General features: G+C 72.2%; 54 protein-coding genes, 2 tRNA genes and 1 pseudogene (2 of these 57 running past the window's edge). 41 read left to right on the forward strand and 16 right to left on the reverse strand.

Annotation, left to right across the window (positions count from 1 at the left end):
• On the forward strand, window positions 1-387 hold the 3' portion of the coding sequence (locus ACLQ2U_RS18915) for a GNAT family N-acetyltransferase (protein WP_425751999.1). 183 nt of this gene lie to the left of the window's left edge; only the last 387 of its 570 coding nucleotides appear in the window; the start codon falls outside the window, past its left edge; the stop codon is at window positions 385-387.
• A 130-nt stretch (window positions 388-517) separates the two neighbouring features.
• Here the strand turns inward: ACLQ2U_RS18915 and ACLQ2U_RS18920 are convergent, their stop codons facing one another.
• Window positions 518-2,650: a transglycosylase domain-containing protein gene (locus ACLQ2U_RS18920; protein ID WP_425752000.1), complete on the reverse strand. Its 2,133-nt coding sequence runs from the start codon at window positions 2,648-2,650 to the stop codon at window positions 518-520.
• A 133-nt stretch (window positions 2,651-2,783) separates the two neighbouring features.
• Between ACLQ2U_RS18920 and cobC the strand changes: the two genes are divergently transcribed.
• Genes cobC through cobA form a run of 3 tightly spaced genes read left to right on the forward strand, consistent with a single transcriptional unit; the run spans window position 2,784 to window position 6,252 of the window.
• Complete coding sequence (gene cobC / locus ACLQ2U_RS18925; protein ID WP_425752001.1) at window positions 2,784-3,869, forward strand: Rv2231c family pyridoxal phosphate-dependent protein CobC; 1,086 nt, start codon at window positions 2,784-2,786, stop codon at window positions 3,867-3,869.
• A complete protein-coding gene (cobT, locus tag ACLQ2U_RS18930; protein ID WP_425752061.1) occupies window positions 3,869-4,960 on the forward strand; it encodes a nicotinate-nucleotide--dimethylbenzimidazole phosphoribosyltransferase in 1,092 nt (363 codons plus the stop codon). Before cobC ends, cobT begins: the two co-directional genes overlap by 1 nt.
• On the forward strand, window positions 4,957-6,252 hold the full coding sequence (cobA, locus tag ACLQ2U_RS18935) for a uroporphyrinogen-III C-methyltransferase (protein WP_425752002.1): 1,296 nt from the start codon (window positions 4,957-4,959) through the stop codon (window positions 6,250-6,252). The genes cobT and cobA overlap by 4 nt, the downstream gene beginning before the upstream one ends.
• A 73-nt stretch (window positions 6,253-6,325) precedes the next feature.
• On the opposite strand, the gene otsB is transcribed toward cobA, so the two are convergent.
• A complete protein-coding gene (gene otsB / locus ACLQ2U_RS18940; protein WP_425752062.1) occupies window positions 6,326-8,887 on the reverse strand; it encodes a trehalose-phosphatase in 2,562 nt (853 codons plus the stop codon).
• 41 nt (window positions 8,888-8,928) lie between these two features.
• Complete coding sequence (locus tag ACLQ2U_RS18945; RefSeq protein ID WP_425752003.1) at window positions 8,929-10,329, reverse strand: alpha,alpha-trehalose-phosphate synthase (UDP-forming); 1,401 nt, start codon at window positions 10,327-10,329, stop codon at window positions 8,929-8,931.
• A gap of 412 nt (window positions 10,330-10,741) precedes the next feature.
• On the opposite strand from ACLQ2U_RS18945, the gene ettA reads away from it, so the two are divergent.
• The 4 genes from ettA (at window position 10,742) to ACLQ2U_RS18965 (ending at window position 14,268) form a co-directional block, all read left to right on the forward strand.
• Complete coding sequence (ettA, locus tag ACLQ2U_RS18950; protein WP_425752004.1) at window positions 10,742-12,418, forward strand: energy-dependent translational throttle protein EttA; 1,677 nt, start codon at window positions 10,742-10,744, stop codon at window positions 12,416-12,418.
• A complete protein-coding gene (locus ACLQ2U_RS18955) occupies window positions 12,411-12,857 on the forward strand; it encodes an acyl-CoA thioesterase (RefSeq protein WP_425752005.1) in 447 nt (148 codons plus the stop codon). Before ettA ends, ACLQ2U_RS18955 begins: the two co-directional genes overlap by 8 nt.
• A 14-nt stretch (window positions 12,858-12,871) precedes the next feature.
• Window positions 12,872-13,534 carry a hypothetical protein gene (locus tag ACLQ2U_RS18960; protein ID WP_425752063.1) on the forward strand — a complete coding sequence of 221 codons (663 nt, stop codon included), beginning with the start codon at window positions 12,872-12,874 and terminating at the stop codon, window positions 13,532-13,534.
• A gap of 149 nt (window positions 13,535-13,683) precedes the next feature.
• Window positions 13,684-14,268 (forward strand): YbjN domain-containing protein, encoded by a 585-nt coding sequence (locus ACLQ2U_RS18965; RefSeq protein WP_425752006.1) that lies wholly within the window; start codon window positions 13,684-13,686, stop codon window positions 14,266-14,268.
• 51 nt (window positions 14,269-14,319) lie between these two features.
• Here ACLQ2U_RS18965 and ACLQ2U_RS18970 read toward each other — a convergent pair whose 3' ends face one another.
• The 3 genes from ACLQ2U_RS18970 to ACLQ2U_RS18980 all read right to left on the reverse strand — a co-directional run bounded on the left by ACLQ2U_RS18970 (window position 14,320) and on the right by ACLQ2U_RS18980 (window position 17,505).
• On the reverse strand, window positions 14,320-14,748 hold the full coding sequence (locus ACLQ2U_RS18970; protein ID WP_425752007.1) for a globin: 429 nt from the start codon (window positions 14,746-14,748) through the stop codon (window positions 14,320-14,322).
• Window positions 14,749-14,811: 63 nt separating this feature from the next.
• Window positions 14,812-16,200 carry an MFS transporter gene (locus tag ACLQ2U_RS18975; RefSeq protein ID WP_425752008.1) on the reverse strand — a complete coding sequence of 463 codons (1,389 nt, stop codon included), beginning with the start codon at window positions 16,198-16,200 and terminating at the stop codon, window positions 14,812-14,814.
• A 279-nt stretch (window positions 16,201-16,479) separates the two neighbouring features.
• Window positions 16,480-17,505 carry a mechanosensitive ion channel family protein gene (locus tag ACLQ2U_RS18980; protein WP_425752064.1) on the reverse strand — a complete coding sequence of 342 codons (1,026 nt, stop codon included), beginning with the start codon at window positions 17,503-17,505 and terminating at the stop codon, window positions 16,480-16,482.
• A 302-nt stretch (window positions 17,506-17,807) separates the two neighbouring features.
• Between ACLQ2U_RS18980 and ACLQ2U_RS18985 the strand changes: the two genes are divergently transcribed.
• The gene (locus tag ACLQ2U_RS18985) at window positions 17,808-18,341 is read left to right on the forward strand and encodes an HNH endonuclease (RefSeq protein ID WP_425752009.1); all 534 of its coding nucleotides are present in this window, start codon (window positions 17,808-17,810) and stop codon (window positions 18,339-18,341) included.
• An 18-nt stretch (window positions 18,342-18,359) separates the two neighbouring features.
• Here the strand turns inward: ACLQ2U_RS18985 and ACLQ2U_RS18990 are convergent, their stop codons facing one another.
• The 3 genes from ACLQ2U_RS18990 to ACLQ2U_RS19000 all read right to left on the reverse strand — a co-directional run bounded on the left by ACLQ2U_RS18990 (window position 18,360) and on the right by ACLQ2U_RS19000 (window position 20,288).
• The gene (locus ACLQ2U_RS18990) at window positions 18,360-19,181 is read right to left on the reverse strand and encodes a class F sortase (protein ID WP_425752010.1); all 822 of its coding nucleotides are present in this window, start codon (window positions 19,179-19,181) and stop codon (window positions 18,360-18,362) included.
• A 12-nt stretch (window positions 19,182-19,193) separates the two neighbouring features.
• Window positions 19,194-19,715, reverse strand: coding sequence for a hypothetical protein (locus tag ACLQ2U_RS18995; RefSeq protein WP_425752011.1), 522 nt, complete (start codon window positions 19,713-19,715; stop codon window positions 19,194-19,196).
• Window positions 19,716-19,808: 93 nt separating this feature from the next.
• The gene (locus ACLQ2U_RS19000; RefSeq protein ID WP_425752012.1) at window positions 19,809-20,288 is read right to left on the reverse strand and encodes an Lrp/AsnC family transcriptional regulator; all 480 of its coding nucleotides are present in this window, start codon (window positions 20,286-20,288) and stop codon (window positions 19,809-19,811) included.
• A gap of 147 nt (window positions 20,289-20,435) precedes the next feature.
• Here ACLQ2U_RS19000 and ACLQ2U_RS19005 point away from each other — a divergent pair, with 147 nt between their 5' ends.
• The 11 genes from ACLQ2U_RS19005 to ACLQ2U_RS19055 are packed head-to-tail and all read left to right on the forward strand — an operon-like array spanning window position 20,436 to window position 30,973.
• On the forward strand, window positions 20,436-21,338 hold the full coding sequence (locus tag ACLQ2U_RS19005; protein WP_425752013.1) for a tryptophan 2,3-dioxygenase: 903 nt from the start codon (window positions 20,436-20,438) through the stop codon (window positions 21,336-21,338).
• Window positions 21,339-21,352: 14 nt separating this feature from the next.
• Window positions 21,353-22,630, forward strand: coding sequence for a kynureninase (gene kynU / locus ACLQ2U_RS19010; RefSeq protein WP_425752014.1), 1,278 nt, complete (start codon window positions 21,353-21,355; stop codon window positions 22,628-22,630).
• A complete protein-coding gene (locus ACLQ2U_RS19015; protein ID WP_425752015.1) occupies window positions 22,627-23,964 on the forward strand; it encodes an FAD-dependent oxidoreductase in 1,338 nt (445 codons plus the stop codon). Before kynU ends, ACLQ2U_RS19015 begins: the two co-directional genes overlap by 4 nt.
• A gap of 20 nt (window positions 23,965-23,984) precedes the next feature.
• Complete coding sequence (locus ACLQ2U_RS19020; RefSeq protein ID WP_425752065.1) at window positions 23,985-25,466, forward strand: 2-hydroxymuconic semialdehyde dehydrogenase; 1,482 nt, start codon at window positions 23,985-23,987, stop codon at window positions 25,464-25,466.
• Window positions 25,463-26,254 (forward strand): 2-keto-4-pentenoate hydratase, encoded by a 792-nt coding sequence (locus ACLQ2U_RS19025; protein ID WP_425752016.1) that lies wholly within the window; start codon window positions 25,463-25,465, stop codon window positions 26,252-26,254. The genes ACLQ2U_RS19020 and ACLQ2U_RS19025 overlap by 4 nt, the downstream gene beginning before the upstream one ends.
• Complete coding sequence (locus ACLQ2U_RS19030; RefSeq protein WP_425752017.1) at window positions 26,251-27,180, forward strand: acetaldehyde dehydrogenase (acetylating); 930 nt, start codon at window positions 26,251-26,253, stop codon at window positions 27,178-27,180. Before ACLQ2U_RS19025 ends, ACLQ2U_RS19030 begins: the two co-directional genes overlap by 4 nt.
• The gene (dmpG, locus tag ACLQ2U_RS19035; RefSeq protein ID WP_425752018.1) at window positions 27,177-28,247 is read left to right on the forward strand and encodes a 4-hydroxy-2-oxovalerate aldolase; all 1,071 of its coding nucleotides are present in this window, start codon (window positions 27,177-27,179) and stop codon (window positions 28,245-28,247) included. Before ACLQ2U_RS19030 ends, dmpG begins: the two co-directional genes overlap by 4 nt.
• Window positions 28,244-29,017 (forward strand): 2-keto-4-pentenoate hydratase, encoded by a 774-nt coding sequence (locus ACLQ2U_RS19040; protein ID WP_425752019.1) that lies wholly within the window; start codon window positions 28,244-28,246, stop codon window positions 29,015-29,017. Before dmpG ends, ACLQ2U_RS19040 begins: the two co-directional genes overlap by 4 nt.
• Window positions 29,014-29,442, forward strand: coding sequence for a RidA family protein (locus tag ACLQ2U_RS19045; RefSeq protein WP_425752020.1), 429 nt, complete (start codon window positions 29,014-29,016; stop codon window positions 29,440-29,442). The genes ACLQ2U_RS19040 and ACLQ2U_RS19045 overlap by 4 nt, the downstream gene beginning before the upstream one ends.
• Window positions 29,439-29,963 carry a 3-hydroxyanthranilate 3,4-dioxygenase gene (locus ACLQ2U_RS19050; RefSeq protein ID WP_425752022.1) on the forward strand — a complete coding sequence of 175 codons (525 nt, stop codon included), beginning with the start codon at window positions 29,439-29,441 and terminating at the stop codon, window positions 29,961-29,963. Before ACLQ2U_RS19045 ends, ACLQ2U_RS19050 begins: the two co-directional genes overlap by 4 nt.
• A complete protein-coding gene (locus ACLQ2U_RS19055; RefSeq protein WP_425752023.1) occupies window positions 29,963-30,973 on the forward strand; it encodes an amidohydrolase family protein in 1,011 nt (336 codons plus the stop codon). The genes ACLQ2U_RS19050 and ACLQ2U_RS19055 overlap by 1 nt, the downstream gene beginning before the upstream one ends.
• Before the next feature lie 49 nt (window positions 30,974-31,022).
• On the opposite strand, the gene ACLQ2U_RS19060 is transcribed toward ACLQ2U_RS19055, so the two are convergent.
• Complete coding sequence (locus tag ACLQ2U_RS19060) at window positions 31,023-32,771, reverse strand: FG-GAP-like repeat-containing protein (RefSeq protein WP_425752024.1); 1,749 nt, start codon at window positions 32,769-32,771, stop codon at window positions 31,023-31,025.
• A gap of 154 nt (window positions 32,772-32,925) precedes the next feature.
• Here ACLQ2U_RS19060 and ACLQ2U_RS19065 point away from each other — a divergent pair, with 154 nt between their 5' ends.
• From ACLQ2U_RS19065 to ACLQ2U_RS19085, 5 genes are all read left to right on the forward strand, one after another.
• On the forward strand, window positions 32,926-33,144 hold the full coding sequence (locus ACLQ2U_RS19065; protein ID WP_425752025.1) for a type II toxin-antitoxin system VapB family antitoxin: 219 nt from the start codon (window positions 32,926-32,928) through the stop codon (window positions 33,142-33,144).
• On the forward strand, window positions 33,141-33,569 hold the full coding sequence (locus ACLQ2U_RS19070) for a PIN domain-containing protein (protein ID WP_425752026.1): 429 nt from the start codon (window positions 33,141-33,143) through the stop codon (window positions 33,567-33,569). Before ACLQ2U_RS19065 ends, ACLQ2U_RS19070 begins: the two co-directional genes overlap by 4 nt.
• Window positions 33,570-33,629: 60 nt before the next feature.
• Entirely contained in the window at window positions 33,630-35,093 is a 1,464-nt protein-coding gene (locus ACLQ2U_RS19075) for an amidase (RefSeq protein ID WP_425752027.1), read from the forward strand.
• Between the two features lie 73 nt (window positions 35,094-35,166).
• Complete coding sequence (locus ACLQ2U_RS19080) at window positions 35,167-35,451, forward strand: hypothetical protein (protein WP_425752066.1); 285 nt, start codon at window positions 35,167-35,169, stop codon at window positions 35,449-35,451.
• On the forward strand, window positions 35,438-35,845 hold the full coding sequence (locus tag ACLQ2U_RS19085) for a DUF5130 family protein (protein ID WP_425752028.1): 408 nt from the start codon (window positions 35,438-35,440) through the stop codon (window positions 35,843-35,845). The genes ACLQ2U_RS19080 and ACLQ2U_RS19085 overlap by 14 nt, the downstream gene beginning before the upstream one ends.
• A gap of 166 nt (window positions 35,846-36,011) precedes the next feature.
• On the opposite strand, the gene pepN is transcribed toward ACLQ2U_RS19085, so the two are convergent.
• Window positions 36,012-38,558: an aminopeptidase N gene (pepN, locus tag ACLQ2U_RS19090; protein WP_425752029.1), complete on the reverse strand. Its 2,547-nt coding sequence runs from the start codon at window positions 38,556-38,558 to the stop codon at window positions 36,012-36,014.
• Between the two features lie 226 nt (window positions 38,559-38,784).
• Here pepN and ACLQ2U_RS19095 point away from each other — a divergent pair, with 226 nt between their 5' ends.
• The 4 genes from ACLQ2U_RS19095 to ACLQ2U_RS19110 all read left to right on the forward strand — a co-directional run bounded on the left by ACLQ2U_RS19095 (window position 38,785) and on the right by ACLQ2U_RS19110 (window position 42,167).
• Window positions 38,785-39,408: a disulfide bond formation protein DsbA gene (locus tag ACLQ2U_RS19095; RefSeq protein WP_425752031.1), complete on the forward strand. Its 624-nt coding sequence runs from the start codon at window positions 38,785-38,787 to the stop codon at window positions 39,406-39,408.
• Window positions 39,409-39,987: 579 nt separating this feature from the next.
• On the forward strand, window positions 39,988-40,356 hold the full coding sequence (locus ACLQ2U_RS19100) for a hypothetical protein (protein ID WP_425752032.1): 369 nt from the start codon (window positions 39,988-39,990) through the stop codon (window positions 40,354-40,356).
• A gap of 69 nt (window positions 40,357-40,425) precedes the next feature.
• Window positions 40,426-41,628 (forward strand): DUF1015 family protein, encoded by a 1,203-nt coding sequence (locus ACLQ2U_RS19105; protein ID WP_425752033.1) that lies wholly within the window; start codon window positions 40,426-40,428, stop codon window positions 41,626-41,628.
• 71 nt (window positions 41,629-41,699) lie between these two features.
• On the forward strand, window positions 41,700-42,167 hold the full coding sequence (locus ACLQ2U_RS19110) for a ribose-5-phosphate isomerase (RefSeq protein WP_425752035.1): 468 nt from the start codon (window positions 41,700-41,702) through the stop codon (window positions 42,165-42,167).
• Window positions 42,168-42,209: 42 nt separating this feature from the next.
• Here ACLQ2U_RS19110 and ACLQ2U_RS19115 read toward each other — a convergent pair whose 3' ends face one another.
• Window positions 42,210-42,542 (reverse strand): hypothetical protein, encoded by a 333-nt coding sequence (locus ACLQ2U_RS19115; protein WP_425752036.1) that lies wholly within the window; start codon window positions 42,540-42,542, stop codon window positions 42,210-42,212.
• Between the two features lie 45 nt (window positions 42,543-42,587).
• On the reverse strand, window positions 42,588-43,820 hold the full coding sequence (locus tag ACLQ2U_RS19120; protein WP_425752037.1) for a GNAT family N-acetyltransferase: 1,233 nt from the start codon (window positions 43,818-43,820) through the stop codon (window positions 42,588-42,590).
• A 111-nt stretch (window positions 43,821-43,931) separates the two neighbouring features.
• On the opposite strand from ACLQ2U_RS19120, the gene ACLQ2U_RS19125 reads away from it, so the two are divergent.
• The 3 genes from ACLQ2U_RS19125 to ACLQ2U_RS19135 are packed head-to-tail and all read left to right on the forward strand — an operon-like array spanning window position 43,932 to window position 44,934.
• Window positions 43,932-44,471, forward strand: a complete 540-nt coding sequence (locus tag ACLQ2U_RS19125; protein ID WP_425752038.1) for a hypothetical protein — start codon at window positions 43,932-43,934, stop codon at window positions 44,469-44,471.
• The gene (locus ACLQ2U_RS19130) at window positions 44,468-44,797 is read left to right on the forward strand and encodes a hypothetical protein (protein WP_425752039.1); all 330 of its coding nucleotides are present in this window, start codon (window positions 44,468-44,470) and stop codon (window positions 44,795-44,797) included. Before ACLQ2U_RS19125 ends, ACLQ2U_RS19130 begins: the two co-directional genes overlap by 4 nt.
• 5 nt (window positions 44,798-44,802) lie before the next feature.
• Complete coding sequence (locus ACLQ2U_RS19135) at window positions 44,803-44,934, forward strand: hypothetical protein (RefSeq protein WP_425752040.1); 132 nt, start codon at window positions 44,803-44,805, stop codon at window positions 44,932-44,934.
• Window positions 44,935-45,201: 267 nt separating this feature from the next.
• Here ACLQ2U_RS19135 and ACLQ2U_RS19140 read toward each other — a convergent pair whose 3' ends face one another.
• The gene (locus ACLQ2U_RS19140) at window positions 45,202-45,624 is read right to left on the reverse strand and encodes a hypothetical protein (RefSeq protein ID WP_425752041.1); all 423 of its coding nucleotides are present in this window, start codon (window positions 45,622-45,624) and stop codon (window positions 45,202-45,204) included.
• Between the two features lie 1,255 nt (window positions 45,625-46,879).
• On the opposite strand from ACLQ2U_RS19140, the gene ACLQ2U_RS19145 reads away from it, so the two are divergent.
• Entirely contained in the window at window positions 46,880-47,239 is a 360-nt protein-coding gene (locus tag ACLQ2U_RS19145; RefSeq protein ID WP_425752042.1) for a hypothetical protein, read from the forward strand.
• A 122-nt stretch (window positions 47,240-47,361) separates the two neighbouring features.
• Here the strand turns inward: ACLQ2U_RS19145 and ACLQ2U_RS19150 are convergent, their stop codons facing one another.
• Window positions 47,362-47,679: a hypothetical protein gene (locus tag ACLQ2U_RS19150; RefSeq protein ID WP_425752043.1), complete on the reverse strand. Its 318-nt coding sequence runs from the start codon at window positions 47,677-47,679 to the stop codon at window positions 47,362-47,364.
• A gap of 170 nt (window positions 47,680-47,849) precedes the next feature.
• On the opposite strand from ACLQ2U_RS19150, the gene ACLQ2U_RS19155 reads away from it, so the two are divergent.
• The 3 genes and pseudogenes from ACLQ2U_RS19155 to ACLQ2U_RS19165 form a co-directional block, all read left to right on the forward strand.
• Window positions 47,850-48,722, forward strand: a complete 873-nt coding sequence (locus tag ACLQ2U_RS19155) for a YwqG family protein (protein WP_425752044.1) — start codon at window positions 47,850-47,852, stop codon at window positions 48,720-48,722.
• A gap of 181 nt (window positions 48,723-48,903) precedes the next feature.
• Window positions 48,904-49,440, forward strand: a complete 537-nt coding sequence (locus tag ACLQ2U_RS19160; RefSeq protein ID WP_425752045.1) for a hypothetical protein — start codon at window positions 48,904-48,906, stop codon at window positions 49,438-49,440.
• 858 nt (window positions 49,441-50,298) lie between these two features.
• Window positions 50,299-50,691, forward strand: a pseudogene (locus tag ACLQ2U_RS19165) (tyrosine-type recombinase/integrase); the annotation flags it as partial.
• A 92-nt stretch (window positions 50,692-50,783) separates the two neighbouring features.
• On the opposite strand, the gene ACLQ2U_RS19170 reads toward ACLQ2U_RS19165, so the two are convergent.
• Window positions 50,784-50,857 (reverse strand) — tRNA-Gly (locus ACLQ2U_RS19170).
• Between the two features lie 278 nt (window positions 50,858-51,135).
• On the opposite strand from ACLQ2U_RS19170, the gene ACLQ2U_RS19175 reads away from it, so the two are divergent.
• From ACLQ2U_RS19175 to clpX, 5 genes are all read left to right on the forward strand, one after another.
• Window positions 51,136-51,209 (forward strand) — tRNA-Pro (locus ACLQ2U_RS19175).
• 147 nt (window positions 51,210-51,356) lie between these two features.
• The gene (tig, locus tag ACLQ2U_RS19180) at window positions 51,357-52,709 is read left to right on the forward strand and encodes a trigger factor (protein WP_425752046.1); all 1,353 of its coding nucleotides are present in this window, start codon (window positions 51,357-51,359) and stop codon (window positions 52,707-52,709) included.
• A 172-nt stretch (window positions 52,710-52,881) separates the two neighbouring features.
• The gene (locus ACLQ2U_RS19185) at window positions 52,882-53,523 is read left to right on the forward strand and encodes a ClpP family protease (protein ID WP_425752047.1); all 642 of its coding nucleotides are present in this window, start codon (window positions 52,882-52,884) and stop codon (window positions 53,521-53,523) included.
• A gap of 10 nt (window positions 53,524-53,533) precedes the next feature.
• Window positions 53,534-54,196 (forward strand): ATP-dependent Clp protease proteolytic subunit, encoded by a 663-nt coding sequence (locus tag ACLQ2U_RS19190; protein WP_425752048.1) that lies wholly within the window; start codon window positions 53,534-53,536, stop codon window positions 54,194-54,196.
• Window positions 54,197-54,408: 212 nt separating this feature from the next.
• On the forward strand, window positions 54,409-55,686 hold the 5' portion of the coding sequence (gene clpX, locus ACLQ2U_RS19195) for an ATP-dependent Clp protease ATP-binding subunit ClpX (RefSeq protein ID WP_425752049.1). Its footprint extends 18 nt past the window's final position; the window shows 1,278 of its 1,296 coding nt (coding positions 1-1,278); its start codon is at window positions 54,409-54,411; its stop codon lies beyond the right edge, outside the window.

Consider the following 55,686-nt stretch of genomic DNA (forward strand, 5'->3'; position numbering starts at 1 on the left):
ACCGACCTGGCTCGGCAGCGGCGGGACAGCGGCGAGGGCGACCACTACGCGGTCCTGCGCCGGGAGGACGACCGGGTGGTCGGCTGCCTCTGGACCCGGCGCACCGACTGGGGTGCCCGGCTGACCGAGGTCTCCTACGCCCTGGCCCCGCACGCGCGCGGCTACGGGCTGGCCGCCGAGGCGGTGGACGCGCTGGCCATCGCGCTGATCCTGGAGCACGACTTCCAGCGGGTCGAACTGCGGGTGGCGCCGGGCAACCTGGCCTCCCGCCGGGTCGCCGAGAAGGCCGGCTTCAGCTACGAGGGCCTGCTGCGCAACTCCGGCTACGTCCGCGGCGCCCGGGTGGACCTGGAACTCTGGTCCCTGGTCACCGCCGACCTGCACTGACGCGATCGTCCCCGCCGACCCGCATCAGAACGAGCGTCGCCGCCGACCCGCACCGGAACGAGGTTCGCGTCAGGAACCGCACCGTTCCTGACGCAAACCTCGTGATCCACCGGGGGAGCCCCGGGGGGCGTCAACCCACCATGCGGTCCGAGGGCGGGGTGAACTGGCGGGTGGGCGTGCCCTTCAGGCCGTCGCGCAGCGTCTCGGCGACCGCGCCGACCGGGATCTGCGACTGCCCGTCACCCACCGCGTTGAACGGGTTGTCCGGGTCCGCGATGAAGCTCGCCGCGGCCAGTTCCGGGGTGTAGCCGACGAACCAGGCCGACCGGGTGCTGTCCGTGGTACCGGTCTTGCCGGCCACCGGACGGCCCACCGTGCCCCGGACGCTGTCCGCCGTCGACCAGCCGCCGCAGCTGCCCCGGGCCGGGGTGTCGCCGGTCGGGCAGCGGGCCGCGTCGGTGGCCGCCCGGGCCGCGTCCGCGTTGACCACCTGGCGGCAGCGCGGCTTGGCGACCTCCCGTTCGATGCCGCCCGCCGTCCGGTAGGTGGCCGGGGTGCCGTCCCGGTTGGTGATCGACGTGACCGGCATCGCCTCGCAGTACCGGCCGTCGGCGGCGATCGCGGCGTACGCGTTGGCCAGCTCCAGCGGTGTGGCGTCGGAGACGCCCAGGGTGAACGCGCCCCACTTCTTCGCCTTGGTCGGGGAGGCATGCTCCCGGTCCACGTCGGTCCGCCAGCGCAGCCCGAGCTGCTCGGCCAGCCGGACCGCCCGGTCCGCGCCGACCTGCTCCTCCAGTTGGACGAAGTACGTGTTGACCGACTTGCCGAAGCCGGACCACATGGTCTGCCGGCCGGTCATCGCGCCGCTGGCGTTGGACGGGGCCCAGCCGTCGTAGACGGCGGACTTGTACCGGTACGGCGAGTCGTACGCGGTGGACAGCGGCATCCCGGCGTCGAGCGCGGCGAGCATCGGGAACATCTTGAACGTCGATCCGGCCTGGTACCCGGGGAGGCTGCCGCCGCCGAGCAGCGGCGCCACGGTGTTCGGGTAGTTGGCCTTGATGTGGGGGTCGGCCTCCGGGTTGGAGCTGGGCCCGTTCTCGCTCAGGTCCAGCGAGTAGTTCCGGTTCACCGCCATCGCCTTGACCCGGCCGGTGCCCGGCTCGGACACCACGATGCCGTTGGCGAAGGGGCTGCCGACGCCGTCCTTCGCGCCGACGTTCTTCTCCGCCGCCGCCTGGATCTTCGGGTCGAGGCCGAGCACGATCCGGTAGCCGCCCCGGCGCAGCTTGTCCATCCGTTCCAACCGGTTCTCGCCGAACGCCGGCTGCGCGCTCCACCAGTTCTTCACGTAGTCGCAGGCGAAGCCCCAGGTCTGGTACTTGTCCGGGATCGAGGCGCAGTCGTTAGGTGGGCTGGTCACCCGGGTCCGGATCGGTTCCGCCTTGGCCACCGCCGCGTCGTCCGGGGACAGGTAGCCGAGCTGGGCCATCCGGTCCAGCACGTAGTTGCGCCGCCCGGCGGCGTCCTTCTGGTCCGAGGTGATCGGGTCGTACTCGGAGGGGGACTTGACCAGGCCGGCGAGGGTGGCCGACTCGACCGGGGTGAGGGCGGCCGGGGTCTTGGAGAAGAAGATCTGCGCGGCGGCGTAGATGCCGTACGCCCGGTGGCCGAAGTACGCCGAGTTGAGGTAGCGCTCGAGGATCTCCTCCTTGGTCAGCGCCTTCTCGATGTCCAGCGCCATCCGCATCTCCTTGACCTTGCGCAGGCTGGTCTGCTGGGTGGCTTCCTGGACCTCTTCCGGGGTTTTGGCGCTGTCCCGCAGGGCCATCCGGACGTACTGCATGGTCAGCGTGGAGGCGCCCTGGGAGACGCCGTTGGAGCGGGCGTTGGCCACGAAGGCGCGGGCGACGCCCTTCGGGTCGACGCCGCGGTGCTGGTAGAAGCGGTTGTCCTCGGCGGCGACGATCGCCTGCTGCATGTTCGGCGATACGTCCGACAGCTTCATGTACTGCCGGTATTCCTCGTAGAACATGGTCAGCACGGTCCTGCCGTCGGGGGCGTAGAGGTACGACGTCTCGGCCGGCAGCGCGGTGCGCAGGATGTTGGTCTTCTGCTCCACGGCGTGCGCGGTGGCCTTGGCGCCGATGCCGGTGAAGGCGGCCAACGGGTACGCCACGGCGGCGATCACGATGCCGGCGATCAGCCCGGCGCGGAGGAGAGGAACGGAACGACCAGCGGCAGCAAGGGGTCGGTTGCTCACGTGGTCAAGTTATGACATTTCCGATTCGGAAATGAGAAGAATTCATAAACGGGCGGAGGCGTTGCCGGGCGGTGACGCGACCCACGTCGGGATCCGCTGTCCCGTACGGCGGCTTCCCGGCAGGATCACGGACATGCGTGGTCAGCTGATCGAGGTGCCGTCGGGCACCGGGGACGAGCCCGACCTCGGGCATCACGGGGACGCCGAGGCCACCCCGGGCCTGGTCGACCTGGCCGTCAACGTCCGCCGGGACGCCATGCCGGACTGGCTGGCCGACCCGCTCACCGCGTCGCTGGCCGAGCTGGCCGCCTACCCGGACCCCCGTCCGGCCCGGGCCGCCGTCGCCGCCCGGCACGGCCGTCCCCCGGAGGAGGTACTGCTCACCGCTGGCGCCGCCGAGGGCTTCGTGCTGCTCGCCCGGGCGCTGGCCGGGGTACGCCACCCGGTGGTGGTGCACCCCCAGTTCACCGAGCCGGAGGCGGCGCTGCGGGCGGCCGGGCACGCGGTGGACCGGCTGGTCCTCGACCCGGCCGACGGGTTCCGGCTCGACCCGGCCCGGGTGCCGGCCGACGCCGACCTGGTCATGATCGGCAACCCGACCAACCCCACCTCGGTGCTGCACCCCGCCGCCGACCTGGCCGCGCTGGCCCGGCCGGGCCGGGTGCTGGTGGTCGACGAGGCGTTCGCCGACACCACGCTCGCACCGGGGGTCGACGGCGAGCCGGAGTCGCTCGCCGGCCGGCGGGACCTGCCCGGCCTGGTGGTGGTCCGCAGCCTCACCAAGACCTGGGGCCTGGCCGGCCTGCGGATCGGCTACCTGCTCGGCGAGGCCGCGCTGCTGGAGCGGCTCGCCGCCGTCCAACCGCTCTGGGCGGTCTCCACCCCGGCGCTCGCCGCCGCCACCGCCATCGCCACGCCGACCGCGGTCGCCGCCGAGCGCGCGATCGCCGCGCGGCTCGCCGCCGACCGCGACCACCTGGTCGCGCGCCTGTCGGCCCTGCCCGGGGTACGCGTCGCGGGCCGCCCGGCCAGCGCCTTCGTCCTGGTCCATCTGGCCGGCGCCGACCGGGTCCGGGAACTGCTGCGGGAGCGGGGCTGGGCGGTCCGCCGCGGCGACACCTTCCCCGGGCTGGGCCCGGACTGGCTGCGGATCGCGGTCCGCGACCCGGCGACGACCGACGCGTTCACCGAGGTACTGGCGGAGATCCTGGAGGCATGATGCTGGAGACCACGATTGCGGCGATCGGGCCGCTCGACGAGTCGGCGATGGCTGCCGCGCGGGACCTTCAGGGGCGGCTGACCAAGCCGCCCGGCTCCCTCGGCGCCCTGGAGGAGCTCTCCGTACGCCTCGCCGGGCTGGCCGGGTCCTGCCCGCCGCCGCTGCCCGAGCCGGCCGCGGTGGCGATCTTCGCGGGCGACCACGGCGTGCACGCCCAGGGCGTCACCCCGTGGCCGCAGGAGGTCACCGCTCAGATGATCGCCAACTTCCTGGCCGGCGGGGCGGTGGTCAACGCCTTCGCCCGCCAGGCCGGCGCCGCGGTCACCGTGGTCGACGTCGGCGTGGCCACCCCGCTGCCGGTCGACCCGGACGCGGCGACCGGAGCCGACGACGGCGGGGTGACCGGGCCGCGGCTGGTCTGCGCGAACGTCCGCCTCGGCACCCGGGACATGACGGTCACCGCCGCGCTCACCCGGGACGAGGCCCGCACGGCGGTGGAGATCGGCATCCGGATCGCCGGCGAGCTGGTCGACGCCGGGGCGGGCATCCTGCTCACCGGCGACATGGGCATCGGCAACACCACCCCGTCGGCCGCCCTGGTCGCCGCCCTCACCGGCGCGGAGCCGGCGGAGGTCACCGGACGGGGCACCGGGGTGGACGACGAGACGTACCGGCGGAAGGTCGGCGTGGTGCGGACCGCGCTCGACCGGCACCGGCCCGACCCGGCCGACCCGCTGGGCGTGCTGGCCGCCGTCGGCGGCCTGGAGCACGCGGCGCTGGCCGGCCTGATCCTCGGCGCCGCCGCCCGCCGCGTCCCGGTGCTGTTGGACGGCGTGATCGCGGCCAGCGCCGCGCTGGTCGCGGCGGCTCTCACCCCGGACGCGGTCGGCGCGATGGTCGCCGGGCACCGGTCCGCCGAGCCGGGGGCCACCGTGGCGCTGCGCCACCTCGGCCTCGACCCGCTGCTCGACCTCGGCCTGCGCCTCGGCGAGGGCACCGGCGCGCTGCTGGCGCTGCCGGTGGTCACCGGCGCGGTCCGGGTGCTGCACGAGGTGGCCACCTTCGACTCGGCGGGGGTCTCCGAGAAGTGAGCGCCAACCCCTACCCCCTCGGCCTGCGCCTCGCCGGCCGGCGGGTGGTCGTGGTGGGCGGGGGAGCGGTGGCCACCCGACGGGTGCCGGCGCTGCTGGACGCCGGCGCCGACGTCTTCCTCGTCGCCCCGGAGCTGACCCCGGCCCTGCACGCGCAGGCCGACGCCGGTCGGCTGCACTGGGCGCCGCGCCGGTTCGCCCCCGACGACCTGGACGGGGCGTGGCTGGTCCAGGTCGCGGTCGACGACCCGGTCGCCGCCGCGTCGGTCAGCGCCGCCGCCGCCGAGCGCCGGATCTTCTGCGTGCGCGCCGACGACCGCGCGGCCGCCACCGCGTGGACCCCCGCGGTGACCCGGCACGGGGCGGTGACCGTCGCGGTGCTCGGCGGCGGTGACCCGCGCCGGGCGATGACCGTCCGGGACGCGGTACGCGACCTGCTCAACGTCCGGACCGGACTCCCGGCGGAGGAGGGCCCGGACCTGGCCGGACCGGCAGCCGTCCCGGCTGGGCGGACGGTCGCGCCGGGGTCCGGCGGTGCCGGGGCCGCTGCGGCCGCCGGCCCGGTCGGGCGGGTGGCGCTGGTCGGGGCCGGGCCGGGCGACCCGGAGCTGATCACCGTCAAGGGGTGGCGGCTGCTCACCGAGGCGGACGTGGTGGTGGCCGACCGGCTGGTCCCCGGGCTGCTCCTGGACGAGCTGCGCCCCGACGTCGAACTGGTCGACGCCTCGAAGATCCCGTACGGGCCGTCCCGGGCCCAGGAGGAGATCAACCGCATCCTGGTCGACCGGGCGCTGGCCGGCCACGTCGTGGTCCGGCTCAAGGGCGGTGACCCGTACGTCTTCGGTCGGGGCGGGGAGGAGCTGCTGGCCTGCGCCGCGGCCGGCGTGCCGGTGACCGTGGTGCCCGGGGTGACCAGCGCGATCGCCGTACCGGCGGTGGCCGGCGTCCCGGTCACCCACCGGGCGGTGGCGCACGAGTTCACCGTCGTCTCCGGCCACGTCGCCCCGGACTCGCCGGCCTCGCTGGTCAGCTGGCCGGCGCTGGCCGGGTTGCGCGGCACCCTGGTCGTCCTGATGGGGCTGAAGAACCTGGCCGCCATCACCGCCACGCTGGCCGCCCACGGCCGGGACCCGGCCACCCCGGTCGCCGTCGTGCAGGAGGGGACGACCGGCGCCCAGCGGACGCTCCGCTCGACGCTGGGCGAGGTGGCCGCCGACGTGGTCGCGGCGGGCCTCCGCCCGCCCGCGATCGTGGTGATCGGCGACGTGGTCGGCGCGCTCGACGCCTCCTGAACGACTCCCTGACGCCGATGTGGCGGTGTCCCGGTCAGCCGGACACCGCCACATCGGCGAAACGGAGCTGGCGCTAATGCTTGAGCATGTTGTCCAGGAGCAGGGCGCAGCGGATCAGGCCGAGGTGGCTGTACGCCTGCGGGTGGTTGCCCAGGCCGCGCTCGGCGAGCGGGTCGTACTGCTCGGGGAGCAGCCCGGTCGGGCCCGCCGTGTCGATCATCTGGATGAACAGCTCCTCCGCGTCGGTGCGGCGGCCGGTGCGCAGGTACGCCTCGACCAGCCACGCCGTGCAGATGTGGAAGCCGCCCTCCCGGCCGGGCAGGCCGTCGTCCCAGTGGTACCGGTAGACGACCGGGCCGCTGCGCAGATCCGCCTCGATCTTGAGCACGGTGGAGAGGAAGCGCGGGTCGTCGCCGGGGAGCAGCCCGGATATGCCGATCCAGAGCGAGGAGGCGTCCATGTCCTCGTGGCCGTACGCGACGCTGTACGCCTCCGCGTGCTCGTGCCAGCCGTACTCCAGCACGTTGGCGCCGATCCGGTCGCGCAGCTCCACCCACTCCGGCCGGTCCTCGCCGCCGTGCTGGCGCACCACGTGCAGCGCCCGGTCGACGGTCATCCAGCACATCACCTTCGAGAAGATGTGGTGCCGCGGGGGGAGGCGGGCCTCCCAGATGCCGTGGTCGGGCTCGTGCCAGCGGCGGCGGACCGCCTCGACCATGTTTTCCAGCACCCGCCACTCGTCCTCGCGCACCGAGCCGCGGGCGTCGGCCACGGCTGCGATCAGGTCGGCGATCGGGCCGAAGACGTCCAGCTGGAGCTGGTGGTTGGCGAGGTTGCCGACCCGGACGGGCCGGGAGCCGGCGTAGCCGGGCAGGGTGTCGATGACCGCCTCGGCGCCCAGCTCGTAACCGTCGACCGTGTAGAGCGGGTGCAGTCGCTCCGGGTGGCCGCCGGTGCGCTCGATGCAGCCGTCCACCCAGCGCAGCAGCGCCTCGGCCTCCTCGACCGAGCCGAGGTCGACCAGCGCGCGGGCGGTCATCGCCGCGTCCCGCAGCCAGCAGTAGCGGTAGTCCCAGTTCCGGACGCCGCCCAGCTCCTCCGGCAGTGAGGTGGTCGCGGCGGCCAGGATCGACCCCGTCGCCTCGTGGCAGAGACCGCGCAGCGTGAGCGCGCTGCGGGCGACCAGGTCACGGGCGGTGGCCGGCAGCCGCAGCGAGGCCACCCAGTCCTTCCACGGCTGCTCGGCCGCGGCCTGGCGCTCGTGGATCGGGACGGCGTGGTGCTCCAGGCTGTGGGTGCCGAAGCGCAGCTCCAACACGACCTGCCCGCCGGCGGCGGAGAGGTCGACCACCGCGCGGGCGGCTTCGTACCCGCCGTCGTTGCTGACCTCCCACTCGACGCCGGGGGCGTAGAGCGAGACCGGCTCGTTGGAGCCGAGCACCAGCAGGCCGTCGTCGAGCGGTTGCAGCTGCACCGCGACCTGGCCGAACTCGGGCCGCGGGGCGAACTCGACCCGGGCGCGGCCGGAGCCGGTGAGCACCCGCACGAGGGTGGAGTCGCCGGTGATGATCGCCGGGCCGTCGGGGGTGGTCTCCCGGGCCGGCAGGTCCAGCCAGTCGGTGACGGTCAGGCCCGACCAGCGGGTCTCCACGGTCATGGTCCCGCTGCGGTAGCGCTGCCCCAGCGGGATGCCGCCCCGCTGCGGGGCGACGCTGAAGTGGCCGGCCGGGCTGCCGCCGACCAGGTCGGCGAAGATCGCGGCCGAGTCCGGCTTGGGGTGGCAGAGCCAGCTGACCTTGGCCTCGGGGGTGAGCAGGGCGACTGTACGGCCGTTGGCCAGCATCGAGTGCCGCTCGATCGGCACGGCCCGCTCGCCGAAGAGCCAGTGCCGGCGGGTCTCCAGCAGCAGCCCGAGCGCCCGGGCGGCCTCGATGGGCTCGCCGACCCGGTATTGCGCCTGGGTGTCGCCGGGGCCGATCTTGATGCCGACGTCCGGGCCGTGCAGGTTGCCGAAGGCGTTCTCGTCGGTGACGTCGTCGCCGATGAAGAGCACCGCGCTGGCCGAGAGCTGGGTGCGCAGCTGGTCGACCGCGGTGCCCTTGTGGGTGGCGACCACGGACAGCTCGATCACCTCCTTGCCCTGGGTGACGGTGACGTCCTCCCAGGTGGCGGGGCCGCTGCGGACCGCCTCGATGGTCGCCGCGGCGACCTGCGGGTCGACGCCGCGGGTGTGCACCGCGACGCTGGCCGGCTTGCGCTCCAGGCGTACGCCGGGGTGCTCGGCGGCGATCTCGCGCAGCGCGTCGCGCAGCCGGGTGCGAACGGCGACCAGCTCGGGGGAGAGCCGCTCGACGAAGCCGATGTCGAACTCGGAGCCGTGGCTGCCGACCAGGTGGACCTCGCTGGGCAGCCGGGAGAGGGCGGCCAGGTCGCGCAGGGCCCGGCCGGAGACCACCGCGACGGTGGTCTGCGGCAGCGCGGCGAGCGCGCGGACCGCGGCCACCGACTCGGGCAGCGGGACGGCCTTGCTCGGGTCCTCGACGATCGGCGCGAGGGTGCCGTCGTAGTCGCAGGCGACCAGGAGCTGGGGGACCCGCGCGATCCGCCCGATGGCGGCCCGCAGCTCCGGGTCCATCGTTCCCGCGGCGGGGGTGACGATGTCGGTGGGGGTGGCGTTCACGCGGCCTCCGTCCCGGGCGTGCCGAGCTCGCTGAGGAACGACTTCGCCCAGTGCCCCACGTCATGGGCGCGCAGGTGACGTTGCATGATCCGCATGCGTCGACGGGCCTCCGGCTTCTCCACGTGTACGGCCCGCAGCAGGGCGTCCTTGACCGCGTCGGGGTCGTGCGGGTTGCACAGGAACGCCTGGCGCAGCTCGGTGGCGGCGCCGGCGAACTCACTGAGCACGAGCGCGCCGCCCTGGTCGGCGCGCGATGCCACGTACTCCTTGGCCACCAGATTCATTCCGTCTCGCAGCGGGGTCACCATCATCACGTCGGCCGCGACGTACATCGCCGCCAGTTCGGAGCGACTGTACGACTGATGCAGATAATGCACCGCCGGCACCCCGACCCGTCCGAATTCGCCATTAATCCGACCAACTTCGCGTTCCACCTTGACGCGAAGTGCCTGGTAGTGCTCCACGCGCTCCCGGCTCGGCGTGGCCACCTGCACCATGACGGCGTCCGGAACTGTCAACTTTCCGTCAGCGAGGAGTTCCCGGAAGGCCTTCAGCCGGAGCTCGATGCCCTTGGTGTAGTCCAGCCGGTCCACGCCGAGGATGATCGTCTTCGGGTTGCCCAGCTCCTCGCGGATCTGCTTGGCCCGGGCCTGGATCGCCGGGTCCTCGGCCAGCCGCTCCATCTCCCGGGTGTCGATGGAGATCGGGAAGGCGCCGGCCTTCACGTGCCGGCCGTCCACCTGGATCATCTGGCCCTCGTAGCGCAGGCCGAGCAGGTGCCGGGCCAGCCGGACGAAGTTCTGCGCGGCCAGCCGCTGCTGGAAGCCGACCAGGTCGGAGCCGAGCAGGCCGCGCAGGATCTCGGTGCGGAACGGCATCTGCATGAACAGCTCGATCGGCGGGAACGGGATGTGCAGGAAGAAGCCGATCTTCAGGTCCGGCCGGAGCTCGCGGAGCATCGACGGGACCAGCTGGAGCTGGTAGTCCTGCACCCAGACCGTCGCGCCCTCCGCGGCGACGTCCGCCGCGGCCTCCGCGAACCGCGCGTTGACCAGGCGGTACGCCTCGCGCCAGCGGCGCTTGTAGGCCGGCGTCTCCACGGCGTCGTGGTAGAGCGGCCAGATCGTCGCGTTGGACTGGCCCTCGTAGTACCGCTCCAGTTCCTCGGCGCTCAGCGGCACCGGGTGCAGCCGGATGCCCTCCAGGTCGAACGGCTCGGGCGCGGGGCCGGTGCCGCCGGCCCAGCCGACCCAGGTTCCCCGTTGCTCGGCGAGGACGGGGTGCAGCGCGGTGACCAGCCCGCCCGGGCTGCGTCGCCACTGCCGTCCCTCGGGTGTGCTCACCTCGTCGACGGGCAGTCGGTTCGCCACTACGACAAAGGAGCTACGGACGGTCACGATCGGCCACCTCCGGGTGCTGTCGGGTCCACCGCGATGAGCGTACTGAGCGTAGCTGCGGCGTCTGAGGCCCCGTGCCGGAGTTCCCTACCCGTCCCACGGTTGCTGAACCACGTTCGTGATCTTGTCGACATTCCCTGGTCAGAGGCCACTCCTTCGGCAGCACCTCGCCGAGCGGGCTTTCGTCGGTCCGTCATGATCGGGACGAGCGGCCGGTTGGGGGCACGCGCTGGCGACGCGACTCGCCGGCGTACCCCTCGGGGCGGGGTGATGTGGGCGAGGCGGGCCGTACCTGTCAGGATTGACGATGGCGTGCGCGCGGCCGGCCCCCGGCCGGCGGCGGGCGGAAGTCGCAGCCCGCGCCCGCGCTCCGCAAGATCCGCGATCGCAACCTACGGAGGTAGCCCGCACCGTGGCCCAGTTCATCTACGTCCTGGAAAAGGCGCGCAAGGCGCACGGCGACAAGGTCGTGCTCGACAACGTGACGCTGAACTTCCTGCCGGGGGCCAAGATCGGTGTGGTCGGTCCGAACGGCGCCGGTAAGTCCAGCCTCCTCAAGATCATGGCAGGGTGGGACCGGCCGAGCAACGGCGAGGCCCGGCTGATGCCCGGCTACACCGTCGGCATGCTCGCCCAGGAGCCCGCGCTCAACGACGCCAAGACCGTCCTCGGCAACGTCGAGGAGGCGGTCGCCGAGACCAAGGCCAAGCTGGAGCGGTTCAACAAGATCGCCGAGCAGATGGCCACCGACTACTCGGACGAGCTGATGGAGGAGATGGGCAAGCTCCAGGAGGAGCTGGACCACCTCGACGCCTGGGACATCGACTCCAAGCTCGAACTGGCCATGGACGCGCTGCGCTGCCCGCCGCCGGACGCCGACGTCACCCAGCTCTCCGGTGGTGAGCGCCGCCGGGTCGCGCTCTGCAAGCTGCTGCTCGAGGCCCCCGACCTGCTGCTGCTCGACGAGCCGACCAACCACCTGGACGCGGAGAGCGTCTCCTGGCTGGAGCAGCACCTGGCCAAGTACGCCGGCACCGTGATGGCGATCACCCACGACCGGTACTTCCTGGACAACGTGGCCAACTGGATCCTGGAGCTGGACCGCGGCCGGACCTACCCGTACGAGGGCAACTACTCCACCTACCTGGAGAAGAAGGCCGCCCGGCTCTCCGTCGAGGGTCGCCGGGACGTCAAGATGAAGAAGCGCCTCACCGACGAGCTGGAGTGGGTCCGCTCCAACGCCAAGGCCCGCCAGACCAAGTCCAAGGCCCGGCTCGACCGGTACGACGAGATGGCCGCAGAGGCGGAGAAGACCCGGAAGCTGGACTTCGAGGAGATCCAGATCCCGCCGGGCCCGCGGCTGGGCAGCACGGTGATCGAGGCGCACGACCTGACCAAGGCGTTCGGCGACCGGGTGCTGATCGACAACCTCAGCTTCTCGCTGCCGCGCAACGGCATCGTCGGCATCATCGGTCCGAACGGCGTCGGCAAGACCACCCTGTTCAAGACCATCGTCGGGCTGGAGCAGCCGACCGACGGCCGGGTCCGGGTCGGCGAGACCGTCTCCCTGTCGTACGTCGACCAGAGCCGGGCCGGCCTGGCCGGTGACAAGACGGTCTGGGAGACGGTCTCCGACGGGCTGGACCACCTGATGGTGGGCAAGGTCGAGATGCCGTCCCGGGCGTACATCGCGGCGTTCGGCTTCAAGGGGCCGGACCAGCAGAAGCCGACCAAGGTGCTCTCCGGTGGCGAGCGGAACCGGCTCAACCTGGCGCTGACGCTGAAGATCGGCGGCAACGCGATCCTGCTCGACGAGCCGACGAACGACCTGGACGTGGAGACCCTCTCCAGCCTGGAGAACGCACTGCTGGAGTTCCCCGGCTGCGCCGTGGTCATCTCCCACGACCGGATGTTCCTGGACCGGGTCGCCACGCACATCCTGGCCTGGGAGGGCGACGACCAGAACCCGGCGAAGTGGTTCTGGTTCGAGGGCAACTTCGAGGCGTACGAGAAGAACAAGATCGACCGGCTCGGCGCCGAGGCCGCCCGTCCGCACCGGGTGACCTACCGCAAGCTGACCCGTGACTGACCGGTTCGTCTACCACTGCACGCTGCGCTGGTCCGACCTGGACGCGTACGGCCACGTCAACAACTCGCGCTTCCTCACCCTGTACGAGGAGGCGCGGGTGGCGTTGATGTTCGCCGGCGGCCGGGCGTGGGGAGTGGGCTCGTTCGCCGACGGGGTGGTCATCCGCCGGCACGAGGTCGACTACCTGCGCCCGGTCGACTACGCGCTCGGCCGGGCCACCGCCGAGGCGGCCCCGACCGTCCGCATCGAGCTGTGGGTGGAGGCCATCCGGGCCGCCTCGTTCACCGTCGCCTACGAGCTGTACGACGGTGACGTGCTGGCCAGTCGGGCGCGTTCGGTGCTGGTCCCGTTCGACCTGTCCCGCAAGCTGCCCCGGCGGATCAGCGACGACGAGCGGGCCTTCCTGCTGTCGTACGCCCCCGCCGGCGGGGCGGCGTGAGCGGCGCGCCGGCCGTGACCGGGCACGGGCTGACCGGAGTGGCCGACGCGGGCGCCTTCCTGGCCCGGCTGGTCCGGTTCGACCCGGCCACCGTGGTCCGGCTCCGCCCGGTCGAGGGCGCCGGCCGTACCGCGCTCTGGGCCCGGCTGCCGTGGGACGTGCTGGTGGTCCGTACGGTGGCCGGCGTCACCCCGGCCGACGTCACGGTCGGCGCGGCCGACCTGCTGGCCCAGCTGGAGGCGGCCGGCGGCGCGCTGCCGCCCCGCCGGGACGCGCAGTGGCGCTGGCCGCTGCCGCCCCCGGCGAGCCGACGGGTGGAGCTGATCCCGGCGGCGGAGCTGCGGCGGATCGCCGAGGCGGCGGCCGGCACCCTGCGCACCGCGGCCACGCACGGGGTGGCCGGGCGCGCGGTGGGGCAGCGGGTGCTCCGGGACGCGTTGCTCGACCACGTGGCGGTGACGGTCAGCCCGGACGATCCGCCGGGGGAGCCGGTGGAGGTGACCCAACGTCTGGTCCAGGGGGTCGTCCGGATGGGCTTCGTCGGCCCGGCCGGGGCGGTGACCGGTGGCGCCGACGACGTCCAGGTGCGGGTGGCCGGACGATGGGTCGGCCTGGTGGGACCATACGGAGCGGCATGGTCGCGGATCGTCTCGGAACTCACAATCCGACCGACGTAGGGTCGTCCGAAAGTATGACCCGTGGTCATTCTTCTGGCCCGGGGCTGTCGTTGGGGGGGTGCTTCAACCCGGCTGTCCGGGTACCGTCCATCCTCGGATCCAACGCACCGTAGGCGTCTGGATCCGCTGGGGAGTGAGGTGCGCGAGCGATGCCGTGGTGGTCATGGCGCCCTGGTCCCGCCGGTGGCGGCGACCCGGAAACTCGAAGCGGGATCACAGTGGACAGCACCGTCCGGGTCGGACCGCCGGCCCCCCGTCAGCCGGGGGACGACTCTCCCGCCGCCGACCGGTCCGTGATCACGGACATGCCGGTCACCGTCGAGCCGGTCACCCTGCGCCGGGTCTGTGACGCGCTGGACCTGCTCGACGTGCGGTATCTGGCCGACGGGGACGGCAACCTGCTGGCCATGTGGGAGCGGCACGCGGTGCTGGTCACCCTGGAGGGCCCGGAGGACGAGATCCTGGTCATGCGGGCCCGTCCACACGCGACCGTGCCGCCGGACTGGGTCGACCGGGCCTACCGGGTGGTCAACGAGTGGAACCACACCCGCCGGTTCTGCAAGGCCTACATCGGGGACCCGACCGAGCGCGGTCAGCTGCCCATCTACGCCGAGTTGCAGGTGCCGCTCGGCGCGGGCACGCACGACGCGCTGCTGGTCGAGATGCTCGACTGCGGAGCCGCCGTGGCGACCACGTTCGTGGACTGGCTGCACGACGAGGGCGCGCTGCTCTGAGCGGCCGCGGCGCCGGCCCCCGCCACGTCAGGTGGCGCGGGCGGGTGCCGCTCAGGCGCCCTCGGCCGGGTCCTCCGGCACGTTCACCATGAAGTAGGCGGCGCGCTCCAGGTAGTCCCAGAGCGCTGCGGCGATCTCCGGCGGCAGGTCCAGCCGGTCGACCGCCCGCCGCATGTGGTGCAGCCAGGCGTCCCGTTCGGCCGCGCCGATCCGGAACGGGGCGTGCCGCATGCGCAGCCGCGGGTGCCCACGCTGCGCGGAGTAGGTGTTCGGGCCGCCCCAGTACTGCATGAGGAAGAGCGTGAACCGGTCAGCGGCCGGGCCGAGATCCTCTTCGGGGTACATCGGCCGCAGCAGCGGATCGGTGGCGACGCCGGCATAGAACTCGTCGACCAGCTTCCGGAAGGTCGGCTCGCCGCCGACCGCCTCGAAGAGGGTCTTCGACGCACCGGGCCGGTCGGACTCAGCTGCGGGATTCACCGTTCCATCCTGCCAGGTGCCGCACCGGGTCGACCGGCGCGTACCGGCCGGGACGGCTGCCGATCACGTCACAGCGTGGCTGCGGCTGCGCTCGCCCGGCGCCCGGTCGGGCTGGCCCGGTCGGGGCCGTGCCCCCGCGGGGGTGCGCGCCCGGTCCTCCGGCACGGGCGAGCCGTTGGCCCGTTCGGCTGCCTCGACCGCCGTGTCGACCGTCGCCCCGTCCGGCCAGCGCAGCGCCGTGGCCAGCATCAGCAGCACCCCGGCCGCGCTCCACAACCCGACCACCATCGGCACCGAGAAGCGGTCGGCGAGCAGCCCGGTGATCAGTACCGCGGCGCCCTGGATCACCTGGACGCCGGTGGCCATCACGCCGAAGGCCCGGGCCCGGTAGCCGTTCGGCAGTGCCCGGACGAAGAGCCCGTTGGCCGTCGGCAGCATTCCGGCGACCGCGAAGCCGCAGGCGGCCGCCAGCAGGGCCACCACCGTCGGTGGCGGGTCGAGCAGCGCGGGCACCAGCACCAGTGGGGCCGCCACCGCCAGTGGCCGCAGCAGGGCGAGCCGGCGGGCCGGCGTGAAGAACCGGCCGACCAGCAGCCCACCGAGGATGTACCCGGCCGGGTTGGCGGCCATGATGACGGCCTGCGCGAGGCCGGTGCCGAGACCGTCTTCGGAGCGCTCGCCCGCCCAGGCGGCGGCGAGGCCCTCCGGGACGATCGAGAAGAGCATCGCGCTGAACACCAGCACGGCGATCGCCCGCAGGACCGGGGTGCCGAAGACGATCCGGAAGCCCTCCCCGGTCTCCCGCAGCAGGTGGCTGCGGTGCGTCTCGCGCATCGCCGGCTCCCGGTCCCGGACGCCGAGGCGGACCAGCACGGCCGAGACGGCGAAGGTGGCCGCGTTCAGCAGCAGCGCCACCGCCGGGCTGAAGGCCGCCACCGCGGCGCCGACGAGGTAACCGACGACTTGTGCGGCCTGACCGACGCTGGCGTTCAGCGACAGCCCGAGCACCAGCCGGTCGCCGGTGAGGATCACCGGCAGCAGCGCCGACCTGGCGGCCTGACTGGGCGGGTTGGCCAGGGTGGTGGCGAAGAGCAGCGCCATGATCGCCCAGACCGGCATGTCCGGCACGGCGATCAGCGCCGTCAGCGCCATCCGCACCAGGTCGCACGCCACCATGACCTGCCGGTAGCGGTGTCGCTCGGCCAGCGCCGCGAGCAGCGGCCCGCCGACGAGCCAGGGCAGGTAGCTCACCGCGAAGGCAGCGGCGGAGAGCGTGACCGACCCGTCGGTCTGCTGGTAGACGAGCACGGTGACGGCCGCCTTGGCGACGTAGTCACCGACCCAGGAGAGCGCGCTGGCCGCGAAGACCGCCCGGTACTCGCTCTGGCCGAACACCTCACGGAAGGTGGCCTGCCGGCCCGGGGAGGGTCGCTCGGACACCGTCGCCTCCATCGTGCCCCGGCACCGACCGCTCGTGACGGCCCGGCGGGACCCCGTCGTCAGATCTACGGATCAGCGAGGATTCGATGACACTCCGGCGGGAGCGCCGTGCACCGGATTCTGCCCGATAGTCTGACAACTGGCTAGGGCGAACGGATCGATCGTCGCATCTCCGACTGAACGAACGGACGATACCCGAGGGGCCATGCGGTCCGCGACCCCCGGATTTCAGACCGGGGTGGCCGGGGCTTCACCGGCAGGTCAGGTGGCACCGGCAGGCATCCGGACCCGTCAGGTCGCGCCGCCCTGGTCCGTGCCGGGGCCGGCGCCGGTCTGCGGCGGCAGCCCGGGATAGCGCCGGGCGGCCGCGATGCGGGCGGTGATCCCGGAGTTCTCCAGCGCCTCGGCCAGCCGGCGGCGCAGCTCGCGGCCGACCGCGAACTGCCCGTCCGCGGTCGTCTTGACGATCGTCCGGATCACCGCCCCGTCCACCGTCATCTGCTCGACGCCGAGCACCTCGGGCGGCTCGACGATCTCCGGGGCGAGCTCCGGGTCCATCGCGACCGAGGCTGCCGCGGTCCGCAGCACCGCGTTCGCCTCCTCGGTGCCGGCGAACCCGATCGGCAGGTCCACCACGACCAGCGCCCAGCCCTGGCTCTTGTTGCCGACCCGGATGATCTCGCCGTTGCGGATGTACCAGAGCACCCCGCGCCCGTCGCGGACCGTGGTGACCCGCAGCCCCACCGCCTCGACCACGCCGGTCGCCTCACCCAGGTCGACCGTGTCACCGACGCCGTACTGGTCCTCGATGAGCATGAACAGGCCGGCGATCAGGTCCTTGACCAGGCTCTGCGCGCCGAAGCCGAGGGCCACGCCGGCGATCCCTGCGCTGGCCAGCAGCGGGGCCAGGTCGAAGCTGAACTCGCGCAGGACCATCAGCAGCGCGATGCCGAAGACGAACGCGGTGACCACGCTGCGCAACACCGAGCCGATCGCCGCGGCCCGCTGCCGCCGCCGTTCCGGTACGAACTCCTCGGGGCTGAGCGCGGCGGACGGGATCCGCTCGCGCAGCGGCCGGAGCATGGTCGGCACCGCGCCCTCGGTGGTGGTGCGGACGAGCCGGTTGATCATCCGGTGCAGCGCCCAGCGGGCGGCGACCGCCAGCAGCAGGATCACCAGGACCCGCAGCGGCTTCAGCAGGATCCAGTAGCTGCCCTCCGCGAGCCAGACCGATTCGGTCGCGTCCAGCACGATCATGCACAGGGGTTCGTCCAGGCAGTCCTGGGACGGCGACGGGCTCGGCTGGGCGAGGAACATCAGGTTGGCGGCGCTCACCCTGCCTTCGTACCGCACCGGGCCGGGCCGGGCACCGCCGACCCTCCGGCCGTCCGACCGGCGCGACTCCCCATGATCACCGGTTGGTAGCCGGAGATCTTCACACGGTCGGAGAAAGCTTCACGTGGGACCCCGGATTAGTACGTGCAATCCGGGGTCTTATCAGGGACTATTGGCGCAACGGACGTCGGTGATCCCGCCGGCGTCGGTCGTGGTTCCCGGCTGGGCGGGGCCCGGCCGGCGTGGCCAGCGGTGGGAGCGGCTGGACCGGGAGGGTGAGCACGATGCCTGACATACGACCCACGGTGGGCTCCGGCGCGCTGGTTCTCAACGCCACCTACGAGCCGCTGTGTGTCGTGTCGGTGCGTCGCGCCGCCATCCTCGTTCTCTCCGCCAAGGCCATCTGCGTCGCCGACGGCGACGGCGTCCTGCACAGCGCCCGGGACGCGCTTCCGGTCCCCTCGGTGGTCCGATTAACCCGTTTCGTCCGGGTGCCGTACCGAACCCACGTCGGGCTCTCCCGCCGGGCTATCTTCGCCCGGGACGGCTGGCGCTGCGCGTACTGCCGCGGTCCGGCCGAGACCATCGACCACGTCTTTCCGCGCAGCCGGGGCGGCCGGCACGCCTGGGAGAACGTGGTCGCCGCCTGCGCCCGGTGCAACCACACCAAGGGCGACAAGACCCCGGCCGAGCTGGGCTGGCGGCTGCACTGCCTGCCCGCGGCCCCGAAGGGCACGGCCTGGCGGGTGCTCGGGCACCGGGCCCCCGACCCGCGCTGGGCGGACTGGCTCGACCTGCGCGAGCCCGAGGCAGCCTGACCGGACGGCCGCCGGCTGTCACCCGTCGCGGGCCTTGACCAGCGAGGCGTAGACCACCACGTTGTCCGCGTAGCCGGTCTGACCGCCCACCCACCGGCCGCCGCAGGTGATCAGTCGCAGGTTGGGCCGGCTGAAGTCGCCGAAGATCTCGTCCACCGGCAGCCGGTCCTTGCCGTAGCGCTCCACCTGGTCGACCTCGAAGACGGCCACCTTGCGGTCCTCCCGGGTCACCTCGACGGTGTCCCCGGCGCGCAGCTCCTTGAGCCCGTGGAAGACCGCCGGCCCGGTGCTGGTGTCCACGTGCCCGACGATCACCGCCGGGCCGTACTGGCCGGGGGTGGGGCCCTGGTCGTACCAGCCGGCCTCCTGGGCGCGGGCCACGTCCGGCACCGCGATGCTGCCGTCGGGGGCGATGCCGACGTGGTGCACCGGCGCCCGCAGGTCGATCGAGGAGATCGCGATCCGGGTCGGCGGGCTGCCCGGCAGCACCGGGAACTTCTTCGGCGGCGGCCGCAGGCCGGCGATGAACCGGTCCGGCAGCACGCTCAGGCCGGTGACCCGCTCGACCCCGAGCATCGCCACGATCAGCACCATCAGGGTGCCGATCACCAGCACCGGGACACCCGGGCTCCGACCGCCGTACCGGCCGCCCGCGGTCGTCCGGCGCGGCGCCTGGCGTACCGGGCGGGCGTGGGCGACCGGGTCGGCGGTGGCGACGCTCGCGGAGAAGGCCTGGCCGGCCACCCGGCGGAACCGGCCGGCCGCCCGGGCCGCGAGCCGGGCCGCGGCGCGGACCCGGTCCCCACCCGACTGCGGCGTCAGGGTGCGTCGGCGGGCCATGGCGGCGGTCGGTCAGGCGCCGGTCCCGGTCCGTCGGCGTCCCCCGCCGAAGACCCCGAGGCCGGCCACCACGGCGACCACGGCCAGACCGCCGATCAGCAGCAGCGATCCGGCGCCGCGGCCCGCGGTGCCGCCGCCCCCGGTCGCCGGGCCCTTGCTCGGCTGCGCCATGTTGAGCACGGTCAGCACCGTGGACGCGGTGTTGCCGTTGGAGCAGCGCAGGTCGACCGGGTAGTCCCCGGGCTGCTTGTTGCCCGGGATGGTCACCGCCCCGGTCAGGAAGCCGTCCTTCGGCCGCAGCATCACCCGCCCGAAGGCGTCCGAGTGCACGTCGGCCTGCCGGTTGTTGGCGTTGTCGCAGCTGGCCCGGATGCTGACCCGGGTGCCGGCCTGCGCGCTGTTCGGCGTGACCTCCACGAAGACGTTCTCGCCGGCCTGAGCCGGCGTTACCGTGGCCAGCACGAATGCCCCGACCAGGGCGAACGTTGCCAACACGGCCGAAAAGGCACGGTGGTACGCGCTGAGACCCCGCATGATTCCCCCCTCCCGGCGACGATTCGCCGGAATCCTGCGACGGGTGTCCGGGCCTGCATTCCCGCTGGCCCGGGGGCAAACCCGGCGGCGGGCTCAGCGGCGGCGGGCGCCGGGGGCAGTTGGCCGGGCGGGCGGGGGCGGCAGCGGGCCGACCGGGTGCCAGTCCAGCGGGGTGGAGAGAACCATGGTGCTGGACGGCTGCCCGTACGGGGCGAGCCGGTCGATGACCGCCTCGAACTCCTCGATCGACCCGGCGGCCACCTTGAGCATGCTGCACGCGTCGCCGGTGATCCGGTGGATCTCCCGGATCTCCGGCCAGCCGGCCACTTCGGGGTCGTGCAGGATGCAGCGCGGGCCGTAGCAGGACATCCGGATCAGCGCGACCACGCTGCGGCCGGCCCGGGTCAGGTCCACGTGGGCGTGGTAGCCGGTGATGACGCCGGACTCCTCCAGCCGGCGGACCCGCTCGGCCACCGCCGGCGGGGACAGGTGCACCCGGCGGGAGAGCTCGCTGAACGACAGCCGCGCGTCGGCCTGCAGCTCGCGCAGCAGCGCCCAGTCCATGTCGTCCACGCGTGGACCTTACCTTCCTGAAGCCGATCCGGATAAGCGCCTTCCGAGTCGAAGGTGATGACCCCGGAGTGCCGTCGAATCGGCATTCCGTACGCCGCTGCCGCCGCGGGATCATGTCGTCACCCTGTTCATGGAGGAGACGAAAAGGTGGAGCAGACCGACCTGCGGGCACCCGCGCTGACCGCGGCGGTGCGCCCGGCCACCCCGCAGCAGCGGGCCGCGCGGGCGGCCCGCAACGGTGGCGAGCCGACGCTGGAGTTCGCCGAACGGGTGCCGTACGACGCGTACGTGCACGCCAGCACCCTGCACACGTTGCAGCAGCCGGTCAGCTCCGACCCGGGCGAGATGTCCTTCCTGATGGTCAGCCAGATCATGGAGCTGTACTTCGGGCTGACCTGCCACGAGCTGCGCCAGGCCCAGCGGGACCTGCGCGCCGACCGGGTCTGGGAGGCCCTCGCGCCGCTGCGCCGGGCCGCGCTGCACCTGGAGGGGCTCAACGCCGCCTGGCGCGGGCTGCGCTGGATGACACCGGCCGACTTCAACCGGTTCCGCAACCTGCTCGGCGAGGGCTCCGGCTTCCAGTCCGCGATGTACCGGCACCTGGAGTTCCTGCTCGGCCTGCGCGACCCGGCGCTGATCCGCCCGTTCCGCCGGCATGAGCAGGTGTACGACGAGCTGTGCGCCACCCTCGCCGCGCCGAGCCTCTGGGACGACGTGATCGCCCTGCTCGCCCGCCGCGGCGCCCACCTCCCCGCCGAGCTGCTCGACCGGGACGTCGCCGTCGAGCACGCGGCGCACCCGCTGGTCGAGGCGGCCTGGGTGGAGATCTACGGCGACGACGGGCCGGACAACCACCTGCGGCTGCTCGGCGAGGCGCTCACCGAGGTGGCCGAGCAGTTCGGCGACTGGCGGTGGAACCACGTGAAGGCGGTGCAGCGCACGATGGGCGCGAAGGTGGGCAGCGGCGGCTCCGCCGGTCTGGCCTGGTTGCAGCGCAGCATGGCCCGGGTGGTCTTCCCGGAGCTGTGGTCGGCCCGGACCGCGATGTGACCGGAGGCCGACCGATGACCCTCGCCGAGCAGGACGCCCACCGCCTCGACAAGGCCGACCCCGGGCACCGCCACCTGTTCCACGTGCCGCCCGCCGACGGCGGCCGCTACCCCGAGGCCGCCTACCTGGCCGGCAACTCGCTCGGGTTGCAGCCCCGGGCCACCCGGGACGAACTCCTCGCCGACCTGGACGCCTGGCGCCGGCTCGGGGTGGAGGGGCACCTGGAGGCGGAGCGGCCGTGGCTGCCGTACCACGAGTTCTTGACCGCGCCGGCCGCGCGACTGGTCGGTGCGCTGCCGGCGGAGACCGTGGTGATGAACTCCCTCACGGTCAACCTGCACCTGCTGATGGTCAGCTTCTACCGCCCGGCGGGGGAGCGGACCCGGATCGTCATCGAGGACAGCGCCTTCCCCTCGGACAGCTACGCGGTGCGCAGCCAGGCCCGCTTCCACGGCCTCGACCCGGACGACACCGTGGTCCGACTGACGCCGCGTGCCGGCGAGGAGACCCTGCGTACGGAGGACGTGCTGGCCTACCTGACAACCGAGGGTGGGAAGGCCGCGCTGGTACTGCTCGGCGGGGTCAACTACCTCACCGGCGAGCTGATGGACATCCCGGCGATCACCGCCGCCGGCCGGGCCGCCGGGGCCGTGGTCGGGTGGGACCTGGCGCACGCCGTCGGCAACGTGCCGCTGGCGCTGCACGACTGGGACGTGGACTTCGCCGCCTGGTGTTCGTACAAGTACCTCAACTCGGGCCCGGGGGCGCTGGCCGGGGTATTCGTCCACGAGCGACACCTGGGCGATCCGCGCCTGCCCCGCTTCGAGGGCTGGTGGAGCACCGAGGCGGCGACCCGGTTCGAGATGACCCCGACCTCCCGGCCGCCGGCCACCGTGGAGGCCTGGCAGATCTCCAACCCGCCGATCTTCGCGATGGGCCCGGTGCGGACCTCGCTGGAACTCTTCGACTCCGTCGGCATGCCGGCGCTGCGGGAGCGCAGCGTCCGGCTCACCGGTTACCTGGAACGGCTGCTCGACGAGGTCACCGCCGACCGGCCGCTGACCGTGGTCACCCCGCGCGACCCCGACCGGCGCGGCTGCCAGCTCTCGGTGCGGATCGGTGCCGGCAGCGCGAGTGAGCTGAGCAAGCGGCTGCGGCACGAGCACGGCGTGATCGCCGACGCCCGGGAGCCGGACGTCGTCCGGTTCGCCCCGGTGCCGCTCTATTCGACGTACCACGACTGCTGGCGGGTCGCGGACGCGCTGGCCGCGACGGTGGAGATGCACTCATGAACGCGGAACGGGACGAGATCGCGGTGGTCGGGGCCGGGCTGGCCGGCTGCCTGCTGGCCTGCTTCCTGGCCCGGCGCGGCTACTCGGTGGCGCTCTACGAGCGGCGACCGGACCCGCGCACCGGGAAGGCGGAGCGGGGTCGCTCGATCAACCTGGCGCTCTCCGAGCGGGGTCTGGACGCGCTGCGCCGGATCGGGCTGGACGAGCAGGTCATGGCGGACGCGCTGCCGATGCGTGGCCGGATGATCCACCCGGTGGAGGGGGAGCCGCAGTTCCAGTCGTACAGCGTCTCCGGTGACCGGGCGATCAACTCGATCAGCCGGGGGGCGCTGAACAACGCGCTGCTCACCGCCGCCGACTCGCTGCCCGGGGTGCGGATCGCCTTCGACCACCGGCTGGTCGGGCTCGACCCGACCACCGGTGAGATGACCTTTGAGACGTCGCAGGGCAAGGTCGTGGCGGCCGCGTCGGTCGTCCTCGGCGCCGACGGTGCCGGCTCCGCCGTGCGCGGGCAACTCCTCGGGTGCGGGGTGCTGACCGAGAGCCTGGACTTCCTCGACTACGGCTACAAGGAGCTGACCATCCCGCCGGTCGGCGGGGACTTCGCCCTTGACCCGTCGGCGCTGCACATCTGGCCGCGCGGCACCTCGATGATGATCGCGCTGCCCAACCCGGACCGCTCCTTCACCTGCACGCTCTTCTGGCCCACCCACGGCACCGCCAGCTTCGCCTCGCTGGGCAGCCCGGCGGCGATCGAGCAGCATTTCGCCGCCCACTACCCGGACCTGATCCCGCTCGCCCCGAATCTGGTCGACGACTACCAGCACAACCCGGTCGGCGTGCTCGGCACGGTCCGCTGCGCGCCCTGGCAGGTCGACGGTCGGGTGGGGCTGCTCGGCGACGCCGCGCACGCGATCGTGCCGTTCTACGGCCAGGGCGCGAACTGCGCCTTCGAGGACGTGGTGGAGCTGGACCGCTGCCTCGACGAGTGCGCCGACGACTGGTCCGCCGCGCTGCCGCTCTACCAGCGGCGTCGGCAGGCCAACGCCGAGGCGATCGCCCGGATGGCGCTGGCCAACTTCGTGGAGATGCGGGACAAGGTTGCCTCCCCGCTGTTCCGGGCCGGGAAGCGGATCGAACACGCCCTGGAACGGGCGCTGCCCGGCCGGTACGTTTCCCGGTACGAGCTGGTGTCCTTCTCCATCACCCCGTACGACGAGGTGCGTCGCCGGGTGCGCCGGCAGCACCGCGCGCTCGGCGCGGTGGCGCTCGGCGCGGCGGCGCTGCTGGCCGGCACGGTCGGCACCCTGATCAGCCGAGGGAGGCGTGGATGACGCTCTGGGATTCCCGGCTGATGGCCGGGCACGCGCCGGACGGGCCGGGACTGCTGCGCAACTTCGTCGGCGGCGGGTTCGTCGACGCCGGGCGGCGGTTCACCAAGCGCAGCCCGGTGACCGGCGAGCCGGTCTTCGAGGTGGCCGAGGCCTCTTCGTCCGTCGTCGACGACGCGGTCGGCGCCGCCCGGGCCGCGCTGCGCGGCCCGTGGGGCCGGATGGGGGAGCGGGAGCGGGCCGAGGTGCTCCGCCGGGTCGCCGACGAGCTGGAGCACCGCTTCGACGACCTGGTCACCGCCGAGGTGGCCGACACCGGCAAGGCCATCTCGCAGGCCCGGACGCTGGACATCCCGCGCGGTGCGGCCAACTTCCGGGCGTTCGCCGAGATCGTGGCGACCGCGCCGACCGAGTCGTTCACCACGGTCACCCCGACCGGCGGCCGCGCGCTCAACTACGCGGTCCGCAAGCCGGTCGGCGTGGTCGCCGTCATCGTGCCGTGGAACCTGCCGCTGCTGCTCCTCACCTGGAAGGTCGCCCCGGCCCTGGCCTGCGGCAACGCCGTGGTGGTGAAGCCCAGCGAGGAGACCCCGGCCTCGGCGACGCTGCTCGCCGAGGTGATGGCCGCCGCCGGCGTGCCCGACGGGGTGTTCAACCTGGTGCACGGCTTCGGCCCGGACTCGGCCGGCGAGTTCCTCACCCGGCACCCGGGCGTCGACGCGATCACCTTCACCGGGGAGTCGGCCACCGGCAGCGCCATCATGCGGGCCGCGGCGGACGGGGTGAAGGCGGTCTCCTTCGAGCTCGGCGGCAAGAACGCCGGGCTGGTCTTCGCCGACGCCGACCTGGACGCGGCGGTCGCCGGCTCGGTCCGGTCCAGCTTCACCAACGGCGGCCAGGTCTGCCTCTGCACCGAGCGGATCTACGTGCAGCGCCCGGTCTTCGAGGAGTTCACCGCCCGGCTGGCGAAGCGGGCCGACGAGTTGGCGTACGGCTGGCCGGCCGACGAGGCCACGGTCAACATGCCGCTGATCTCGCACACCCACCGGGACAAGGTGCGCGGGCACTACGACCTGGCCCGCGCCGAGGGCGCCGAGGTGCTGGCGGGTGGCGGGGTGCCCACCTTCGGCGACGCCCGCGACGGCGGCGCGTACGTGCAGCCGACCGTGCTCACCGGGCTCGGGCCGGACGCCCGGACCAACCGCGAGGAGATCTTCGGGCCGGTCGTGCACGTCGCGCCCTTCGACGACGAGGACGAGGCGTACGCCCTGGCCAACGGCACCGAGTACGGCTTGGCGGCGACGGTCTGGACCCGGGACGTCGGCCGGGCGCACCGGGCCGGCTCCCGGTTGGACGCCGGCATCGTCTGGGTCAACACCTGGTTCCTGCGCGACCTGCGCACCCCGTTCGGCGGGGTGAAGGCCTCCGGCATCGGCCGGGAGGGCGGCGTGCACTCGCTGGGCTTCTACTCCGAACTCACCAACGTCTGCGTGGACCTTTCATGATCGATATTGAGTCGGCGGCTCGGGAGCTGACCGAGGCCCGGGAGAGCGGGAAGCCCTGCCCGCCGCTGCGCGGGCGGCTGCTGCCGGAGGGGGACGTCGATTCGGCGTACCGGGTGCAGCAGCTCCAGGCTCAGGCCCGGTGGGACCGGGGCGAGCGTCGGGTGGGCGCGAAGATCGGGCTGACCTCCCGGGCCGTGCAGGAGAGCTTCAAGGTCTTCCAGCCGGACTTCGGGGTGCTGACCGACGTCATGGCGGTCGGCGACGGGGTCGAGGTGGCGATCGACCGGCTGCTGCAGCCGCGGGTGGAGGCGGAGATCGCCTTCGTGCTCGGCGCGGACCTGACCGACGAGCGGGTCACCACCGTCGACCTGATCCGGGCGGTCGACCACGTCCTCCCGGCGATCGAGATCGTGGACTCGCGGATCGCCGGCTGGGACATCTCGATCGTGGACACCGTCGCCGACAACGCCTCCAGCGGGCTCTTCGTGCTCGGCACCACGCCGCGCCGGCTGGCCGACGTGGACCTGCGGCTGTGCGGGATGGTCTTGGAGCACGCCGGCGAGCCGGTCTCGGTCGGCGCCGGGGCCGCCTGCCTGGGCAACCCCCTGCACGCGCTGGAGTGGCTGGCCGGCACCATGGCCCGCGCCGGCGACCCGCTGCGCGCCGGGGACGTGGTGCTCTCCGGCGCGCTCGGCCCGATGGTGCCGGTGACCCCGGGCGCCGCGTACGAGGCCCGGATCTCCGGGCTCGGCTCGGTGCGGACCTGCTTCGGAAAGGACAGCGAGTGACCACCGGTGTGGCGGTGATCGGTTCCGGCAACATCGGGACCGACCTGATGATCAAGGTGTTGCGGCTGAGCGACAGCCTGCGGATGGTGGCCATGGCCGGCATCGACCCGGAGTCGGACGGCCTGGCCCGGGCCCGCCGGCTCGGCGTGGCCACCACCGCCGAGGGTGTGGACGGCCTGGTGGCGATGCCCGAGTTCGCCGACGTCGAGCTGGTCTTCGACGCCACCTCGGCCGGCGCGCACCGGCACCACGACACGGTGCTGCGGGCGCACGGGCGAACCGTGGTCGACCTGACCCCGGCCGCCGTCGGTCCGTACGTGGTGCCGCCGGTCAACCTGGACGAGCATTTGCACGAGAGCAACGTCAACATGGTGACCTGTGGCGGCCAGGCGACCGTGCCGATCGTCGCCGCCGTCGGCCGGGTCACCCCGGTGGCGTACGGGGAGATCGTCGCCTCGATCGCCTCGAAGTCGGCCGGTCCGGGCACCCGGGCCAACATCGACGAGTTCACCGAGACCACCGCCCGGGCCATCGAGGTGGTCGGCGGCGCGGAGCGCGGCAAGGCGATCATCGTGCTCAACCCGGCCGACCCGCCGCTGCTGATGCGGGACACCGTCTACTGCCTCTGCCCGGACGCCGACGCCGACCCGGCGGCCATCGCCGCCTCGGTCGCGGACATGGTGGCGACCGTGCAGGAGTACGTCCCCGGCTACCGGCTCAAGCAGGACGTGCAGTTCGACCGAGTCGACGCCTACGTGCCGTCGCTCGGCCGGCACCTCACCGGGTTGCAGGTCTCGGTCTTCCTGGAGGTCTCCGGCGCCGGGCACTACCTGCCGGCGTACGCCGGGAACCTGGACATCATGACCTCGGCCGCGCTGCGCACCGCCGAGCGCCTGGTGGCCCTGCGTTCGGAGGTGGCGGCATGACCGACCTGTACATCCAGGACGTGACGCTGCGCGACGGCATGCACGCCATCGCCCACCGGTACACCGTCGACCAGGTCCGTACCATCGCCGCCGCGCTCGACGCGGCCGGCGTGGCCGCGATCGAGGTGGCGCACGGCGACGGCCTGGCCGGATCGAGCGTCAACTACGGACACGGCGCGGCCAGCGACGCTGACTGGATCTCGGCGGCCGCGGAGGTGATGACCACCGCGAAGCTGACCACGCTGCTGCTGCCCGGGATCGGCACCATCGCCGACCTGAAGGCGGCGAAGGCGCTCGGGGTGACCAGCGTCCGGATCGCCACCCACTGCACCGAGGCGGACATCTCCGCCCAGCACATCTCCTGGGCCCGGGAGAACGGCATGGACGTCTCCGGCTTCCTGATGATGTCGCACATGAACGACCCGGCCGGGCTGGCCGCCCAGGCCAGGCTGATGGAGTCGTACGGGGCGCACTGCGTCTACGTCACCGACTCCGGCGGCCGGCTGCTGATGTCCGACGTGGCCGAGCGGGTCGACGCGTACCGGCAGGTGCTGGAGCCGGAGACCCAGATCGGCATCCACGCGCACCACAACCTGTCGCTCGGGGTGGCCAACAGCGTGGTCGCCGTCGAGCACGGCCGGATCCTCGGCGACGCGCCGGTCGGCGCCGACGCGGCGCACGGCCGGACGGTCCGGGTGGACGCCTCGTTGGCAGGGATGGGCGCCGGGGCCGGCAACGCGCCGCTGGAGGTCTTCGTGGCGGTCGCCGAGCTGCACGGCTGGAAGCACGGCTGCGACGTGTTCGCGCTGATGGACGCGGCCGACGACGTGGTCCGGCCGTTGCAGGACCGGCCGGTCCAGGTCGACCGGGAGACGCTCTCCCTGGGGTACGCGGGCGTCTACTCCAGCTTCCTGCGGCACGCCGAACGCGCGTCCGCGAAGTACGGCGTGGACGTCCGCTCGATCCTGGTCGAGCTGGGGCGGCGCCGGATGGTCGGCGGCCAGGAGGACATGATCGTGGACGTGGCGCTGGACCTGGCCGGTCGCCGCGAGGAGGAGGCAGCGTGATCGGGCCGGACACCGCGGGGATCGCCGAGCGGCTGGGCAGGGCGGCCGACGCCGCCACCGCAATCCCGCAGCTCGCCGCCGAGGCCGGCCTGGACGTCGACGCCGCGTACGCGGTGCAGACCGCGCTGATCCAGCGCCGGCTGGACCGGGGGGAGCGGCTGGTCGGGCTGAAGATGGGGCTGACCAGCAAGGCGAAGATGGCCCAGGTCGACGTGGACGAGGTGATCTGGGGCCGGCTCACCGACGTGATGCGGGTGCCCGACGGCGGCATGGTCGACGTCGCGGACTTCATCCACCCCCGGGTCGAGCCGGAGGTGGCGTTCCTGCTGGACCGGCTCCCCGAGCCCAGCGAGCCGGTCGGCCGCTTCGCCGACGCGGTCCGCGCGGTCGCCCCGGCGATCGAGCTGATCGACTCCCGGTACGCGAACTTCACCTTCTCCCTGCCGGACGTGGTCGCCGACAACACCTCGGCCGCGGCGTTCGTGGTCGGGCCGTGGTCGCCGGTGCCGGACGGGCTGGACAACCTCGGCGTGCTACTCGAGATCGACGGCCGGATCGCCCAGGTCGGCTCGACGGCGGCGATCCTGGGCGACCCGCGCCGGGCGCTCGACGAGGGCATCCGGCTGGCGGGCCGGCACGGGGTCCGGCTCCGCGAGGGCTGGGTCTTCCTGGCCGGTGCCGCCACCGCTGCCGTCCCGCTGCGTCCCGGCGCCCACGTCCGTGCCGTGGTGGAGAAGCTTGGCACCGCTTCGCTGCGAGCCTCCGGATGACCGCCGGTCCGGGGGTCGTGGCGGGGAAGGCCGTGCCGCGCGGGGCGTTTCCGCACGTCAAGGTCGCGGGCGGGTTCGTCTTCGTCTCGGGTACGTCGTCCCGCCGGCCGGACAACACCTTCGCCGGCGCCTCGGCGGACGAGTTCGGGACGGTGTCCCTGGACATCCGGGTGCAGACCCGGGCGGTCATCGAGAACGTCCGTGACCTGCTGCGCTCCGTCGGCGCCGACCTCGCCGACCTGGTCCAGGTCACCACTTACCTGGTCAACATGAACGACTTCGGTGGCTACAACGAGGTCTGGGCGGAGTTCTTCGACGCCACCGGGCCCACTCGGACCACCGTTGCGGTGCACCAGCTGCCGCATCCCCATCTGCTGATCGAGATCCAAGCCGTCGCCCTGCTCCCACAAGGAGGTCAGTCGTGAGTGAGATCGCCGAGCCGTTCAGCTTTCCCGGGTGGGTCGCCGAGAATCAGCACCTGCTGAAGCCGCCGGTCGGCAACAAGGAGATGTTGCCGGGCAGCGACGACTTCATCGTGATGGTGGTGGGCGGGCCAAACCAGCGCACCGACTTCCACGTCGACCCGTACGAGGAGTTCTTCTACCAGGTCAAGGGCAACATGCACGTCAACCTGATGACCCCGGAGGGGCCGCGTACGGTGCACGTGCGCGAGGGTCAGATGTGGATGCTGCCGCGCAACACCCCGCACTCGCCGCAGCGGCCGGAGGCCGGCTCGATCGGCATGGTCGTCGAGCGGGTCCGCGAGGAGGGCACGCTGGAGAAGTTCCAGTGGTACTGCCCGGAGTGCGATCACAAGGTGCACGAGGTGGAGCTCCAGGTCCGTGACATCGCCGCCGACCTGCCCCCGGTCTTTCAGGCGTTCTACGCCGACGAGAAGGCGCGCACCTGCGACAACTGCGGCGCGCTGCACCCGGGCAAGGGCTGATGCCCGGACCGGTCGTCGACGTGCACACGCACGTCGTACCCAAGGGGTGGCCGGACCTCGCCGCGGCGTGCGGCGGGTCCGGCTGGCCCTGGCTGCGGGTGGACTCCGAACGCGCGGCCATGATCATGGTGGGTGAGACGGAGTTCCGGCCGGTCGGCGCCGAGTGCTGGGACGCGCGAACCCGGCTGGCCGACATGGCGGCCGATGGCGTGGACATGCAGGTGGTGTCGCCGACCCCGGTCTTCTTCTCCTACGACCGCCCGGCCGACCAGGCGGTCAAGGTGGCCCGGATCTTCAACGACCTCACCCTGGAGGTCACCGCGGCCGGCGGTGACCGGCTGGTGCCGTTCTGCCAGGTCCCGTTGCAGGACCCGGACGCCGCCTGCGCCGAGCTGGACCGCTGCCTGGCTGCCGGACACGTCGGGGTGGAGATCGGCAACCACGTCGGCGACCGGGATCTGGACGACGCCGGCATCGTGCAGTTCCTGACCCACTGCGCCGAGGTCGGCGCGCCGGTCTTCGTGCACCCGTGGGACATGCCCGGCGGGCCCCGGCTGGACCGGTGGATGGCCCGCTGGCTCACCGGCATGCCGGCCGAGACGCACCTGTCGGTGCTGGCGCTGATCCTCGGCGGGGTCTTCGACCGGGTGCCCGACACGCTGCGGATCTGCTTCGCGCACGGCGGTGGCAGCTTCCCGTTCTGGCTGGGCCGCGCCGACAACGCCTGGCACCGCCGCGGCGACCTGGTCCGCGGCGCCTCCACCGCGCCGCCCAGCTCCTACACCGATCGGTTCTGCGTCGACTCGGTTGTCTTCGCGCCGGCCGCGCTGCGGCTGCTGGTGGACACGATGGGCGTGGACCGGGTGCTGGTCGGCAGCGACTACCCGTACCCGCTGGGGGAGCGGCCGGTCGGGCGGGTGGTGCACGAGTCCGACTTCCTCACCGACGACCAGCGCGACAAGCTCCTGTCCCGCAACGCCCTGCGCTTCCTCGGGAGTCCCCGCCCCTGATTCGCGGGGCCCCCCGAGGACGGTCAGCGGGTCGGCCGGCTGGGGCCGGTCAGCTCATCCGCAGGATCCCCGACCAGCCACCGGTGCCGACCGTGCTCGCGGGGCCGAGCCCGTCGTCCGTGCCGAGGTGCAGGAGGAGATCGCCGGAGCCGGTCGTCGCCCACAGGTCCGCACGGCCGTCGCCGTTCGCGTCTCCGGGTGACGTGACGAGCGGACGATCCGCCGTCGACCAGGTGCCCGCGCTCGCCGGCTGCCTCGGCGCCAGCCCGGTGCCGCCCGCGTTCCGGTAGAGCCAGAGCTGTCCCGTGCTCCGGTCCCGCGCCCACAGGTCGACCCGTCCGTCGCCGTCCACGTCGCCGGGGACCAGCACGTCGAGATTCACCCACTCGGCGCCACCGATGTGCAGGGGCGTCGAGGTGGAGACGGCGGGCTTCGTCGCGGGGGCACCAGCGTGCAGCCAGAGCCCGGTGCTCGACCGGGCCAGCAGGTCCGGGTAGCCGTCTCCGGTGAAGTCACCGGACAGCGCGAGCTGGTTCGTGGTGCTCCAGCCACTCGGCCGGCCGCCCATCGCCACCCGGCTGCCGAGCGCGCCGCTGCCGCTGTTCGGGTAGACCCACAGGTTGTCGCCGATCTTGGCCACCACGTCCTCACGGCCGTCCCCGGTCCAGTCGCCGCGGTGCCCGACCAGCGCGTCCGTCCAGCCGCTGGTGCCCACACCGCGGTACGGGTTCAGCAGTCCCCCGTCCCCGAGGCCCGGGTAGAGCCGCAGGGCCCCGGCGGCGTCCACGGCCACAGAGTCCACCCGGCCATCGTCGGTGAGGTCCCCGGCGACCCCGGAGCCAGGGCGGGTCTCGAACCAGGCGGCGCCCCGGAGGAGCAGGTGGTCGGAGAGGCCGGGCTCCACCGCGTCGCCGCGTACGGTGTGGAAGTCCTGCGCGGAGAGGAAGATGTCGTCGAACTTCTTCGGGATGCCGCCCACGATGGCGGTCGGTTCGCCACTGGGGCAGACGGCCACCCCGGCGTCGACGCAGTCCTGCGTGAAGTACTCCCGGTCATTCTCGTCGACCTCGGCGAAGGGTCCCGTGCCAGGAAGGCCGGCGCGGACCGGGTCGAGCGCGGGTGACGTCGGCACCTCGTTCATGTCCGCGCCGATAATCACCGGCAGTCCAGCGGCCCACCGATCGACGTACCCCATCATCTCCGCCGAGCCGTTGTCCGGCTCAATGTACTGGGCGAGGTGGGCGCTGCAGGCGAGGGTGGCACGACCGTCGAGGACGGCACGCGCGCAGAGCACCGCGCGCGACGCCTGCCCGGCGGGGACGGTCAGGTTGGCCACGTACCGGTCGGCCGCCGGCGCCTTGACGAACACACCAAGACCAAAGCGGTCGTCCCCGGAGCCGTCCCACTTGGCGCACCCGCTGGCGGTCTGGGTGCTGGTCCAGACGGCCTGGTAGCCGAGGTCGCGCAGGGCGCTCCGCAGCCCGATCCACTGCCCGATGCACAACTCCTGCAGCATCACCGCGTCGGCGTCCCACGCCGTGACCTGTTGCCGCATGGCCCCGAGCCAACTGGCCGTGTCGAGCGGACTCTGGCACACGACGTAGGCGCCGCAGACGTTGTAGCTGATGCTGCGCACCGACGGCGCGGTCGACGGGTCAACCACGTCGGCCCGCGCCGGAGCGCCACCGACGAGCGCCGCCGAAACCATGAACGTCGTCAGCGTCCCGGCGAGTGCGGCTCGCCACCGTCGTTGCCAGCTATTCGTCACCACGTCCCCCGGTCCTGAATGATTACGCATCGGCCGGACGGTAGTCGTCGATGAACGCGGGCGCTGTCCGTCGATGGCGCGTGGCTCCAGCGGCGGCACGGCGGCCGCCTTTTCGGCGGCAACGCCCTGCGCTTCCTCGGGACATTGGGTATATAAGAACGCCGGCACGATATACACTCGGTCCGTGAAGACTGTTATCGATCTTGACGATGAGCTGCTCGAACGGGCCCGCCGCGAGCTGGGCACCAAGAGCAAGAAGGACACCATCCACGCCGCTCTCCGGCTGGTGGCGGAACGCAGCGAACGGCTCGAGGCGGTACGCGAGCTGCTGGCCGTCGACCGCGACTGGACCGGCATCCTGAACGACGACAAGACGCCCCAGAGTCAGCAGGATGCGGCGTGACCGTCGCGGGCGGCCTGTACCTGATCGACACGTCGGCGTGGGCCCGCATGCGGCAACCGGTGGTGCACAAGCGACTGTCGGCGATTCTCGAGGAGGGCATGGCCGCGACGTGCCTGCCGTTGGACCTCGAAGATGGGCGAAGCGCTCGCGGCTTCCGCGACGCGATGACCATCCGTGCCCGCCGCGCTCAGCTCATGGTGGACCTGCCCGTCACCGCTGCTGTCTCGACGCGGGCGCGTGACCTTCAACTGGCGCTTACCGCACGGGGTCACCATCGCGCCGCCAGCCCGGTCGACGTCACCGTCGCGGCCGTTGCCGCTGAGTATTCGGCGATCGTGATGCACTACGACCGTGACTTCGACCTGCTGACCGAGGTGGGTGGCCCTCGTTCAGAGTGGGTCGCGCCACCCGGCACCCTCTCCTGAGGCCGGACTCCGGTCGTGTCGGCGCGGCGGTTGCCGCCCCGAAGGGGGCAGGATGACGGGATGGCCGAGCCGCACGACCTGACCGCGCTGGAGCAGGCCGCCGCGATCGCCCGCAGCGAGCTGTCCAGCGTGGAGCTGGTCGCGCACCACCTCGACCGGGTCGACGCGCTCGGCGACGCGCTCGGCGCGTTCGTCACCGTCACCGCCGAGCGGGCGCTGGCCGCCGCCCGGGCCGCCGACGCGGTGCCGGCCGACCAGCGGGGCCCGTTGCACGGCGTACCGACCGCGATCAAGGACCTCACCCTCACCGCCGGGGTACGCACCACCTTCGGCTCGGCCGCGTTCGCCGACTTCGTCCCGCCGGTCGACGCCGACGTGGTCCGGCTGATGACCGCGGCCGGCCTGGTCAGCCTCGGCAAGACCACCACCTCCGAGCTGGGCTGCTCGCTCTACTCGGAAGGGCTGGTCGCGCCGCCGGCGCGCAACCCGTGGGACCTGGCGTACACCGCCGGTGGCTCCAGCGGCGGCGCGGCGGCCGCGGTGGCGGGCGGCCTGGTGCCGGTCGCGCAGGGTTCCGACGGCGGCGGCTCGCTGCGCATCCCCGCCTCCCTCTGCGGCCTGGTCGGCTACAAGCCCAGCCGTGGCCTGGTCTCCGGCGGCCCGCTCGGCTTCGGCGCGTTCGGCCTGCCCACCAACGGCCCGATCGGGCGTACCGTCGCCGACGTCGCCGCGCTGCTCGACGTGCTGGCGGAGCCGGTGCCCGGCGAGCCCTACCTGCCGCCACCCCGCCCCGAGGGCGGTCACCTCGGCGCCGCCCGCCGGGCCGCGCCGGGGCGGCTGCGGATCGGCCGGTTCACCGCCCCGATGCTCGCCGACGAGCCGGTCCACCCGGACTGCGTCGCCGCCGTGGACCGGGCCGCCGCGCTGCTCACCGCCGCCGGCCACGAGGTGGTCGAGGTCGACCCCCCGCTCGGCCCCGCGGCGTGGCCGCTCTTCGAAACGGTCTGGTACGTCCTGGCGCTCGCCCCGGTGCCGCCGGAGCGGGAGGCCCAGCTGCTGCCGCTGACCCGGCTGCTGCGGTCCCGGGGCGCCGCCGTGTCCGCCGGCACGCTGGTGGCCACCCTGGGCGAGCTGCAGGCCCAGGTGCGCCTCGGCGCCCGCCGTACCGCCGAGTGCGACCTGCTGCTCTGCCCCACCCTCGCGGTGCCGCAGGCGCCGGTCGGCTGGTTCATCGTGGACGGGGATCCGGCCGCCGATTTCGACCGGCAGCGGCGGTTCTCGCCGTACTGCGCCATCTTCAACGTGACGGGGGAACCGTCCGTCTCGCTGCCGATCGGGCGGACCGCGACGGACCTGCCCGTCGGGGTGCTGCTGACCGGTCGGTACGGCGACGACGCCCGACTGCTCGGCACCGCAGCGCAACTGGAACACTGCAGTGACGGATGGGATCGGCACCCCGCAATCTGGCGGGGCGTCGACTCCGCTAACGTGAATGGCAGCGGAGTCGGGGGGTCGGCACCATGATCCGTCCACCCGAACCGGATGTTCTGGTCTCTCTTTCCGCCTGGGGGCGTTGGGATTGTCTGTCACCGAGACGTTGCTGATCTTCGTCGGCATCCCGGCGGCCGTGGTGCTGGTGATCGCCGGTCTGGTGTTCGCCGGTAACCGTGGCGGCGGCGGCGGCGCCAAGCGCTACCGGCCGGGTCGTCGCTTCGACTTCACCCCGGTCTGGTTCCTGGGCCGTCCGGAGCAGCTGGCCGACTCGGCCGGCACCGCCCTGGCCGCGGGCGCGCAGGCGCCGGCGCTGACCAGCCACAAGCTTGAAAAGGCCGGCGTCGAGGCGCCGGCCGGTGGAACCGGAGGCGCAAGTGACCGTTGGTGAGACGCAGACCGGGACGGGCACCCCGCCCGACGTGCTGGACGGGCCGTTCTCGACCCGCCAGCTGCTGCGCATCGACGAGGCGCTCCGCCTGGCCGACCAGAGCACCGGCCTGGTCTTCTCGGTCTATGTGGGCGGCCTCGACGAGCCGATCCGGGAGCACGCCGAGCGGCTGCACCGCCAGCTCGCCGAGCCCGACAAGTCCGTGCTGATCGCGGTGTCGCCCAACCAGCGCCAGCTGGAGGTGATCACCGGCCGGTACGCCCGCAAGCGCATCCCGGACACGTACGCCAAGCTCGCCGCGCTGAGCATGGTGGCGTCCTTCGGCGGCGGCGACCTGGCCGGCGGCATCATCCAGGGCCTCGACCAGCTCGCCAGCCACGCCGGCAAGGGCTGAGCCCCTTCACGTACGACGAAGCCCGGCCCGCGGTACCCGCGAGCCGGGCTTCGTCGTGTCCGGAGCGTGCCCGGGTCCCCGCCTGATCGCCGACATGGATGCGTACGTGGCCCCGGGGCCGGCGTGGACTTCCGTCCACGCCGACCCCGGGCCGGGTGCTTCCTGGTCAGGCGCTCTGGGCGTCCCTGGCGCGGGCCTTCAGCGCGCGGACCACGCCGTCGCGGCCCTCGGCGACCAGCCGGCGCAGCGACGGCGGGTGGCCGTCGCCGGCCAGCCACGCGTCGGTGGCCGCCACGGTCTCCTCCTCGACCAGGTAGGCCGGGTAGGCCAGCTGCACGAACTCCTGCGCCGGCTCGCTGTCCCGCTGCGCCCAGACCTGGGCCACCGTGGCGAAGTACTTCTCCCGGTACGGCGCGGTGAGCTCCACCTGCGTCGGGTGGGTGAAGCCCTGCAGCAGCGCCCGGTTGCGCCAGTTGGGCAGCGCCTCCGGGCCGGTCAGCTCCGCCCAGACCGCCGCCTTGTTCTCCGCGGTCGGGACCAGCGCGTGCGCGTACGCGGCCTCCCGCTCGCCGCTGGCCGTCCGGTCGCCGGCCAGCTCGGCCTCGATCTCGGCCGCGCCGGCCGCCCCGTTGGCCACCAGCGACTGGAGGATCGACCAACGCAGCTCGGTGTCGACGGTCAGCCCGGCCGGCACGTCGGCGCCGTCCAGCCAGCCGCGCAGGGTCGCCAGGTCCTCCTCGGAGCGGGCCGCCGAGATGTACGCCCGGGCCCAGGCGAGCTGGAAGCCGCTGCCCGGCTCGGCGTTCGCCAGCGCGTCCTTCGCGGTCCGGGCCAGCTCCGCCCAGCCGGTCGGCGCCCAGGCCGGGTCGGCGTAGAAGATGAGCGTCGTGCTCGCCTGTCGCAGGGTGGCGGTGACCAGGTTGATGTCCGTCTCCGCCGGCAGGCCGGCCAGCGCGAGCGCGCCGTAGTCGCGGGCCGACAGTTCGGCGTCACGGACCATGTCCCAGGCGGCGGTCCAGCACAGCGCCCGGGCCAGCGACGACTCGAAGCCGGCGATGTGCTGCACGACGGTCGCCATCGAGCGCTCGTCGAGGCGCAGCTTGGTGTAGGTCAGGTCGTCGTCGTTGAGCAGCAGCACGTCGGCGGCCGGCTTGCCGTGCAGCGCCGACAGCTCGGTCTGCTCGCCCGTGAGGTCCACTTCGACCCGCTCCCGGCGGACCAGCCGGCCGTCGGTGAGGTCGTACAGGCCTACGCCGATCCGGTGGGTACGCAGCGTCGGGTGCTCGGCCGGGGCCTCCTGGCGGATCAGCACCCGCTGGTAGGCGCCGTCGTCGCCGATCGTCACCTCGGGACGCAGCGTGTTGACCTGCGCGGTCTCCAGCCACTGGGCGGCGAACTTGCGCAGCTCCCGGCCGGAGGCCGCCTCCAGTTCGGAGAGCAGGTCGTCGAAGGTGGCGTTGCCCCAGGCGTGCTTGCCGAAGTACGCCCGCAGGCCGGCCAGGAACGGCTCCTCGCCGACGTACGCGACGAGCTGCTTGAGCACGCTGGCGCCCTTGGCGTACGTGATGCCGTCGAAGTTGACCTCGACCGCCTCCAGGTCCGGCATCTCGCAGTAGACCGGGTGGGTGGAGGAGAGCTGGTCCTGCCGGTAACCCCAGTTCTTCCGGATCGACAGGAAGGTCGTCCACGCCTCGGAGAACCGGGTGGCGTGGGTGTTGCACCAGTGGCTGGCCCACTCGGCGAACGACTCGTTCAGCCACAGGTCGTTCCACCAGCGCATGGTGACCAGGTCACCGAACCACATGTGCGCCAGCTCGTGCAGGATCGTGTTGGCCCGCTGCTCGTACTCGAAGTCGGTGACCTGGGAGCGGAAGATGTAGTGCGACTCGGCGTGCGTGACGCAGCCGAAGTTCTCCATCGCGCCGGCGTTGAAGTCCGGCACCCAGAGCTGGTCGTACTTCGGCAGCGGGTAGCGCACCCCGAACTGCTCGTGGAAGAAGTCGAAGCCCTGCTTGGTGATGAGGAACAGGTCGTCCGAGTCCATGTACCGCGCCATCGAGGCCCGGCAGAACACGCCCAGGTCGATGCCGTCGTGGCTGTCCCGCACCTCGTGGTACGGCCCGGCGCAGAGCGCGGTGATGTAGGTGCTCATCCGCGCGGACTCGGCGAAGTGGACGGTCTTCAGCCCCTCGCCGGCCGGCTCCTCGCGCTCCACCGGCATGTTGGAGACCACCCGCCAGTGGTCCGGGACGGTGGCGTGCCAGGTGTAGACGCTCTTCAGGTCGGGCTGGTCGAAGCAGGCGAAGACCCTCTGCGCGTCGGCCGTCTCGAACTGGCTGTAGAGGTAGGTCTCCCCGTCGACCGGGTCCACCGTGCGGTGCAGGCCCTGCCCGCTGTTGGAGTACGCGAAGTCCGCGTCCACGACCAGCGTGTTCTCCGCCGCCAGGCCGGTCAGCTTCAGGCCCTTCTCGGCCGACCAGTCGGAGAGGTCGAGCTCGGCGCCGTTCAGCGTCGCCGAGCGCACCGACTCGGCGGCCGTCTCGATGAAGGTGCCGGCGCCCGGCTCGGTGCAGCGGAACCGGACCTCGGTCACCGACCGGAACGTGCGGCCCTCGGCCTGCACGGCGGTGGACAGGTCCAGGCTGATGTCGTACCCGGTGACCTCGAGCAGGCGGGCCCGCTCGGTGGCCTCGACCTGGGTCAGGTTGCGCACTCCCGGCACTGTTCGTCTCCATCCCACTCTCGCCGCCTCACGACGGCGCCAGCCCCGCCGGCCGCTCGTGGCGGTCGGCCCGAGCCGAGTCTTCCATGCACCGACGCCCCGCGGTGGTCGAGGTCACGCTCTCATTCCGCTACCGGTCGATGCCCTCCGGGGTGAGGATCGGAGGTAGAGGCGCCGGCACCCTGCCGGCGCATGCCCGTCGCGAAGGGACCGCACCGTGACCGAGCGTGTCGCCGTTGACATGTGGTTCGACCCGATCTGCCCGTGGGCGTGGATCACCTCCCGTTGGCTGCTGGAGGTCGAGAAGGTCCGGGAGGTGGACATCCGCTTCCACGTGATGAGCCTGTCGGTGCTCAACGAGGGCCGGGACCTGCCCGAGCAGTACCAGGAGCTGATGCGGACCGGCTGGGGCCCGGTGCGCATCTGCATCGCCGTCGAGCAGAAGCACGGCCAGGAGGCCGTCGCGAAGCTCTACACCGCGCTGGGCAACCGGATCCACCTGGGCCAGGAGAAGCTCGGCCCCGAGCTGTACGCCGCGGCGCTCGCCGACGCCGGCCTGGACCCGGCGCTCGCGGAGGCCGCCGACTCCACCGGGTACGACGAGGCGCTGCGGGCCAGCCACGAGGCCGGGATGCGGCCGGTCGGCACCGACGTCGGCACCCCGGTCATCCACGCCCCGGGCCCGGACGGCGGCGCCATCGCCTTCTTCGGCCCGGTCATCACCCCGGCGCCCAGGGGCGAGGCCGCCGGCAAGCTCTGGGACGGTGTCCTGCTGGTCGCCGGCACCCCGGGCTTCTACGAGCTCAAGCGTTCCCGCGAGCTCGGCCCGATCTTCGACTGACCGGCCACCGCCGCTCCGGGCCGTCGCTCGCCGACGATGGCCCGGAGCGGCCACACCGGGCTCCGGGCCGGGGTGGTGCTGCTCGGCCCCGGCACGGGCCAGGTCCCCAACGCCGCCAATCCTGTTGTCGCGGCCCTTTCGAGCATGACGTACACGACTCACCGGGTTTGGCCCGACAGGCGGCCCTCACGACGGCTGCCCGCCGGGCGGCGCTGCCCGCCGGGCGGCGCTCCCGGCAGACGGGGGCTGCCAGCGCGGCTCCGCCCGCCGGCCGGCCCCGTCCGGGTTCCGGTCGGGACCCTGTGGGCGCACCAGGTCCGGTGGCGGCTGAGTCGTCTACGACATCAGCTCCAAAGCGTCCGGCCACCAGGGGTGACCCGCCGGCGGGTCGTCGGGTGGCCGACGCCCGCATGCCGGGTCGACAGCCCTGGCGGGTGACCAGCCCGGCCGCGGGGCCCGGCCGCGGGGCCCGGCCCGGTGGCAGCCGGGCGTCACCCTCCCGGTGGCGGGTTCGTTTCTCCCGGTGTCCCCGTAGCGGCCCGCCGCGGTCGCATCCGGCCGACCCGGAGGCTCTTCCCGATGGCCAAGCACCGCCGTCCGCCCGCCGACGACCTGCCGACCGCCGACCACCTGCCGAACGCTCGCGATCTGCCGGCCATCGACGGTCTGCCGAGCGGCGAGGAGGCGGTGGACGCCGCCGCGTACTGGTCGGTCGACGACTGCCGCTGGCCGGCGGTCCGCCCCAGCCTTCCCGACCACATGGTCGACCTGCTCGCGCCGCCGATCGTGGTCGGCGTGGCCCGGGTCCCGGTCACCTCCCGCGCCACCCCGCCCGGCGCCCGCCCCGGTCGGCCGCTGCCGCCGGCCGGCGCCGCGTCGGCACGGCGGCCCGCGCCCGGCCCGGCCGGACAGCACCGGCCGACCAGGGAGCCGGCCGAGCGGGGCTGACCGGTTCATCTGGTGGACCCGCGCGGTGTCGGTGTCGTCCGGGCCTCCGCCGCCGGTAGCGTCACCGGCATGACGGTCGTGCATCCGATCGCCCGGGCCTGGATCACCACTGGCGGCACCGGCGCGCAGAACTACGACGAGTTCGCCGACGACGCGGAGATCACTGCGATCATCGAGGCGAACCCGCACAGTGCCCTCGGCATCGAGATGCCCCACCGGGCGCCGGAGAGCCTCGGCAAGTCCTTCCTCGACGCGCTCCCCGACGCGGTGGCCCGCCTCGCCGAGGCCAAGGCCGACGGCAGCTACACCCCGGCCGAGCAGGTCGTCGTGCTCTACCGGATCAGCGCGCCGGGCGAGGAGCCGGCGTACGGGCTGTTCGCCATGGTCGACACCGACCAGATCTCCACCAGCGCCGACCAGCCCGGCCTGGTCATCCGCAACGAGGACGTCTTCATCGCCAAGGTGCGGGAGCGGGTCGCCCTGACCGAGGCGCTGGGGCACCTGCTCTCACCCGTACTCCTGCTCCAGACCGGGCGGGGCGACGAGCTGCACGCCGCGCTCGCGGCGGCGACCGAGTCGGCGGGCGCGCCGGCCGCGACCGACACCGACCAGTCCGGGCGGACGCACGCCATCTGGCTGCTCGGCCCCGGCCCCGAGCAGGACGAGCTGACCGCGCTCGCCGGCGGCGGCGAGCTGGTGGTCGCCGATGGCAACCACCGCAGCCTCGCCGCCCAGACCGGTGGCCTGCCCCGCTTCCTGTCGGTGATCACCACCCCGGCCTCGGTGGCCATCCAGCCCTACAACCGGCTGGTCAGCGAGCTGACCACCACGCCGGAGGAGCTGCTCGACCGGCTCCGCGCCGCCGGTGCGGAGATCACCGAAATCAACGGCCCGGTCGAGGTCCCGGCGGCCGGCGGCACCGTGCACCTCCGCCTCGCCGGCCAGGGGTACGCGGTCACCCTGCCGCACGACGAGGGCACCGGACGGCTGGAGAACCTCGACCACGCCCTGGTCGAGCGGCTGCTGCTGCGCGACGCGCTCGGCCTCGACCCGGGTGACAAGCGGATCACCTACGTCGGCGGCGACTACCCGGCGAGCTGGCTCGGCGGCGAGGTCGATGCTGGCCGGGCCGAGCTGGCCGTCCTGGTCGCCCCGGTGACCGTGGACGACTTCGTCGCGGTGAACCTGGCCCGGGAGAAGATGCCCCGCAAGAGCACCTGGTTCACCCCGAAGGCACGCGGTGGCCTGGTCGTCGCCGAGCTGTCCCGCTGAGGCTGTGACGAATCCGCCCCGGCACGCGGCCCCCGCGGCGTGCCGGGGCACGGCCTGACAGACTGCGCGGTATGCGCGTCTACCTGGGATCCGACCACGCCGGTTTCGAGTTGAAGGTGCACCTGGCCAACCATCTGGCCAAGCAGGGGTACGAGCTGGTCGACGTCGGCCCGCACGCCTTCGACCCCGACGACGACTACCCGGCCTTCTGCCTGCACACCGGCGACCGGGTGGTCAACGACCCGGGCAGCCTCGGGGTGGTCATCGGCGGGTCCGGCAACGGCGAGCAGATCGCCGCGAACAAGGTCGCCGGCGTCCGGGCCGCGCTCGCCTGGAACATCGAGACCGCCCAGCTGGGCCGGGAGCACAACGACGCCAACATCGTGGCCGTCGGCGCCCGCCAGCACACCCTGGACGAGGCGACCGCGATCGTCGAGGCGTTCCTCACCACCCCGTTCTCCGGCAACGAGCGGCACTCCCGCCGGATCGCCCAGGTGGCCGAGTACGAGCGCACCCGCCAGCTGCCCGACCTGCCCTGACCGCGTGACCGGGCCGGCCCGTCCCGGGGCCGGCCTGCCGGTTCAGCGGCCCGAGCGGGGCAGGTCCTCGCGGGGCACCCAGTTGCGCCGGACGATCACCAGGCGGGCCTCGGCCTCGGCCAGGTCCTCGTCGGTCGGTCGGGCGGCGTCCCGGGCGCGCAGCGCCGCGCTGATCCCCACCTGCGAGGAGCCGGAGCCGACCAGGCCCCGCAGCCCCCGCTCACCCTCGTCCGCCCCGGAGCCGCCGCGCCTCGCCCGGGGCGCGGGCATCCCGTCGTGCACCTCGGCCGTGGCGGCCGTCGGGCCGTCGTCGTTCCCGGCCGGCCCGTCGGGTTGGTGCCGCAGCCGGCGTCGCCGTCGCTCCGCATCCGCCATCAGCCGACCGTACCGCCCCGGACGCCGCCCGGGTCGGCACGGCGGTCAGAAGACCTCCATCGCGGCCGGGGCGCGGTGCCAGCCGAAGGCCGGGCCGGCGGCGGCCAGCGCACCGGGACGCAGCTCGCGCACCCGGCCGGCGGCGGCCAGCGCGGTCAGCCCGGCGCCGCCGAGGTAGAGCTCGCCGAGGCAGCGTACGTCGCAGGCCAGCTCCGCGATGTCGTCGGTGCGCAGGCAGGTGGCGCCCTCGGGTCCGCCGGTGAGCCGCCACCGGCCGGTGTTCTCCGGCAGCAGCGGGTCGGCAACCTCGATCACCACGTCGACGGCGGTGGCGTACCGGCGGGCGGCCAGCGCGGCCGGGACGTCGACCACCCGTACCCAGAGCGCGTCGACCAGCTGGGCGCCGAGCCGGCGCGGCTCGTCGACCAGGCGCAGCAGCGGCTCGTCCACCGTGCCCCGGAAGTAGGAGAGCCGCCGGGTCAGGTCGATCGAGAGCAGGGTCCGCCAGATCGCCAGGTACGCCTCCGGGGTCGCCGCCACCACCTCGTCGACCCGGACCTGCCCCTTCGGGCCGGCGGCGTCCCAGTCCTGGGCGGTCCGGAAGAGCGCGTACCCGTCCAGGCCGTCCGGCCCGTCGTGCCGCAGCACCCGGCGGGCGGTCGCGCCACCGCGCTGGCCGGCGGGGTCGCTGAGCACGTACCGCCACCAGCGCTCGTCCCGGCTGGACCAGCCGGGGCGGTCGGGGCGCAGCCGGTCGTACAGCCGGGCCAGCTCGAGCTGGCACGCGGCCGGCTGGTCCAGCCGGAGCGTGCCCGCCGCGGACGCCGGCTCCGGCAGCCGCAGCTCGGTGGTGGCCGCGCAGTCCATGGTCAGCCGCTGGGCGGCCAGGCCGTAGCCGAACCGCGGGTAGATCCGCCCCTCGCTGGCCCAGAGCACCGCCACCGGTTCGCGGCCGGCGTCGTGGATCTCCCGGAGCTGGTGCCGCATCAGCGTGGTGAGCAGCCCGCGGCGGCGGTGCGTGGCCGCCACCGCGACCGCCGTCACGTGCGCGGCCGGCACCGTGGCACCGGGCACGCTCAGCGCCCGGGTGTACGCCGCGGCGTGCGCCACCAGGGCGCCGCCGTCCCGCACCAGCAGGGCCCGCTCCAGCTCGAAGACCCCCCGCTCGACCTCCCGGGCCTCCGGGTCGGGCGGGGAGTGGAATGCGTCACCGATCAACTCGGCGATCTCGTCGTAGTCCTCCGGCCCGGGCACCCGCGCGAGTGTGGCGTCGGTCATCGCACCTGTCTAGCCGATCGCCGCGCGGGGCGGCGACCCATTTGCCGGCTGGCTACCCTCGAAGCTGGCGGGTCGGCCGAGGGCCGGCACCGGTCAGGGGGAGGACACGAGATGGCAGACCAGACACAGCCGTGGGCGGAGCGGACCGTCGAGGTGCCGCCGCAGCCGGGTGTCGGGGTGCCGGCGCAGCGGGACGCGTTCCGCCGGGGCGTCGCCGCAGTGGGCCAGCGGCGTACCCCGCGCACCGAGCCGTTCCCGGTGGTGGACGCCGGCGAGCGGCCCTGGGCCGGGCCCGCGGCGCCCCGCCGGCCGATGGGCTGGCACCTGGCGCAGCTACGACGTGGCGGCGAGTGGAGCGCCGCGGGCGGGCTCTTCGCCTTCGTCTGCTGGGGGATCTGGGCGATCTCCGGGCGGGGTGACCTGGGCGCCCCGCTGCTCATCTTCGTGCTGAGCCTGCTGGTGGCGGTCGGCCTCTTCGCCCTGTCCCGGCTGCTCGGCCGGGTGATCTGGGAGCGCCAGCTGGGGCGGGTCCGGCGCGGCGCGCGCGGCGCCCACCTGGTCACGGCGCTCTTCCTCACCGGCGTCGGGATCGCCTACCTGCAGCAGACCGAGTGGGTCATGGACGCCTGGAACTTCGTCACCGGCCGGTGACGCACGCGGCGGGCGGGTCGGCCTGGGCCGCCCGCCCGCGCGTCGTCGCGGGATGCCGCGACACCGGTCGTCTCTCCACCAGGACGGCGGTGCTTACCCCGCCGGTCGCGGATCATCCGCGCTCCAGCGGCGTAGCCGGCGCCCGCGCGGACGTGACCGGGCTGTGCCGCACGTCCCTCCGTACGTCGTGGCGGACGCCTGCACTCGCAGAGCTGGACCTGACCGCGGAGCAGCGGCGCGAACTGCTCCGCCTGGCCGCCCGGGCCGCGCTCGCCCTCGGCCCGGAGACCGCCGAGCTGCTGACCTCCTGGCTGGAACGGAGTTGACGCCGATGGCCGCCTTCGATCCGGAGACCGACGCCGGACGGCTCGACTTCCAGTTGATGAGCTGGTCCCCGGTGCAGTGGCTGCACAGCCGTACCCGGCTGGACGACACCGTCGCGTGGTTAAGGCGGCACGACTAGCACGTCGTGTCGGTGGACGCCTCCTGGCTGATCCCGGCGCACATGTTCCGCGACCTGGGCTCGGCCCTGGGACATGTCTGTCATGACCAGTGGCAGTGCCTTAGCGAGGGGTTGGCCGAGGCGACGGCGGAGGCGTTTCCGCGGTCGGCCCGGTTCACGCTGGTGCTGACCGACCTCGACGTCTTCGCGCGGCACCACCGGGACGACGCGGAGAACCTGCTCGGGGTGGTGGCTCATGCCGCGGGACAGGCGACCCGACCCGTACGACTAGTCGAGGAGCCAGGCGTGCAGGGTTTCCACGAAGGGCGTCATCCAGGACATGACGACGAGGACGGCGAAGACCGTGCTCACCAGCAGGCTTCGCTGGTGCGCGTACCCGGTGCGCGCCCGGGCGGTGACGAGCCGGGCGACGGCGACGAGCGCCGTCATCGTGGCGACGACGGGTGCCACACCGATCACGACGATCAACATCAGGGACACCGGGGCCCAGTACCCCGGCCAGAGGTCGGCGGTGCCGGTGGCTTCGTCACCCTGGTGGGGCAGGTAGAGGTGCCCGGAGAAGGAAGCGGCCCGGGCCAGGGCGACGCCGATGGCGGTGGCGTACACGCCGGCCAGCGCGAACTGCATATGGGCCAGGACGCTTCCGGGAGGGCGCGGCGCCGTGGTCACACCCGCATCGGCGGTCGTCATGAAGCGGATGCTAGCCACTCCCGATCGGTCTCACCGTCCCGTCGACCCGGTCGGGTGGATGCCCGGTCCACCTGAGTGAACCCGCAGGACCAGTCGGGGCGGAGACGACACCGGCCCGGGTAGGCATACCTCTGACCTTGGCCGGCGTGTGGTGGAGCGGGCGACGGGAATCGAACCCGCACCGTCAGTTTGGAAGAGCGCGATCGGCCGCCCGTGATGTCCTGAACGCCTGCATGCGGCGACCGCCGTGCTGACCGCTGACGCCCGGCGGTGACCGCTCGGGGTACCGGCTACTGGCCCGTGGATGGCCCGACCTCGGATGAAGCGAGTGGTGGCACGGTCATCTGTAGTACTGTCCCGGCTCACGACAGTGACCAGAGACAGGCGCGCACGTGAACATGACCGAGACAACCACGCGCGGATGCTACGGAGCGTGACGCACGCCTGCCGGCAGGGCATCCGTCACAGCCCGGCGTGCCGGAAGTGCGCCCGCGGTCGCCCCCTTAGCGACATGCGTGTTCTTGGCCACAGTGGACGTCACACGTTCTGAGTAGCGCTCTTGCCTGGTTGAATCTCATCGAGATTGGTGGGTGATACTACTGATGCGTGGCGCTAAACCGCTCCGGATCCTGGCGTGGGTAATAACGGGGGCCATCCTGGGGCTGGTGCTGTGTTGCGGCGGGCTGTTCCTCGCCGGCACAGTCCCGCCGAGCTTGTACCGATAGCAGAACGGCCCGCACGCTGGCGGACCCTTACCGCCATCATCCTGAGACCGGCGGGTCAGGTGGTTGCGCACCTGGTCGGCCCGTCCGTTGTTGTTGGGTGATGGCGCCGCCGAACCCCTGCATTGCAAAGATCAAGACTGCTGTCGGCCGGCGTCGACCATTGCCGCTGACCTGCTCGACTTGTCGGCTACGGTCGCTCGTCACCTGCGCCCGTCGGCCGGCTTGGCTGTACGGGTGGCTGTACAGCCACGCGGTTTAGGAAGTGTGGACACGACCGGGATTCGCACGGCAGTGACCTGGATTGAACTGCGCCGCCATGCCGGCCGTCACGTCCAGGAGCTGACCGCCGTTGACCCTCGGCTCCCCTTCCAACGGGCACGCAACGGGCACGGCCGAGCCCGGGGATTAGAAGAAGATCACGGACGGCTGGTGGCCTGGCGGCGCACCTGGTCAGTCCGTCCGTGGTTGTCTGGCTGTGTCAGCGCTTACCGGCAGCCTGGGCTGTACGAGTGGCTGTACAGTCCCGGGCCGTGAGCAGAGACGTGGATTTGCTTGTCGGTACCGCCGAACTGGACGGTGCACCCTCACTGAAGCTGTTTGCGCGGGAGATTGCGGGGGTGCTCGGCCTCGAAAACTTGAGGGTCGGCGGCCCGGAGTGCGTCATCGGTGACGGGGAGGATTTCCGGGCTTGGCTCCGCTTCGCGCCGGAAGACGAGGAGCCGAGCCTCAGTCACCCCTTCCGCTTAGAAGTCGCGGCCGAGATGGGCGCGGAGTACGAAGTAGGCAGGAGGGTGTTCCAGAAGCTGGCGGACACCGCGCGCTTCCGTGTGGTGCTGCTGCTGGACCATGACTGCGTGCGGTCGACGCACTTCCCTTGCGAGGACTGGTGACGAGGCGAAGCCGTCTAACGGGGTGTCTCTCGGCATCTCTCAATGCCGTTGGTCGCGGTCCGGCCTCTTTAGGACTGGATGAGGACTGAGGCAGGCCACGCGTGCGGCCAGTGGTCGGTAGATCACTCCTCCGACCAGGAGTGAGGTTCGATCACCCACGGCTCGCCTGGGTTCTTCCGGAAAGCCGACTGACCGAGCGGGAGGCTGGCGAGTTGAGCCACCGATGAGTTCAGCTCGATGACATGCCTGATGCATGTCACGACTACGGCGCCAGGCTGGTTCGGATCGTTGACGCCGTCGCCGACCATCCACGAGTTGTCGTCGGTGTGGATCACCTCGCGCGCCGGCTCTCTACCCTCCAGCACCGTGCGCTGCACCACTGCCCCCAGGTTGTCGGGGAACCGGCCGCCGCTGAAGGGGAAGGGCAGGGATCTGAACATCTCATGCTGGTCCGAGTGTCTGGAGGTCAAGCCTCCTGTCGGCCGACGTCGACTACTGCCGCTGAGCTGCTCGTCCTGTCGGCTCCGGCCGGTATCGGGCTGCCTCAGCCGACCGGCTTGGCTATACCGGCGGTTGACGGGCTTGATCGAGAAGCTGAGAAGATCCGGACATGGTTGCTCCGGATGTGCGCCTGGCGACGCTGGCACGTCGCCACCTACCCGCTGCTGTCGCCGACCGGTGGATTGCGCTCATCCGGCCCGGCCTGCACCTGCGACCCGCTGAGACTGGAGAGCCCCACGTCGGTCGGTTGGGCGGCCTTCCCGCTCTTCCCGAAGACGTCAGGTGGCCGCTGTGGGAAGGCCATGGACCGCTGAGCTTTGTCGCGAGCATCGACTGCAGGCATTTACCCTCCGATGCGCTCGACATCGCTCTGCCGACGGAGGGCACGCTCCTGTTCTTCTACCGTCACCCTAGATGGGACGACGACGGGACTGTGATCGAGTCGTCCGCGCCCGAGACACAGGCGGGCGCTTGCGTCGTTTACGTACCGGCAGGCATGCAGACCGCTGAGCGCGAGCCGCCCGAGGGCATCGATCCATATCCCCCCATCCGACTCGCCGCTGATCTCATCGCGACCGGGCCGGACTGGGAACACCCAGCCCTCCGGGCCGCGCTGAACGGTGTCTCCGACGAGGACCGAGCGTTCATGGATGACCCGATGAACAGTGACCCGTTCAGGATGGCCATGGGCGAACTGAACCTGGAGCTCGGCCCACAGCACCGGGTCGGAGGGTACGCAGACCCTATTCAGGGCTCAGTCGAGGTCGACGTCGCACAGGTGCAGCTCGGTGGCCGGGTGGCATACGACGATCCGGCCCTCCAGAAGGAAGCGCAGCGGTGGACGCTGCTCGCCCAGATCGACAGCGACGACAACGCGCGCATGGTCTGGGGTGACCGCGGAGCGTTGTACTGGCTTGTCCGTCGCGATGATCTCGCCGCCGATCGATGGCAGGCGGCATCGTTTACGTGGCAATGCTATTGAGAGCGGATCTCCTCGTCGGGCAGTCGGAGACTGGTAGCCCTTGTGGTGCCCGGCGAGGTGATCTGCGGCGGCATCTCTGAGGAGGGTCGGGGTTCGGGGCGGAGCCTCGAGGTCTTCGTGGTCCTACGGTTCATCTGACGACGCCGAAGACGATGGTGAACGGCCCAGGGAGACGATTAACGTGCAAGCGTTCGAAGTCCTGACGGAGTTTGGCTCGACCGGCCGCGTCGGGCCTCTCCATCGGGGCGCCGCGCTGCGGGAACTCGTCGCCGTCTACGGGATGCCGTGGGACATCGGGCGGATCGACAAGAGCGACCGGTGGCCGCACCTGTACTCCTACGGCGACATCGAATTCGTGGTGTGCCGCTGTCGCTTGGTCGCCTCGATCTCCGTGCAAACCTGGCGTCGGACCCTGGAGCTGCCCGATCCGCTCGGGCCTGGCCGGTTCGTAACACTCCCGGCGCGGGTGACCTACCGGCAACTGCTCGACGCCTTGGCCGCCGTCCACTGCCAGTGGGAACCACTCAGGCCGATCGAGGGTCAGTGCGGTTTGCGGACCCTTCCGCAGCGCATCGAGTTCACGTTCGTCTCGGACGACGGTCCTGAACCCCTGCTCGACAACGCGGGCAGCTGGTGGCACGCCCACGACTGCATCTCCCTGTCCGCTGCCGCTGCAGCCTTCCCCGAGGACTTCCCGCCCGAACAGGCCGACGCCTGACCTCTCGATCCCGAGCGCAACTCAGCCCCTCAATTTCTAGGCCGCCCGTCAAACATGTCCTGGGACGGCCCCGTCAAGCCTGTGGTGGGACTAGGCACAGGCGTCGAGCTTCTTGTCCGTCACTGGTCGCTCCAATGTCAAGCGTCCGGCGCGTCAATGAGCCGGGGGTGGCGGCGAGTGCGCCCGTGTACGCCGCATCCGCTGCGGACCGATGGGCCCGGGCCTGCTGCTGGTTGAATCGGCTGGCGCGGGGGTGCGAGGGGTGGTGAGGTATCGAGGTGACGGGCTGGAGTGAGCGCTGGCGGAGGCGGAAGCAAGTCGCCCGAGCGCTGCCAAGGTTGGAGATTGGCGAGCGATGCTCGGTCGTACGGCCCGATGATCGTGACGTGCTCGTGTCGGCGTCTATCGGACCTGGCGGTGAACTGGTAGCGCTGTGGTCGGCAGGAGAGGATGAGGCAGCGCTGCGGTCGGTCACCACTCAACCGGGCTGGGCGACCTTTCCTGACCCGACTACCGCCCGACCGGTGGCTGCCCGGGTGAGCCGGCAGGCGCCGGATGTGCTCGGCGTCACGCCGTTGGCCGGGTTGGAGCTGGCCCATCCTCTGGTCCAGCCATTGCCGCACGGACGGGTACTAGTGGTCGGCACCCGGTGCCGGTGGCGGACCGACGGCCCGGACCGCAACGCCGTGATCTACGACAGCGACGGGCGGGTCGAGGCCCGCGCGACGCTCGGCGACGGCATCCAAGACGCCTTCACCACCACCTCTGGGGATGTGTGGGTGGGGTACTTCGATGAGGGCGTCTACGGAAACTACGGAGCCACCGTGAGTTCGGGCCACCCAAGTCGGCCGCCGGGTCCGGGTCGTTGCCCTGCCGGCCGCTGCCGTCGAGGTCCTGCGGACCCATCTGGTCGAGTACACCGCAGCCGATGCTGACGCCCTGGTCTTCACCGGCGACAAGGGCGCGATGCTGCGGTCCGGCAACTTCGGCAGGGCGGTGAAGTGGACCCGGACGGTGGCGGCGCTGGGGCTACCCGGCTTTCACTTCCACGACCTGCGGCACACGGGCAACACCCTTGCCGCCGCCTCCGGGGCCAGCACTCGGGAGCTGATGCACCGGATGGGTCACGGGAGTATGCGGGCCGCGTTGATCTACCAGCACGCCACCAACGAGCGGGATCGCGAGATCGCCTCGGCCATGGACCGACGGATCGCCCGACAGGCCCGCCGGAAGGACGGCCAGAGCGGCTAGTGGCCCACGGATGGCCCGCAGGATCAGAGCGGGGGAGCGGCCGACCGGCCCAGGATCGGGGAATACGGCCTCCGACCTGGGCTGGAGGTGTGTGGAGCGGGCGACGGGAATCGAACCCGCGTAATCAGTTTGGAAGACTGAAGCTCTGCCATTGAGCTACGCCCGCATGCGCCCCGGCACTCCGGACGCGCCGACAGCCTACCCGGTCGCCCCGTCCGACGCGCAGAGGCGTCTCCCGCGTCGCTCCCCAAGATCCGCACACTTCACGAACGAGTGGCCTCCCGGCGCGAGGAAGCCACTCTTTCCGTGAAGTTGTGGCCTCCGGCCCGGACGCGCGCCCGACGGCGGCGAGAGACGCCCGTGTCCGGTTCGTGCCGGTTCGGCGTGTTGGATGTCGCCCCGGCGCCTCCGGCGGGTGCCGACGTCATACACTTCTCGTCGCCACGGGGTGTGGCGCAGCTTGGTAGCGCACTCGCTTTGGGAGCGAGGGGCCGTGGGTTCAAATCCCGCCACCCCGACAGTCGTTCGCGAGCCGGCTCGCCCGGAATGCCGCCGTTCTTCCCGTGCGGTACCCGGGCGCTGCCGGAGCGGCACGCCGGCTCGCCTACACTCGATGCGCTGAATCCACGCCCAGACTCAACTGAGATCCGTCAAGGAGTACGCCTGTGAAGAGCACCGTCGAGACTCTGAGCCCGACGCGCGTGCGGCTCGCCATCGAGGTGCCGTTCGTCGAGCTCGAGCCGAGCCTCAAGAAGGCGTACCGGGAGATCGGCCAGCAGGTCCAGGTTCCCGGCTTCCGCCGGGGCAAAGTGCCGTCGGCCGTGATCGACCAGCGGGTGGGCCGGGGCACCGTCCTCAACGAGGCGGTGCAGGAGGCCATCCCGCAGAACATCCTCGCCGCGGTCCGCGAGCACGACCTGAAGACCCTCGGTCGCCCGGAGGTCGAGATCACCGAGTTCAACGATGGTGACTCGCTCAACTTCACCGCCGAGGTCGACGTCCGTCCGGAGATCACCCTCCCGGACCCGGCCACCGTCGAGGTGACCGTCGATGAGCTGCAGATCGACGACAGCGAGATCGACGAGCAGGTCAAGAGCCTGCGCGAGCGGTTCGCCACGCTGAAGACCGTCGAGCGGGCCGCCCAGGAGGGCGACTTCGTCCAGATCGACCTGAACGCCACGGTCGACGGTGAGGACGTGCCGGGCGGTTCGGCGAGCAACATCTCGCACGAGGTCGGCAGCAAGCAGCTCCTGCCGGGCCTGGACGAGGCCGTGGTCGGCATCGCCGCCGGTGAGAGCACCACCTTCACGACCCAGCTGGTGGGCGGCGACTTCGCCGGCCGCGACGCCGAGGTCGCCGTGACCGTCCGCACGGTCAAGGAGAAGGAGCTGCCGGAGCTCGACGACGACTTCGCCCAGATGGCGAGCGAGTTCGACACCATCGAGGAGCTGCGCAACGACCTGCGCGAGCGGGTCGCCCGGGGCAAGCGGGTCGAGCAGATCTACGCCGCCCGGGACAAGGCCCTCGAGCAGATGGTCGCGGCCGCCGAGGTGCCGGCGCCGGACGGTGTCGTCCGCGAGGAGGTCGAGAGCCGCAAGGCGGCGATGGTCGACCAGCTCGAGCGGATCGGCGCCTCGCTGGAGGAGTACCTCGCCGCCGAGGAGAAGACCGAGGAGCAGATCGACGCCGAGCTGAACGAGGCGGCGACCGAGGGCGTCAAGATCCAGCTCCTGCTGGACACCCTGGCCGACGCCGAGGACGTCCAGGTCTCCGACGACGAGTTCGGCCACGAGATCGTCCACCGGGCGCAGCGCGCCGGGATGGCTCCGCAGCAGTACTACGACCAGCTGGTGCGCTCCGGCGCGGCCGCCGCCGTCTTCGGCGACGTCCGTCGCGGCAAGGCGCTGGCCTCGGTGATGGAGAAGATCAAGATCAAGGACACCGCCGGCAACGAGGTCACTCTCGACGCGCTGCGGGCCGAGAGCGAGCAGGCCCACGACCACGACCACGAGCACTGACCGATCCCGGTAGGCCGCCGTCCGCCCGTTGCGGTGGACGGCGGCCGAAACCCTTTTCCGGGTACGCCTGCGGGTCAGCTGCGCTGAGAGCGAACAGTGCCCCGACCGGGAGTCCATGGCCCGGCTGAGCGGTTAATGTCGGGTACGACGGTACGGAGAGCGAAGGGCTGCCATGACCGACATGCACATCCCAGCGAAGCCGCTCCGGGCGATTGAGGCCCGCGGTGGCGACACCATTGGCAACCTCGACGACTCGGTCTACAACCGGTTGCTCAAGGAGCGGATCATCTTCCTGGGCAGCGAGGTGACCGACCAGGTCGCAAACCGCATCTGCGCGCAGCTGCTGCTGCTCGCCGCGGAGGACCCGGACCGCGACATCAACCTCTGGATCAACTCGCCGGGTGGCTCGGTCTACTCCGGCATGGCGATCTACGACACCATGCAGTTCATCGACAATGACGTGTCGACCGTGGCGATGGGCATGGCGGCCTCCATGGGCCAGCTGCTGCTCTGCGCGGGCACCAAGGGCAAGCGTTATGCCCTGCCGCACGCCCGGATCATGATGCACCAGCCGTCCGGCGGCATGGGCGGTACCGCCGCTGACATCGCCATCCAGGCCGAGCAGATGCTCTACACCAAGCGGATGTTCCAGGAGCGGGTCGCGCACCATACCGGCCAGAACGCGGCGCAGATCGAGGCGGACTCGGACCGCGACCGTTGGTTCACCGCCCAGGAGGCCGTGGACTACGGCTTCATCGACAAGGTGATCACCGGAGCCACCCAGGTTCCGGAAGGCGCCGGGACTCTGAGCTGAGGAGCTGACGATGACCGATCTGAGCCTGCCGCCCCAGTTCGCGGCCGTGCACAACCGCTACGTGCTTCCGTCGTTCGTCGAGCGCACGTCGTACGGGGTCAAGGAGTCCAACCCGTACAACAAGCTCTTCGAGGACCGGATCATCTTCCTCGGCGTCCAGGTGGACGACGCGTCCGCCAACGACGTGATGGCCCAGCTGCTGACGCTCGAGGGCACCGACCCGGACCGCGACATCATCATGTACATCAACTCGCCCGGTGGCTCGTTCACCGCCATGACGGCGATCTACGACACCATGCAGTACGTCCGGCCGGACATCTCCACGGTCTGCCTCGGTCAGGCGGCCAGCGCGGCGGCGGTGCTGCTGTCCGCCGGCACCCCGGGCAAGCGGATGGCGCTGCCGAACTCCCGCATCATCATCCACCAGCCGGCCACGGAGGGCGGCTACGGGCAGGGCTCGGACATCGAGATCCAGGCCCGGGAGATCCTGCGGATGCGGACCCAGCTGGAGGACATGCTCTCCCGGCACTGCAACCGGCCGACCGAGCAGGTCCGCAAGGACATCGACCGTGACAAGATCATGACGGCCGAGGAGTCCAAGGAGTACGGGCTGGTCGACACGATTCTGACCAGCCGCAAGAAGGGCCTGCTGGCCGCCAACGCGGCCAGCTGAGCAAGACCGGGTCGGAGGTCGGCCGGGGATCCGTTCCTGGCCGGCCTCTGACACACCCGTTTTGGGGGTCGGAGAAACCACCGCCAGCGGGTAACGTCGGGTCTGTACCGCTCCGCCGGCTGGGATCGGCGGATGGATTCACCACGGACGGACGCCCCGGCGTCCGCAGGTCAGGGCCGGCGCTCCGGCCGACGAGTGCAGGGAGAACGTAGGTGGCACGGATCGGTGACGGCGGCGACCTACTGAAGTGCTCCTTCTGTGGCAAGTCGCAGAAGCAGGTCAAGAAGCTCATCGCGGGCCCCGGGGTCTACATCTGCGACGAGTGCATCGATCTCTGCAACGAGATCATCGAGGAGGAGCTGGCCGAGTCCGGCGAGGTGAAGTGGGAAGAGCTTCCCAAGCCGATGGAGATCTGCCAGTTCCTCGACAACTACGTGGTCGGCCAGGACCAGGCCAAGAAGGCGCTCGCGGTCGCGGTCTACAACCACTACAAGCGGATCCAGGCCGAGGCGGCCGGCGCGCCGGGCTCCGGCAGCGACGCTGTCGAGCTGGCCAAGTCCAACATCATGTTGCTCGGCCCGACGGGGTGCGGCAAGACCCACCTGGCGCAGACCCTGGCGCGGATGCTCAACGTCCCGTTCGCGATCGCCGACGCCACCGCGCTGACCGAGGCGGGCTACGTCGGCGAGGACGTGGAGAACATCCTCCTCAAGCTGATCCAGGCCGCCGACTACGACATCAAGCGCGCCGAGACCGGCATCATCTACATCGACGAGGTCGACAAGATCGCCCGCAAGTCGGAGAACCCGTCGATCACCCGGGACGTCTCCGGCGAGGGCGTCCAGCAGGCGCTGCTCAAGATGCTCGAAGGCACGGTGGCCAACGTGCCGCCGCAGGGCGGCCGGAAACACCCGCACCAGGAGTTCATCCAGATCGACACCACCAACGTGCTGTTCATCTGCGGTGGCGCCTTCGCCGGGCTCGACCAGATCATCGAGGCCCGCACCGGGCAGGGCGGCACCGGCTTCGGCGCCCGCCTCCGGTCCGTCTCCGAGCGGTCGACCGACGACATCTTCAGCCAGGTCATGCCGGAGGACATGCTCAAGTTCGGCCTGATCCCCGAGTTCGTCGGCCGGCTCCCGGTGATCACCAACGTGCGCAGCCTCGACCGCAGCGCCCTGGTCCGGATCCTCACCGAGCCGCGCAACGCGCTCGTCCGGCAATATCAGCGCCTCTTCGAGCTCGATGGCGTGGAGCTGGAGTTCGACCAGCCGGCGCTGGAGGCGATCGCCGACCAGGCCATGCTGCGAGGCACCGGTGCCCGCGGTCTGCGCGCCATCATCGAGGAGGTCCTGCTCTCCACGATGTACGAGGTGCCGAGCAACCCCGACGCCGCCCGGGTGCTGATCACCCGCGAGGTCGTCCTGGAGAACGTCAACCCGACCATCGTGCCCCGGGAGTTCACCGGCCGGCGGGCCCGCCGTGACCGC

The organism is Micromonospora sp. DT47, assembly GCF_049844475.1.
Classification (GTDB): Bacteria; Actinomycetota; Actinomycetes; order Mycobacteriales; family Micromonosporaceae; genus Micromonospora.

Excerpts from the sequence above, each read along its gene's own strand:
- cobC (WP_425752001.1), top strand. The coding sequence starts at position 2,784 with ATGCGTGGTCAGCTGATCGAGGTGCCGTCGGGCACCGGGGACGAGCCC.
- cobT (WP_425752061.1), top strand. The coding sequence starts at position 3,869 with ATGCTGGAGACCACGATTGCGGCGATCGGGCCGCTCGACGAGTCGGCG.
- otsB (WP_425752062.1), bottom strand. The coding sequence starts at position 8,887 with ATGGACCCGGAGCTGCGGGCCGCCATCGGGCGGATCGCGCGGGTCCCC.
- ACLQ2U_RS18965 (WP_425752006.1), top strand. The coding sequence starts at position 13,684 with ATGCCGTGGTGGTCATGGCGCCCTGGTCCCGCCGGTGGCGGCGACCCG.
- ACLQ2U_RS18975 (WP_425752008.1), bottom strand. The coding sequence starts at position 16,200 with ATGGAGGCGACGGTGTCCGAGCGACCCTCCCCGGGCCGGCAGGCCACC.
- ACLQ2U_RS18980 (WP_425752064.1), bottom strand. The coding sequence starts at position 17,505 with ATGTTCCTCGCCCAGCCGAGCCCGTCGCCGTCCCAGGACTGCCTGGAC.
- ACLQ2U_RS18985 (WP_425752009.1), top strand. The coding sequence starts at position 17,808 with ATGCCTGACATACGACCCACGGTGGGCTCCGGCGCGCTGGTTCTCAAC.
- ACLQ2U_RS18990 (WP_425752010.1), bottom strand. The coding sequence starts at position 19,181 with ATGGCCCGCCGACGCACCCTGACGCCGCAGTCGGGTGGGGACCGGGTC.
- ACLQ2U_RS18995 (WP_425752011.1), bottom strand. The coding sequence starts at position 19,715 with ATGCGGGGTCTCAGCGCGTACCACCGTGCCTTTTCGGCCGTGTTGGCA.
- kynU (WP_425752014.1), top strand. The coding sequence starts at position 21,353 with ATGACCCTCGCCGAGCAGGACGCCCACCGCCTCGACAAGGCCGACCCC.
- ACLQ2U_RS19015 (WP_425752015.1), top strand. The coding sequence starts at position 22,627 with ATGAACGCGGAACGGGACGAGATCGCGGTGGTCGGGGCCGGGCTGGCC.
- ACLQ2U_RS19020 (WP_425752065.1), top strand. The coding sequence starts at position 23,985 with ATGGCCGGGCACGCGCCGGACGGGCCGGGACTGCTGCGCAACTTCGTC.
- ACLQ2U_RS19025 (WP_425752016.1), top strand. The coding sequence starts at position 25,463 with ATGATCGATATTGAGTCGGCGGCTCGGGAGCTGACCGAGGCCCGGGAG.
- dmpG (WP_425752018.1), top strand. The coding sequence starts at position 27,177 with ATGACCGACCTGTACATCCAGGACGTGACGCTGCGCGACGGCATGCAC.
- ACLQ2U_RS19045 (WP_425752020.1), top strand. The coding sequence starts at position 29,014 with ATGACCGCCGGTCCGGGGGTCGTGGCGGGGAAGGCCGTGCCGCGCGGG.
- ACLQ2U_RS19055 (WP_425752023.1), top strand. The coding sequence starts at position 29,963 with ATGCCCGGACCGGTCGTCGACGTGCACACGCACGTCGTACCCAAGGGG.
- ACLQ2U_RS19060 (WP_425752024.1), bottom strand. The coding sequence starts at position 32,771 with ATGCGTAATCATTCAGGACCGGGGGACGTGGTGACGAATAGCTGGCAA.
- ACLQ2U_RS19075 (WP_425752027.1), top strand. The coding sequence starts at position 33,630 with ATGGCCGAGCCGCACGACCTGACCGCGCTGGAGCAGGCCGCCGCGATC.
- ACLQ2U_RS19100 (WP_425752032.1), top strand. The coding sequence starts at position 39,988 with ATGGCCAAGCACCGCCGTCCGCCCGCCGACGACCTGCCGACCGCCGAC.
- ACLQ2U_RS19105 (WP_425752033.1), top strand. The coding sequence starts at position 40,426 with ATGACGGTCGTGCATCCGATCGCCCGGGCCTGGATCACCACTGGCGGC.
- ACLQ2U_RS19110 (WP_425752035.1), top strand. The coding sequence starts at position 41,700 with ATGCGCGTCTACCTGGGATCCGACCACGCCGGTTTCGAGTTGAAGGTG.
- ACLQ2U_RS19115 (WP_425752036.1), bottom strand. The coding sequence starts at position 42,542 with ATGGCGGATGCGGAGCGACGGCGACGCCGGCTGCGGCACCAACCCGAC.
- ACLQ2U_RS19120 (WP_425752037.1), bottom strand. The coding sequence starts at position 43,820 with ATGACCGACGCCACACTCGCGCGGGTGCCCGGGCCGGAGGACTACGAC.
- ACLQ2U_RS19125 (WP_425752038.1), top strand. The coding sequence starts at position 43,932 with ATGGCAGACCAGACACAGCCGTGGGCGGAGCGGACCGTCGAGGTGCCG.
- ACLQ2U_RS19135 (WP_425752040.1), top strand. The coding sequence starts at position 44,803 with ATGGCCGCCTTCGATCCGGAGACCGACGCCGGACGGCTCGACTTCCAG.
- ACLQ2U_RS19140 (WP_425752041.1), bottom strand. The coding sequence starts at position 45,624 with ATGACGACCGCCGATGCGGGTGTGACCACGGCGCCGCGCCCTCCCGGA.
- ACLQ2U_RS19150 (WP_425752043.1), bottom strand. The coding sequence starts at position 47,679 with ATGTTCAGATCCCTGCCCTTCCCCTTCAGCGGCGGCCGGTTCCCCGAC.
- ACLQ2U_RS19155 (WP_425752044.1), top strand. The coding sequence starts at position 47,850 with ATGGTTGCTCCGGATGTGCGCCTGGCGACGCTGGCACGTCGCCACCTA.
- ACLQ2U_RS19185 (WP_425752047.1), top strand. The coding sequence starts at position 52,882 with ATGACCGACATGCACATCCCAGCGAAGCCGCTCCGGGCGATTGAGGCC.
- ACLQ2U_RS19190 (WP_425752048.1), top strand. The coding sequence starts at position 53,534 with ATGACCGATCTGAGCCTGCCGCCCCAGTTCGCGGCCGTGCACAACCGC.